Source organism: Planomonospora alba (assembly GCF_039534085.1).
GTDB lineage: Bacteria > Actinomycetota > Actinomycetes > Streptosporangiales > Streptosporangiaceae > Planomonospora_B > Planomonospora_B alba.
This window is the reverse complement of the sequence record NZ_BAAAUT010000029.1, coordinates 1-53838: the sequence shown is the minus strand read 5'-3', so window position 1 is coordinate 53838 and position 53838 is coordinate 1. Positions and strand designations below refer to the sequence as shown.

61 protein-coding genes and 2 tRNA genes (1 of these 63 only partly in view) are annotated in these 53838 nt (G+C 72.1%); 31 read left to right on the top strand and 32 right to left on the bottom strand.

Going from position 1 to position 53838, the window contains the following annotated elements:
- The 7 genes in view from ABD823_RS18615 to ABD823_RS18585 are tightly spaced (at most 1 nt apart) and all read left to right on the top strand, a layout consistent with a single transcriptional unit that may run on beyond the window.
- Positions 1–312: the end of an FtsK/SpoIIIE domain-containing protein gene (locus ABD823_RS18615; RefSeq protein ID WP_344861239.1), read on the top strand. It extends 1137 nt beyond the left edge of the window; the window shows 312 of its 1449 coding nt (coding positions 1138–1449); the start codon falls outside the window, past its left edge; the stop codon is at positions 310–312.
- 1 nt (position 313) lies between these two features.
- Positions 314–550, top strand: coding sequence for a hypothetical protein (locus ABD823_RS18610; protein WP_344861237.1), 237 nt, complete (start codon positions 314–316; stop codon positions 548–550).
- A gap of 1 nt (position 551) precedes the next feature.
- Positions 552–1529 (top strand): DNA cytosine methyltransferase, encoded by a 978-nt coding sequence (locus ABD823_RS18605; RefSeq protein WP_344861235.1) that lies wholly within the window; start codon positions 552–554, stop codon positions 1527–1529.
- Entirely contained in the window at positions 1526–1735 is a 210-nt protein-coding gene (locus tag ABD823_RS18600; protein WP_344861233.1) for a hypothetical protein, read from the top strand. Before ABD823_RS18605 ends, ABD823_RS18600 begins: the two co-directional genes overlap by 4 nt.
- Positions 1732–3414, top strand: a complete 1683-nt coding sequence (locus tag ABD823_RS18595; protein ID WP_344861231.1) for a replication initiator — start codon at positions 1732–1734, stop codon at positions 3412–3414. Before ABD823_RS18600 ends, ABD823_RS18595 begins: the two co-directional genes overlap by 4 nt.
- Complete coding sequence (locus ABD823_RS18590; protein ID WP_344861229.1) at positions 3411–3629, top strand: helix-turn-helix domain-containing protein; 219 nt, start codon at positions 3411–3413, stop codon at positions 3627–3629. Before ABD823_RS18595 ends, ABD823_RS18590 begins: the two co-directional genes overlap by 4 nt.
- Complete coding sequence (locus ABD823_RS18585) at positions 3629–4852, top strand: tyrosine-type recombinase/integrase (protein ID WP_344861227.1); 1224 nt, start codon at positions 3629–3631, stop codon at positions 4850–4852. The genes ABD823_RS18590 and ABD823_RS18585 overlap by 1 nt, the downstream gene beginning before the upstream one ends.
- A 283-nt stretch (positions 4853–5135) precedes the next feature.
- On the opposite strand, the gene ABD823_RS18580 is transcribed toward ABD823_RS18585, so the two are convergent.
- The 10 genes from ABD823_RS18580 to ABD823_RS18535 all read right to left on the bottom strand — a co-directional run bounded on the left by ABD823_RS18580 (position 5136) and on the right by ABD823_RS18535 (position 12447).
- On the bottom strand, positions 5136–6482 hold the full coding sequence (locus ABD823_RS18580; RefSeq protein WP_344861225.1) for a tyrosine-type recombinase/integrase: 1347 nt from the start codon (positions 6480–6482) through the stop codon (positions 5136–5138).
- 14 nt (positions 6483–6496) lie between these two features.
- Positions 6497–6688, bottom strand: coding sequence for a helix-turn-helix transcriptional regulator (locus ABD823_RS18575; RefSeq protein ID WP_344861223.1), 192 nt, complete (start codon positions 6686–6688; stop codon positions 6497–6499).
- Positions 6685–8361, bottom strand: a complete 1677-nt coding sequence (locus tag ABD823_RS18570) for a replication initiator (protein ID WP_344861221.1) — start codon at positions 8359–8361, stop codon at positions 6685–6687. The genes ABD823_RS18575 and ABD823_RS18570 overlap by 4 nt, the downstream gene beginning before the upstream one ends.
- Entirely contained in the window at positions 8358–8561 is a 204-nt protein-coding gene (locus ABD823_RS18565; RefSeq protein ID WP_344861219.1) for a hypothetical protein, read from the bottom strand. Before ABD823_RS18565 ends, ABD823_RS18570 begins: the two co-directional genes overlap by 4 nt.
- Entirely contained in the window at positions 8558–9970 is a 1413-nt protein-coding gene (locus ABD823_RS18560; RefSeq protein ID WP_344861217.1) for an FtsK/SpoIIIE domain-containing protein, read from the bottom strand. Before ABD823_RS18560 ends, ABD823_RS18565 begins: the two co-directional genes overlap by 4 nt.
- A gap of 91 nt (positions 9971–10061) precedes the next feature.
- Entirely contained in the window at positions 10062–10361 is a 300-nt protein-coding gene (locus ABD823_RS18555) for a hypothetical protein (RefSeq protein WP_344861215.1), read from the bottom strand.
- Positions 10358–10783, bottom strand: coding sequence for a plasmid replication, integration and excision activator (locus tag ABD823_RS18550; protein WP_344861213.1), 426 nt, complete (start codon positions 10781–10783; stop codon positions 10358–10360). The genes ABD823_RS18555 and ABD823_RS18550 overlap by 4 nt, the downstream gene beginning before the upstream one ends.
- 117 nt (positions 10784–10900) lie before the next feature.
- A complete protein-coding gene (locus ABD823_RS18545) occupies positions 10901–11617 on the bottom strand; it encodes a GntR family transcriptional regulator (protein WP_344861211.1) in 717 nt (238 codons plus the stop codon).
- Between the two features lie 96 nt (positions 11618–11713).
- Positions 11714–12016, bottom strand: coding sequence for a hypothetical protein (locus ABD823_RS18540; RefSeq protein WP_344861209.1), 303 nt, complete (start codon positions 12014–12016; stop codon positions 11714–11716).
- Positions 12013–12447 (bottom strand): hypothetical protein, encoded by a 435-nt coding sequence (locus ABD823_RS18535; RefSeq protein WP_344861207.1) that lies wholly within the window; start codon positions 12445–12447, stop codon positions 12013–12015. Before ABD823_RS18535 ends, ABD823_RS18540 begins: the two co-directional genes overlap by 4 nt.
- A gap of 120 nt (positions 12448–12567) precedes the next feature.
- Between ABD823_RS18535 and ABD823_RS18530 the strand changes: the two genes are divergently transcribed.
- Entirely contained in the window at positions 12568–13785 is a 1218-nt protein-coding gene (locus ABD823_RS18530; RefSeq protein WP_344861205.1) for an NsdA family TPR-like regulatory protein, read from the top strand.
- On the opposite strand, the gene ABD823_RS18525 is transcribed toward ABD823_RS18530, so the two are convergent.
- The gene (locus ABD823_RS18525; RefSeq protein WP_344861203.1) at positions 13766–14329 is read right to left on the bottom strand and encodes an NUDIX hydrolase; all 564 of its coding nucleotides are present in this window, start codon (positions 14327–14329) and stop codon (positions 13766–13768) included. The genes ABD823_RS18530 and ABD823_RS18525 overlap by 20 nt on opposite strands.
- 297 nt (positions 14330–14626) lie before the next feature.
- Here ABD823_RS18525 and ABD823_RS18520 point away from each other — a divergent pair, with 297 nt between their 5' ends.
- Positions 14627–15331, top strand: a complete 705-nt coding sequence (locus ABD823_RS18520; protein ID WP_344861201.1) for a hypothetical protein — start codon at positions 14627–14629, stop codon at positions 15329–15331.
- Between the two features lie 527 nt (positions 15332–15858).
- On the top strand, positions 15859–16326 hold the full coding sequence (locus tag ABD823_RS18515; RefSeq protein WP_344861199.1) for an SRPBCC family protein: 468 nt from the start codon (positions 15859–15861) through the stop codon (positions 16324–16326).
- A 388-nt stretch (positions 16327–16714) separates the two neighbouring features.
- On the opposite strand, the gene ABD823_RS18510 is transcribed toward ABD823_RS18515, so the two are convergent.
- The 3 genes from ABD823_RS18510 to ABD823_RS18500 all read right to left on the bottom strand — a co-directional run bounded on the left by ABD823_RS18510 (position 16715) and on the right by ABD823_RS18500 (position 18858).
- On the bottom strand, positions 16715–17047 hold the full coding sequence (locus ABD823_RS18510) for a hypothetical protein (RefSeq protein ID WP_344861197.1): 333 nt from the start codon (positions 17045–17047) through the stop codon (positions 16715–16717).
- 188 nt (positions 17048–17235) lie between these two features.
- Positions 17236–17748 carry a hypothetical protein gene (locus tag ABD823_RS18505; protein WP_344861195.1) on the bottom strand — a complete coding sequence of 171 codons (513 nt, stop codon included), beginning with the start codon at positions 17746–17748 and terminating at the stop codon, positions 17236–17238.
- 750 nt (positions 17749–18498) lie between these two features.
- Positions 18499–18858, bottom strand: a complete 360-nt coding sequence (locus ABD823_RS18500; protein ID WP_344861193.1) for a hypothetical protein — start codon at positions 18856–18858, stop codon at positions 18499–18501.
- Positions 18859–19024: 166 nt separating this feature from the next.
- Between ABD823_RS18500 and ABD823_RS18495 the strand changes: the two genes are divergently transcribed.
- Together ABD823_RS18495 and ABD823_RS18490 are read left to right on the top strand one after the other, a co-directional pair.
- Entirely contained in the window at positions 19025–19660 is a 636-nt protein-coding gene (locus ABD823_RS18495) for a serine hydrolase (RefSeq protein ID WP_344861191.1), read from the top strand.
- A gap of 252 nt (positions 19661–19912) precedes the next feature.
- Positions 19913–20398, top strand: coding sequence for a VOC family protein (locus tag ABD823_RS18490; RefSeq protein ID WP_344861189.1), 486 nt, complete (start codon positions 19913–19915; stop codon positions 20396–20398).
- Between the two features lie 188 nt (positions 20399–20586).
- Here the strand turns inward: ABD823_RS18490 and ABD823_RS18485 are convergent, their stop codons facing one another.
- Positions 20587–22935: an excinuclease ABC subunit UvrA gene (locus tag ABD823_RS18485; RefSeq protein WP_344861187.1), complete on the bottom strand. Its 2349-nt coding sequence runs from the start codon at positions 22933–22935 to the stop codon at positions 20587–20589.
- A 47-nt stretch (positions 22936–22982) separates the two neighbouring features.
- Between ABD823_RS18485 and ABD823_RS18480 the strand changes: the two genes are divergently transcribed.
- Positions 22983–24083 carry a helix-turn-helix transcriptional regulator gene (locus tag ABD823_RS18480; RefSeq protein WP_344861185.1) on the top strand — a complete coding sequence of 367 codons (1101 nt, stop codon included), beginning with the start codon at positions 22983–22985 and terminating at the stop codon, positions 24081–24083.
- Between the two features lie 54 nt (positions 24084–24137).
- Here ABD823_RS18480 and ABD823_RS18475 read toward each other — a convergent pair whose 3' ends face one another.
- The 4 genes from ABD823_RS18475 to ABD823_RS18460 all read right to left on the bottom strand — a co-directional run bounded on the left by ABD823_RS18475 (position 24138) and on the right by ABD823_RS18460 (position 25895).
- Positions 24138–24548 (bottom strand): DUF4111 domain-containing protein, encoded by a 411-nt coding sequence (locus ABD823_RS18475; RefSeq protein WP_344861183.1) that lies wholly within the window; start codon positions 24546–24548, stop codon positions 24138–24140.
- Entirely contained in the window at positions 24527–24892 is a 366-nt protein-coding gene (locus ABD823_RS18470) for a hypothetical protein (RefSeq protein ID WP_344861181.1), read from the bottom strand. Before ABD823_RS18470 ends, ABD823_RS18475 begins: the two co-directional genes overlap by 22 nt.
- Before the next feature lie 105 nt (positions 24893–24997).
- Positions 24998–25399, bottom strand: a complete 402-nt coding sequence (locus ABD823_RS18465; RefSeq protein ID WP_344861179.1) for a RidA family protein — start codon at positions 25397–25399, stop codon at positions 24998–25000.
- 187 nt (positions 25400–25586) lie between these two features.
- Positions 25587–25895 (bottom strand): hypothetical protein, encoded by a 309-nt coding sequence (locus ABD823_RS18460; protein WP_344861177.1) that lies wholly within the window; start codon positions 25893–25895, stop codon positions 25587–25589.
- A 125-nt stretch (positions 25896–26020) separates the two neighbouring features.
- On the opposite strand from ABD823_RS18460, the gene ABD823_RS18455 reads away from it, so the two are divergent.
- The 8 genes from ABD823_RS18455 to ABD823_RS18420 all read left to right on the top strand — a co-directional run bounded on the left by ABD823_RS18455 (position 26021) and on the right by ABD823_RS18420 (position 30343).
- Positions 26021–26096 (top strand) — tRNA-Thr (locus tag ABD823_RS18455).
- A 200-nt stretch (positions 26097–26296) separates the two neighbouring features.
- Positions 26297–26370, top strand: a tRNA-Met gene (locus tag ABD823_RS18450).
- A gap of 79 nt (positions 26371–26449) precedes the next feature.
- On the top strand, positions 26450–26614 hold the full coding sequence (rpmG, locus tag ABD823_RS18445; RefSeq protein ID WP_030921771.1) for a 50S ribosomal protein L33: 165 nt from the start codon (positions 26450–26452) through the stop codon (positions 26612–26614).
- 283 nt (positions 26615–26897) lie between these two features.
- The gene (locus ABD823_RS18440; RefSeq protein WP_344861175.1) at positions 26898–27344 is read left to right on the top strand and encodes a MaoC family dehydratase N-terminal domain-containing protein; all 447 of its coding nucleotides are present in this window, start codon (positions 26898–26900) and stop codon (positions 27342–27344) included.
- Complete coding sequence (locus ABD823_RS18435; RefSeq protein WP_344861173.1) at positions 27344–27772, top strand: MaoC family dehydratase; 429 nt, start codon at positions 27344–27346, stop codon at positions 27770–27772. The genes ABD823_RS18440 and ABD823_RS18435 overlap by 1 nt, the downstream gene beginning before the upstream one ends.
- Positions 27773–27880: 108 nt before the next feature.
- Complete coding sequence (locus tag ABD823_RS18430; protein WP_344861171.1) at positions 27881–28249, top strand: hypothetical protein; 369 nt, start codon at positions 27881–27883, stop codon at positions 28247–28249.
- A 130-nt stretch (positions 28250–28379) separates the two neighbouring features.
- Positions 28380–29420 (top strand): UDP-N-acetylmuramate dehydrogenase, encoded by a 1041-nt coding sequence (locus ABD823_RS18425; protein ID WP_344861169.1) that lies wholly within the window; start codon positions 28380–28382, stop codon positions 29418–29420.
- Between the two features lie 353 nt (positions 29421–29773).
- Positions 29774–30343 carry a TMEM165/GDT1 family protein gene (locus ABD823_RS18420; RefSeq protein ID WP_344861167.1) on the top strand — a complete coding sequence of 190 codons (570 nt, stop codon included), beginning with the start codon at positions 29774–29776 and terminating at the stop codon, positions 30341–30343.
- Between the two features lie 154 nt (positions 30344–30497).
- Here the strand turns inward: ABD823_RS18420 and ABD823_RS18415 are convergent, their stop codons facing one another.
- From ABD823_RS18415 to ABD823_RS18405, 3 genes are all read right to left on the bottom strand, one after another.
- Positions 30498–33428 (bottom strand): helix-turn-helix transcriptional regulator, encoded by a 2931-nt coding sequence (locus ABD823_RS18415; RefSeq protein ID WP_344861165.1) that lies wholly within the window; start codon positions 33426–33428, stop codon positions 30498–30500.
- Positions 33429–33574: 146 nt separating this feature from the next.
- Positions 33575–33742 carry a hypothetical protein gene (locus ABD823_RS18410; protein WP_344861163.1) on the bottom strand — a complete coding sequence of 56 codons (168 nt, stop codon included), beginning with the start codon at positions 33740–33742 and terminating at the stop codon, positions 33575–33577.
- A gap of 378 nt (positions 33743–34120) precedes the next feature.
- Entirely contained in the window at positions 34121–34264 is a 144-nt protein-coding gene (locus ABD823_RS18405) for a hypothetical protein (RefSeq protein WP_344861161.1), read from the bottom strand.
- Between the two features lie 27 nt (positions 34265–34291).
- On the opposite strand from ABD823_RS18405, the gene ABD823_RS18400 reads away from it, so the two are divergent.
- From ABD823_RS18400 to ABD823_RS18385, 4 genes are all read left to right on the top strand, one after another.
- Entirely contained in the window at positions 34292–34957 is a 666-nt protein-coding gene (locus tag ABD823_RS18400) for an ABATE domain-containing protein (protein WP_344861159.1), read from the top strand.
- A gap of 255 nt (positions 34958–35212) precedes the next feature.
- Entirely contained in the window at positions 35213–36151 is a 939-nt protein-coding gene (gene deoC, locus ABD823_RS18395; protein WP_344861157.1) for a deoxyribose-phosphate aldolase, read from the top strand.
- A 4-nt stretch (positions 36152–36155) separates the two neighbouring features.
- On the top strand, positions 36156–37580 hold the full coding sequence (locus ABD823_RS18390; RefSeq protein ID WP_344861155.1) for an aldehyde dehydrogenase family protein: 1425 nt from the start codon (positions 36156–36158) through the stop codon (positions 37578–37580).
- Between the two features lie 194 nt (positions 37581–37774).
- On the top strand, positions 37775–38755 hold the full coding sequence (locus ABD823_RS18385) for an aldehyde dehydrogenase family protein (RefSeq protein ID WP_344861153.1): 981 nt from the start codon (positions 37775–37777) through the stop codon (positions 38753–38755).
- 64 nt (positions 38756–38819) lie between these two features.
- Here ABD823_RS18385 and ABD823_RS18380 read toward each other — a convergent pair whose 3' ends face one another.
- Positions 38820–40031 carry an RNA polymerase sigma factor gene (locus ABD823_RS18380; RefSeq protein ID WP_344861151.1) on the bottom strand — a complete coding sequence of 404 codons (1212 nt, stop codon included), beginning with the start codon at positions 40029–40031 and terminating at the stop codon, positions 38820–38822.
- Positions 40028–40399, bottom strand: a complete 372-nt coding sequence (locus ABD823_RS18375) for a YciI family protein (RefSeq protein ID WP_344861149.1) — start codon at positions 40397–40399, stop codon at positions 40028–40030. Before ABD823_RS18375 ends, ABD823_RS18380 begins: the two co-directional genes overlap by 4 nt.
- A 183-nt stretch (positions 40400–40582) precedes the next feature.
- Between ABD823_RS18375 and ABD823_RS18370 the strand changes: the two genes are divergently transcribed.
- The 3 genes from ABD823_RS18370 to ABD823_RS18360 all read left to right on the top strand — a co-directional run bounded on the left by ABD823_RS18370 (position 40583) and on the right by ABD823_RS18360 (position 43366).
- The gene (locus ABD823_RS18370) at positions 40583–42076 is read left to right on the top strand and encodes an MFS transporter (RefSeq protein ID WP_344861147.1); all 1494 of its coding nucleotides are present in this window, start codon (positions 40583–40585) and stop codon (positions 42074–42076) included.
- Positions 42077–42173: 97 nt separating this feature from the next.
- The gene (locus ABD823_RS18365) at positions 42174–42908 is read left to right on the top strand and encodes a class I SAM-dependent methyltransferase (RefSeq protein ID WP_344861144.1); all 735 of its coding nucleotides are present in this window, start codon (positions 42174–42176) and stop codon (positions 42906–42908) included.
- A gap of 98 nt (positions 42909–43006) precedes the next feature.
- Positions 43007–43366, top strand: coding sequence for a 5-carboxymethyl-2-hydroxymuconate Delta-isomerase (locus ABD823_RS18360; protein WP_344861142.1), 360 nt, complete (start codon positions 43007–43009; stop codon positions 43364–43366).
- A gap of 87 nt (positions 43367–43453) precedes the next feature.
- On the opposite strand, the gene ABD823_RS18355 is transcribed toward ABD823_RS18360, so the two are convergent.
- The 3 genes from ABD823_RS18355 to ABD823_RS18345 are packed head-to-tail and all read right to left on the bottom strand — an operon-like array spanning position 43454 to position 45959.
- Positions 43454–44860 carry an amidase gene (locus ABD823_RS18355; protein ID WP_344861140.1) on the bottom strand — a complete coding sequence of 469 codons (1407 nt, stop codon included), beginning with the start codon at positions 44858–44860 and terminating at the stop codon, positions 43454–43456.
- A 48-nt stretch (positions 44861–44908) separates the two neighbouring features.
- Positions 44909–45103 (bottom strand): type II toxin-antitoxin system antitoxin, encoded by a 195-nt coding sequence (locus ABD823_RS18350; protein ID WP_344861330.1) that lies wholly within the window; start codon positions 45101–45103, stop codon positions 44909–44911.
- A gap of 4 nt (positions 45104–45107) precedes the next feature.
- Positions 45108–45959: an SPFH domain-containing protein gene (locus ABD823_RS18345; protein WP_344861138.1), complete on the bottom strand. Its 852-nt coding sequence runs from the start codon at positions 45957–45959 to the stop codon at positions 45108–45110.
- A gap of 158 nt (positions 45960–46117) precedes the next feature.
- Between ABD823_RS18345 and ABD823_RS18340 the strand changes: the two genes are divergently transcribed.
- The gene (locus ABD823_RS18340) at positions 46118–46828 is read left to right on the top strand and encodes a hypothetical protein (protein ID WP_344861136.1); all 711 of its coding nucleotides are present in this window, start codon (positions 46118–46120) and stop codon (positions 46826–46828) included.
- Between the two features lie 72 nt (positions 46829–46900).
- Entirely contained in the window at positions 46901–47851 is a 951-nt protein-coding gene (locus ABD823_RS18335) for a hypothetical protein (protein ID WP_344861134.1), read from the top strand.
- Positions 47852–47890: 39 nt separating this feature from the next.
- Here the strand turns inward: ABD823_RS18335 and ABD823_RS18330 are convergent, their stop codons facing one another.
- The 5 genes from ABD823_RS18330 to ABD823_RS18310 form a co-directional block, all read right to left on the bottom strand.
- On the bottom strand, positions 47891–50836 hold the full coding sequence (locus ABD823_RS18330) for an ATP-dependent RNA helicase (protein WP_344861132.1): 2946 nt from the start codon (positions 50834–50836) through the stop codon (positions 47891–47893).
- Between the two features lie 16 nt (positions 50837–50852).
- Positions 50853–51692, bottom strand: coding sequence for an undecaprenyl-diphosphate phosphatase (locus tag ABD823_RS18325; protein ID WP_344861130.1), 840 nt, complete (start codon positions 51690–51692; stop codon positions 50853–50855).
- Positions 51693–51838: 146 nt separating this feature from the next.
- Positions 51839–52282: a DUF6098 family protein gene (locus ABD823_RS18320; protein ID WP_344861128.1), complete on the bottom strand. Its 444-nt coding sequence runs from the start codon at positions 52280–52282 to the stop codon at positions 51839–51841.
- A 352-nt stretch (positions 52283–52634) separates the two neighbouring features.
- Positions 52635–53051, bottom strand: a complete 417-nt coding sequence (locus ABD823_RS18315) for a CBS domain-containing protein (RefSeq protein ID WP_344861126.1) — start codon at positions 53049–53051, stop codon at positions 52635–52637.
- Between the two features lie 130 nt (positions 53052–53181).
- Positions 53182–53376 (bottom strand): hypothetical protein, encoded by a 195-nt coding sequence (locus ABD823_RS18310; protein WP_344861124.1) that lies wholly within the window; start codon positions 53374–53376, stop codon positions 53182–53184.
- 150 nt (positions 53377–53526) lie between these two features.
- Here ABD823_RS18310 and ABD823_RS18305 point away from each other — a divergent pair, with 150 nt between their 5' ends.
- Positions 53527–53673: a hypothetical protein gene (locus tag ABD823_RS18305; protein WP_344861122.1), complete on the top strand. Its 147-nt coding sequence runs from the start codon at positions 53527–53529 to the stop codon at positions 53671–53673.
- The last annotated feature ends 165 nt before the right edge of the window (positions 53674–53838 follow it).

Below are 53838 nucleotides of genomic sequence, written 5' to 3'. Positions count from 1 at the left end.
CTCCAGGACCCCCGCAAGGAGGTCATGAGCATCCGCAACCTGTTCCCCGACAAGATCGCGCTCCGGTTGGACGAGTCGGAGCAGGTGGACATGGTCCTCGGCGAAGGTGCCCGCGACCGGGGCGCGCTGGCCGATCAGATCTCCCCGATCCCCGAGCGCGGCGCAGGCGTCGGCTTCGTGCGGCTGGAGACCTCGCCGGACCCGGTGCGGGTGCGGGCGGCCTACGTCTGCGACGCCGATATCCACGCGATGGTGGCCGAGTTCGCCTCCTCGCCGGCGCTGCCCGAGGTGCCTTCGGAGGAGGTGGCATGAGATGGCTCGCAAGCGCCCCGCCCCGGCTCGTGAGCGCGGCTTCCTCGACTGGACCGGCCAGGACGACGGCGTCAACCACTGGCTCGGCGGTCGCCGCCTGCCGTGCCGGATCTGCCACCGGCCGACGTTCCTGTGTGACGACGCTCAGGTTCCCTGTCACAAGACGTGCGCCGATGCCGAGTTCGCCGGCGACTCCTCTGCTGCGGGCGCGTCCTCGGCTCGGCGGGAGGTGGCCTGACATGACCGTTCCCGGAACCCTCGACCTGTTCGCCGGTCCCGGCGGCTGGTCCACCGGTCTTCGCCTGCTGGGCCTGGAAGACCTCGGGATCGAGATCGACCCCACCGCGTGCGCCACCCGGACGGCGGCCGGACACGCCACCGTGTGCGCCGATGTCTCCGCGCTCGACCCGGCCGACTTCGCCGGCGTGACCGGGTTGATCGCCTCGTCTCCGTGTCAGACCTTCTCGACGGCGGGCAAGCGCGCCGGGCTGGCCGACATGGTCGTCTGCCACCGGGCGTTGAACGACCTGGCCGCCGGACGCGACAGCCGCGCCGCACTCGTGGAGCAGTGCCGCGACCGCCGATCCCTGCTGGTGGTCGAGCCCCTGCGCTACGCCCTGGCGCTGTCGCCTCAGTGGGTGGCCGTCGAGAACGTGCCCGCCACCGCGCCCCTGCTGGAGCACACCGCCGCGATCTTGCGCGAGCACGGGTACCGGGCTTGGAGCGGGGAGGTCAACGCCGCCGACTACGGCCTTGCCCAGTCCCGCCGGCGGGCGCTGCTGCTGGCCCACAGCGACCGACTGCCCGCCCTTCCGGCACCGACCCACCGAGGCGGAGCGGTCCAGCCGGATCTGTTCGGTTCCGAGTTGCGCCCCTGGGTCACCATGGCCGATGCCCTCGGATGGCCTCGGGGGCTTCAGATCCGCACACGCGGCATGCGCCGGGCCGGGACCGGTGGCAACCTGTTCAGCGCCGACCGCCCCGCCTGGACCCTGACCGAGAAAGCCCGCTCGTGGACGGTCGGCAGCCTCGACGCCCTGGCGCACACCTGGCGACAGCTCACCGCCCAGGAGGCCGCCGTGCTCCAGGGCTTCCCGCCGGACTACCCGTTCCAGGGCCGTCGCTCGACCGTCTTCCGGCAGATCGGCGACGCCGTTCCCCCGCTCCTGGCCGCCGCCGTCCTGGATGCGCTGTGCGGCACGGAGGTGACTCGATGACCGCCGAACCGCTGACCGGGCACCGCTGCCCGACCTGCAAGGCCAAGGGCACGTGCTGGCTCGACGCCGAGACCCAGCAGATCACCTGCACCGAGTGCGGCCAGGCGTCCCTCGTCCTGATCGCACCCGAGCCCATGCCGGAGCCTGCGCCGGCCAAGCCCGCTCGCCGTACCCGCAAGAGCACCGCCAGGAGCACGGCCAAGTGACCACCTCGACCGACCGGACGACGCCCCGGGCGCTGCGGATGGCTCAACCGCTCGCCCGGGATGTCGTCGATCAGATCGCCGCCGAGTACGGCGTGTGCCTGCGCCCCATCCCGATGTACCGCCTGGATGAGGCCACCGGCGAGACCAGGCTGTTCGACCTGCCGTGCGGGGCCACCCTGGCCAGCAAGTGCGCTCCCTGCGCGGAGCGGAACCGGCTGCTGCGCATGGCCCAGTGCCGCGAGGGCTGGCACCTGGAGACCGAACCCGTCATCCCGCCCAAGCCGCCGACCGAGGAACAGCGGTGGCTGATCGAGTTCCGCGCTGACTGGCAGGCCAAGCGGGACGCCGCCCACGCCGCCGGCGAGGACACCAGCGAGCATGACGAGGTGCTGCGCGGTCTGGATGCGGAGATCCGGGCCGCCGGGATGCGGGGCAGCGTGACCGGTCGGGCCTCGACGGCTCGTAAGCGCTCGACCCGCCGCCGCCAGGATGCCCCGGACCTGCCCAGGCGACGCAGGGTCGCCACGACGCTCGGGCGGACCTACACCGGACGGGACGGCAGGCGGTTCCGTCCGTCGATGTTCATCACGCTGACCCTGCCCTCCTACGGCAAGATCCAGACCGATCGCGGGGTGCCGGTCGATCCGGACGCCTACGACTACACCCGCGCCGCCCGGGACGCGATCCACTTCGCCCGACTGGTGGACCGGTTCGTGCAGAACCTGCGCCGGGTGGCCGGCTATGACGTGCAGTACTTCGCCGCGGTGGAGCCGCAGAAACGGCTGGCGCCGCATCTGCACATGGCCATGCGGGGCACCCTGTCGCGGGCGGAGATCAAGCAGATCGCGGCGGCCACCTACCACCAGGTGTGGTGGCCTTCGGTGGACGTGGTGCGCTTCGAGGGCGAGCACCTGCCCGTCTGGGTGGAGCGGGCCGAACGCGAAGACGGCACGCCGTACCCGGACCGCCAGAGCGGCGACTACATCGACCCGACCACGGGCGAGGTCCTGCCGACCTGGGATGAGGCATTGGACGCGATCGGCGACGACGACGAGCCCATGCACGTGATCCGCTTCGGTGAGCAGGTCAAGGCGGACGGCATCATGGCCGGCACCAAGGACGCGGACAAGGCGATCGGATACATCGCCAAGTACCTGACCAAGGCGATCGGCGAGAGCGTCAGCACCGGCGACCCCGATGATCCCGACCAGCAGGCCCGCCAGGCGCACGCCGCCCGGATGGTCGAGGCCCTGCGCTACGAGCCGTGCTCGCCCACCTGCGCGAACTGGCTGCGCTACGGCGTACAGCCGAAGAACGCCCGTGCCGGAATGGTCCCGGGCCGGTGTCGAGGCAAGGCGCACAAGCCCGAACACCTCGGCTACGCGGGCCGGCGGGTGCTGGTCTCCCGGAAGTGGTCGAACAAGACGCTGACCGATCACCGGGCCGACCGGCGGGCCTTCGCCCTGGAAGCGCTCGGTCTTTCGGCAACCGAGGAGACCGACCCGGGCCGCTATTCCTGGCGGCCGGTCCCATCCGGTGACCCCGGCCTTCGGCCGCTGGGTGAGCGGCTCCTCCTGGCCGTGGCCGAGCGCCAACGTTGGCGACGCCTACGCGACGAGCTACGGGCCAGAGCAGACGGACAAGATCTTTCGGCAACCGAGAAGAGGAGGGCGGCGTGAGCACGACGGATCTCGGGCGGCTTCTCACTGTGGAGGAGGCGGCGGAGCGGCTGAACACATCGGTTCGCTTCCCTCGGCGGCTGATCGAGGAGCGCCGGATCACCTTCGTCCGGATCGGCCGGCACGTGCGTATCCCGGAGCGGGAGCTTGAAGCCTTCATCGCGGCCTCGGTCGTGCCCGTTATCACGATCAAAGGCTACGGGAGCGCGGCGTGATGGCTAAGCGAGCAAGAGCTTTCGGCAACGCGCGTGAGCTGCCCTCGGGACGGTGGCAGGTCCGTTACTGGGGTCCGGACGGCCGGCGGCATACGGCTCCGCACACCTTCGCCAAGGAGAAGGACGCGAACCGGTGGCTTCGCCTGAAAGAGGCCGAGGTCGCGCGCGGAGAGTGGATCAACCCTGATGAGGCGAGGATCACGGTCAAGAAGTGGGCGGAACGCTGGCTGACCTCTGTCGGTCCGAGTCTCAAGCCCAAGACGCGGGCCTCGTACGCCTCGCTCCTGCGAACGACCATAGAGCCCAGGTTCGGGAAGATGGAGGTCGGCCAGGTCCGTCCCATCATAATCGGTGAATGGGTGGCGAGTCTGACGAAGCAAGGACTCAGTCCCTCCCGCGTTCGGCAGTCGTACCGGCTGATGTCGCAGATCATGACGGCGGCGGCCAACAATGACATGATCAAGGTGTCACCGTGTCGGGGCGTGAAGCTTCCCCGGATGCCTGAGACTGAGCCGCACATCCTGACGGAGGCTGAGGTCAAAGCGCTGATCGAAGCTCTCCGGGCTCCTCATGATCTGGTCGTGCAGCTCCTCGCGTACGGCGGGCTGAGGATCGGTGAGGCGTTCGCGCTCCGCCGGCGGAACGTCGATGTCGAGAACGGGCGGCTGATCGTCGCGGAGTCGTTAGCCGAGATCGGCGGCAGACACGTCTTCGACACGCCGAAGTCACATCAGAGGCGAGAGATCGTGCTCCCTGCCTTCGTCGTGAGGGCGCTTCAGGCTCGACTCGACAAGCTGACCGATGATCCCGAGGCGCTGCTGTTCACCGGTAGGACGGGCAAGCCGCTGCACTACAACTCCTGGCGCCGCTGGCACTTCGACCCGGCTGTGGAGGCGGCCAAGCTCACGGATGTCACTCCACACGACCTGCGCGCCACCCATGCGACCTGGGTAGCCGACCGGCACGGCGTCATGGCTGCGGCTCGACGGCTCGGCCACTCCAACGCGAGCGTGACCACCCGGCACTACGCGCGGGCGGTGGAAGGACGGGACAAGGAGATCGCCGAAGCGCTCGACGTGCAGGCGGGGCACGCGGAGCGCTCCGAAGAGCCGCAGGGCACGCAGAGGGCACGACAGATGCGACGGCGGTTCTCTTGGCCTGCGATCAAGCCTGTGACCAGCAACGGAAGCGAGAAAGGATTATCGACTTCCCGGCATCTGTAAAACCGTCGGCTCAGCCTACGATGGTTCGAACCCATCACCTGCCACCAGCCTTAGCGACAGCTGAGAGGCCCTACGGGGCCTCTTTTGCTTTTCCGGGACATGCAGCCGTATGCCGCTCTGAGCGGCCGTGCGTCGGTGGTCGCGCAATATGTGCGCAATGATCTTGAGGGTGTTCTCCCAGGTCGGGCCGGACGTTCGGAGCCGGTCAGGAGCGCGAGTCCACCCCTGAAACGTCGAAGGGCCCCGGGTGGTGTCCCGGAGCCCTGATCATACGTCGGGTGCCTCACGCCGCCAGGGCGTCACTGATCCGCCGGTTGGCGATCTCCTTCTGCCCGTCGATGCACTTGGCGTAGACGCGAAGGAGGACGTCCACGCTGTGCCCGGCCCGCTCAGCCACATCGGGAGCCGGAACGCCCGCATTCAGCCACAGAGAGACCGCCGCGTGCCGCAGGTCGTACGGTCGCCGGGCGAGGGGAGAGGCCACCTGAGCGGGCGTGAGAGCCAGTTTCCGAGCCTCCTGCCAGACCTCGGTGTAGGCCGTCGAGGCGACCACGCCACCCCGCTCACTGCGGAAGATCCGCCCGCCCTCGCCGGCGCCGTACTCCTGGACGTGCTCCCGGAGGATCCTGACGAGTTCGGGAGGGATCGGCACCGGCCGCACGTCGTCACGGCCCCGGTGCTTGAGACCGCGCTCCTCGTGGGCGTCTCCGCTGTCAGTCCACTGCGTGTTGACCTCCGGTCGCGAGACGTCGACCGTGATCTGTCCCCACCCTTCGGCGGGAAGGTGGCAGTCCTGGAGACGCAGGCCCACTGCCTCACCGGGCCGCAGCGCGGCGTAGTACATGCAGGCGAACAGAGCCATGAGCCGCCGGCCACGGCCCCGCCGACCCACGTAGGTCACCGCGGTGAGCAGCTCCCCAGCCTGCCGGGGATTGACCGCCACGCGCGGGTCGACGGTCTCGGTCGTCTTGGGCGGCTTCCACTTGACCTTGTGCAACGGATTGGCGGGCAGCTCTCCCAGCTCCACGGCGTATTCGAGGACCGCATGGAGAACGGCCCGCTTGCGGGCGACCGTGTTCGGGGCCGACGCCGTACCGTCGAGCCGGAGCGCGAGCGCGTCGAGTGCCAGCCGTACGGTTCGTGTCTCGCCGAGGTCGGCCAGGTCCAGCGAGGCGCCCTCAAGCCAGCGGATGGCCTGGGCCATCTCATGCGGAGCATGGGGCCGCTTGCCCGCAGGCAACAGGGCGTACTTACGCAGCGCGGTCCGGAGAGCCCCGGCGTCGGGGCGGCCCGGCCGGTCCTTGGTGAGCGCGGGAAGTACCGTCGAAAGCGCGTCGGAGATGCTGTCCCGGCTCTTGGCCGCCGCGTGCGGCCACTTCATCTCGATGTAGGCCCGTACGAACTCGAAGACCGTCCGGGCGCTCTTGGCCTGGAGCATGGAGAGCGGGAACCCGGTCTCCACGTCGAACGCCTCACCGCGCTTCGCGGCCTGCCGCAGGTCCGACAGGAAGCTCTCGGCGAGGGCCTTGGTTCGCAGGGTCTTGGACTTCTGCCGGCCTCCCACCTTCCAGCGGACCACGTAGGAAGGCGTCTTGCTCGTCTCATTCCGGCGGATTTCCCAGAACTTCACGTCGTACGAGGTATTCACGCCGCCTCCCGGAGGGACTCAAGCCAGGCGAGGAATTCGCTGCGGTAGATGCGGATCTCGCCGTTCGGGAGCTTGAAGCCCCGAGGAGCGTGGCCGAGTTCGCGCCAGCGGTAGAAGGTGCGGCGGGAGACGCCCCCGAGTTCGGCCAAGATCTCCGGGACGGTCATCAGCTCGTCACGCTTGCTCATGCCGCCCTCCCGATGGTCTCGATTGCCGAAGGATCTTGACCGGTGGCTTCGGCTTGCCGGGCGAGGAGGGTTGCCCGCCAACGCTGGCGGTCGGCGACCATGCGCAGCAGCCGCAGGGCCAGGGAAGGAACGGTGCCGTCCCCGGCCGGGACGGGCTTCCAGACGTAGCGGTGCGGGTCGATCGGTTCATCGGCCAGACCGAGGGCCTCCAGGACCCAGGTACGGCGGTCGCGCTTGTGCTCGGCGAGGGTCTTGTTCGACCACTTCCGGGAGACCAGGACCCGCCGGCCCGCGTAACCGAGGTGCTCGGGCTTGTGGGCCTTACCCCGGCACCGGCCCGGAGCCATTCCGGCTTTGGCGCCCTTGGGCTGCACACCGTACCGCAGCCAGTTCGGGCACGACGGCGAACACGGCTCGTAGCGCAGAGCCTCGACCAGCCGGGCCGTGTGATCCCGCCGGGTCGCATCGTCGGCATCCAGGCTCTCGCCGAGGGACTTGGTCAGGTACTTGGACAGGTAGCGGATGCACTGATCGGCGTCCGGAGTCCCGGCGAGCACGCCCTGAACATCGACCTGGTCGCCGAAGCGGATCACATGCAGCGGCTCGGCCTCGTCGTCCTGGTCGAGCCGGTCGAGCGCGTCATCCCAGGTGGGAAGCACTTCCCCGGTGCCAGGGTCGATGTAGTCGCCGGTCTGCCTGTCGGGGTAGGCGGTGCCGTCCTCTCGCTCCGGCCGTTCGACCCAGACGGGTAGGCGGTCCCCCTCGAAGCGCACTTCGTCGGCCGCCGGCCACCACACCTGGTGGTACGTCGCCGCCGCAGTGGCCTTGATCTCCGCCCGTGGGAGGGTGCCCCGGATGGCCATGTGCAGGTGCGGCGCGAGCCGCTTCTGAGGTTCCACGGTGGCGAAGTACTGCACGTCATAGCCCGCGACCCGCCGGAGGTTCTGCACGAACCGGTCGACCAGCTTGGAGAAGTGCAGGGCGTCCCGCGCGGCCCGCTGGTAGTCGTAGTTCGCGGGATCGACGGGAACGCCCTGCCCGGCCCGGATCTTCCCGTAGGAGGGCAGGGTGAGCGTGATGAACATCGACGGCCGGTAGACCTTCCCGTCCGCCCCGGTGAAGGCCCGGCCGATCGTGGTCGGGCTCATGGCCCGCTTGGGCAGGTCCGGGGCATCCTGCCGCCGCCGGGTCGAGCGGGAGCGCCGAGCAGCGGCCCGGCCGGACAGGCGGCCGCGCATCCCGGCCGCGGTGATCTCGGCGTCAACCTCGGCGATCGCCTCATCCCAGCTGGCGATCTCGGCGGCGTCGCCGTCCCGTTCGGCCGCGTCCCGCTGAGCCTGCACGTCGGCGCGGAACCCGATCAGCCACCGTTGTTCCTCGCTGGCCTCGTCCGGCTCGGCGATCGGTTCGGTCTCCAGGTGCCAGCCCTCGCGGCACTGGGCCATGCGCAGGTAGCGGTTCCGTTTGGCGCACGGCGGGCACTTGGCCTCCTGCGTGGCCCCGCAGGGGACGTTGACGTCCTCGCTTCGGCCGGTGCGGACATCGAGCCGCCGCAGCACGATCGGCCGGATACACACGCCGTTAGCCTTGGCGATCTCCACCGCCACATCGAGGGCGACCGGCATCTTCTGCCGCTCGGCCCGGGATAGGGAACGGTCGGTCGTGGTGGTCATGGGGTCACCTCCTCTCGGTGGATCTCGGCCAGGTCCGCCGCGAGCCGGTAGACGGCCCCGTACGGGTCGGTGGTCACGCGGATGTCGGACAGTTCGAAGGCCACCACCCGCTGCGTCCGGCGCGGCCCGAACAGCGCCAGGACGGGCCGCTCGCAGATGCGGGTGATCTCCTCGTCGGTGCCGTAGAAGCAGACCCTCACGCCGCCACCGCCTCGGCCATCGCCCGGATGTCCGCGTCGGAGACGTAGGCCGCGCGGACCCGGATCGGGTCGGGGGCGGCTTCCAGGCGGACGTATCCGACGCCCGCGCCCTGCTGCGGGACGGGTGAGATGTGGTCGGCCAGCGCGCCCCGGTCGCGGGCGCCGTCGCCGAGCACCATGTCCACCTGCTCGGACTCGTCCAACCGGAGCGCGATCTTGTCGGGGAACAGGTTGCGGATGTTCAGCACGTCTTTTCGCGGGTCCTGGAGCGCGGCCAGGACGCCGACGCCGACCGCCCGGCCCTGGGTCGTGAGCGTTGCCAGGGCTGCGGTGATGCGGAGCTTGAGGCTCTTGTCGGACTGGTAGGCGGTCAGGAACGCCACCTCGTCGACCACCACCAGGACGAAGGGGTCATCGACGGTGGGGGTGTGGGAGCGCTGGAGGCCGGCGAACCGGTCGGCCCGCTCCTGCATCACCGCCACAGCGGCTTCCAGCAAGTCGGCGCACTCGGCTGGGGTCGCCGCATACCGGTCGCCGAACAGGGCACGGCCGAAGGACAGCTCCATCCGCTTGGGGTCCAGCGCCCATATCTCGACCAGGCCCGCCCGCACGGCCGGGAGCAGGCCGCGGATGGTCGACCAGATGACCGAGCCCTTGCCCGCCCCGGTCGCGCCCGCCACGAGGACATGCGTGCCGTGCACGTTGAGCAGCCAGGGGGCGCCGTCCTCGCGGGTGCCGACCCGTACCGGTCCCACCGATGCCTGCTCCGGGATCGGCACCGCCGGGAGCGGAGTGGCGAGCGGATCATGCCGGGGGAAGACGAGGTGCAACCGGCCGGCCCGTGCGATCGAGACCCGGCAGGAGCGGGCGCCGAAGCCGTGCGCCAGATGGTCGAGCCGGTCGGCCCAGTCCTTGACCGCCTGACCGTGCAGCATCTTCACGGTGACCACGTCGGCCCACGAGGTGCAGCGCACCCGCACCAGATGGGGGATGTAGTCCCGGCCGCGCAGGTGCCGCCCGAGGCCGGAGACGACCATCACGGCCTGCCAGTGCCGCCGGTAGACCCACAGGAAGCGCCAGAAGGCCAGCAGCCGCCAGCCTGCCCACCGAAGGAACGACGGCCGATGCAGCGAGCACCACAACGTCAGCACGGTCACGACGACCGCGACCAGGACCAGGCCCGCCCGCCAGCCGTACCACCACGACAGCGCACACGGGACGGCGACGACGGCCGAGGCGATCGGATGCCGCCACAGCAGGCGGACCAGGCCGGCGACCAGGCGCGCGGCGAAGATGACGAGCGTGACGAACGCCGGGGTCCGCACCACGGCGGGGCGGAAGACCACGGCGGTATCGGGAGTGGTGGAGACGAGACTCTGGGTCTCATCACCGGGCAGTTTCTTGAACATTAGGCTTGGCCTCCTCTTCTTGATGTGGAGTCAGGTGAGAGATCAGGGGCCGTCGGAAGTTGCCGCTTCCGACGGCCCCGCTCGCGTGAGGTCAGAGCGCGACCTGGCCGGGGAACTGCTCGGCGTGCAGGCGCTCGCAGTCGGCCAGGTAGCGCGTGGCGACCTTGACGAGTTCGCGCGCCAGGGACACGTCATCGCCGGTGACCGGCCCGCCGCCGGTGGTGGTGATGGTGATCTCGGCCTCCGAAGAGGCCAGGGTCAGAAACGGTCGCGTGTCCCCGGCTCGCAGGGCCAGGACCGACAGATACGGCGTCTTGAAGGAGACGGCCAGCCGGGTCCGGTCCTCCTCGATCGACACCGAGGCGAAGGTGTAGGGCTCGTGCTCGCTCACGCCGCGCTCTCCTTACCGGCCGCCGCCTTGACCGCAGCCCCGGCCGTACGGGGCGGGCGCATGGACGTGGCGCGGATGGAGTAGGCCAGGCGGCCGGTGGACTGGTTGACGTACGGCGTGACGGTCATGCCGTCGAACTCGACCGGCACGAACGGCAGGCCCGGCAGCGCGGGCGGAACGACCGGCTCGACCGGCGACAGGATCTTGACCGACACCGTCTTCTGGCCGGCCTTCACCGCCGGGTCGGCGTCCATCACCGCGACCTGCCAGACCAGTTCGCCGGTGGTCTTGTCCTTGGCGTAGACGGTCCGGCCGTTGCTGGAGGCGTCGAAGTCCTTGACCTGCTCGACCGCACCGACGATGTAGCAGCCGTGCGGGAAGACCTGCTCGAAGCTGATCGGGATGGGTCCCTGAATAGCCATGATCACTCCTTTCATCGAGAACGCCCTTCATTCGGACGTCCACTTGTGCGGACAAGTTGAGAGTAGGTGATCCCACTCGTCCGCACAAGTGGATGAGCGGGGCGAGTGGGAGAGTCGTCAGTTCACCGGATAGACGTCGAGCAGTTCATGCAGGTCCCCCGGTAGAGCGACGCTCATCACCAGCAGCGCCGTCCCGGCCGGATCGTGCACCGTGGCCAAGACCCCGAGCACCGGCACCGACGAGCCGAGCAACTCGGCTTCCTCCTCGGTGGGCATGCGCGCGGTCAGGCGTTCGGTGATGTGGTCGAAGCGCAGATGCTTGACGGCCTGGAGGTGCTGGCGGATGCCGCCCCGCAGCGGTTCGGGCTTGTCCAGGTCGGTGCCGAGCGCGATCTCCAGCGGGAACCAGAAGGTCTCCACCGCCGAAGGCCGGCCACCCTGGAGTGCCACCCGCTGCCGCATGACCACCGGCGTCCGTTCTTCCGCGCCCAACAGTCGGGCGATGTGCCGCGGAGCCGGGACGCGCCGCACGTCGGTGATGTTCTCGGCGCTCTCCGCCTGCCCGGCGGTCTCCAGGGCGGGGCGGATACGGTCGGCCGAGGCTTCCGGGCGCCCTTTGACGAACGAGCCGCGCCCGTGCTCGCGCTCGATCCACCCTTGCATGGCGAGGGTCTGCAACGCCCGAACGACGGTGGTACGGCCGACGCCGAATTCCCGGACAAGCTGGGCCTCGGACGGCAGCATGTCACCGGGCGCGTATTCGCCGTCCTTGATGCGCTGCTGTATCGCCGTCATCACCTGGGCATACTTCGGCGGGGCGAAGTCCATGCTCATCTCAACCGCCCGATCACTCTTCCACTTGTCTGCATAAGCACAGTACCGGCCAAGCGGGAGGCTGTCAGGACCTCAAGCGCCGACGCTCTTTACCGGTCAGCGGACCAGGCCGCACACCAGCGCCGTCCACATCTCCCGGCCTTTGCGGCACGGCCACGCATTGCTGTAAGCCACAACCCGGCGGCCGTTCTGGTCGACGGTGCGACGGATGAAGGACAGCCCGCCGGCCTCGCACAACTCGTAGAAGGTCACCCGGTGCGCGTGGCAGGTCCAGGCCACCACCCGCACCCGGCCGAACCGCGCGCTGCCGTACCAGTCCAACGCCTGGTGCCCGTCCCGGGCCGGAGGCAGGTGCACCGACGGGCACGGCATCTCCCAGCCGAGCACCCGAGCACTCACGAGGTGACCCGCTCGAAGCGCACGGATCCGGCCGGATCGACGGTCGCGGTGAAGATGATCCGCCGGGACCAGTCGTCCGGGACGGTGCCGAAGTCGTAGACCCGCAGCACGATGCGCCCCCACACCGTCACATCGACTCGCGTCGTCTCGTCGGCCACGCGGCGCAGGGCCGTGCGCAGGGTGTCCATCGCCGTGGCCTGCCCCGAGGTGACCCCGCACGGCCCCAGCTCGTCGGCCCCGGCGGAGGTGGAGAACACCTCCCACTCGAACATCTCGACCACCTGGGCGGCAGGGTCACCGTTGTCGCAGTACAGGCAGTCCTCACGCGCGGACATCTCCAGGTGCAGGCCCATGGCCGCCACGCATCCCCGGCGGGTGACGATCTTCCAGCCGCGCCCGTCGCATGCGGTGCACTTAACCGGTGTTGTCATGACCGAAATGATCTGCGGCCAGACAATCCACGCCTATTCCACGCGGATATAGCACCGCGAGATATAGAGTCCCGCCTAGAGCGATGCACCACTTCGGGGACCGGCGACCGGAGGACGGGAATGCACGGAAGCGCTTTCGACCCGATCAAGATCCCAGCGCAGGTATGGGACCGCGAACAAACCCGGGAAATCCTCAAACAACGGGACATAGCCGGACTCTTCAACCTCGCTGTCAAATACAGCGGAGCCACCCAGGTCCGCCTCAGCACCGCCACCGGCATCCCGCAAGGCCGCATCAGCGAGATCATCCGAGGCCGCCGCCAGGTCACCGACCTGGAGGTCTTCGAGCGCATCGCCACCGGTCTGGGCCTGCCCGATCACGCGCGCATGCTGCTCGGCCTGGCCCCGCTCGACACCGCCTCCCCGACCGGCGACCACGAAGGCGAGCACCGCGAGCAGATCGAGGAACTGACCGCCCGGCTTGAAGCCTCCGCCGTCATCGACCCCACCATGGTCATGATCCTGACGATGGAGACCAACAATCTGCGCCTGATGGACCGCCGCGTCGGCGGAGTCGCCATCGCCGACAAGATGCGCGCCCACATAGCCCACATCGAGCGCGTCCACCGCCACGCCGTACGGCCCGGCATCCGCGCCCAGCTCGCCCACGTCCTTGCCGAAACCGCGTCCCTGGCCGGATGGCAGGCCATCAACACAGGAGCCCTGGCCGACGCCTGGCAGCACTACGAGCACGCCAAGGCCGCCGCCCGCGAAGCCGACGCCCCCGCCATCAGCGCCTACGTCTCCGGTGAACAGGCATACGTCCTCATGGACCTCGGACGGCCGGCCGAAGCGACCGAACTCCTCCAGCACATCCACGCCACCTGTCGCGACCGCATCCCCGCCCGGCTGCGGACCTGGCTGGCCGCTGCCGAAGCCGAGGCCGCCGCCATCCTCGGAGATGAGGCCACCTGCCGCACCGCGCTGGAGCAGGCCGCCGCCCTGCTACCGGACGGGGCCGCCGACGCGGACATGCCGTATCTGTCGCTGGACCGCCACCACCTGGCCCGCTGGCGCGGCAACTGTCTGGTCCGCTTCGGCGACCCGGGCACCGTCGAGGATCTACGCTCCGCGCTGGCCGGGATGGACGGTACCTACAACCGCGCCGAGGCCGCGCTCCGCTGCGATCTCGGGCATGCCCTGCTGGCCGGCGGGGACCCCGAGGCCGCTCAGCCCCACATTCAGCGCGCCCAGCACCTGGCGACGATGACCGGCTCCCGTCGCCAGCGCAAACGCATCGAAGAACTGTCCCGAGCGGTCACGCGCGCCCTGTGCTGAGCCGCGCCTGAGCCGCATACAGCCCGATCAACGTCCCCGACGTCCAGATGTCCCCTCGGGCGATCATCTCCGGGATCTCCGCCATCGGGATCCACTCGATGAGGTCCGCTTCCACCTCTTCACCGGTCGGCTTGCCGACGAGATCAGCGCCGCGGACAAGGAACAAGTTGTGCTCGGAGTCGACCATGCCGGCCATCGGCTGGTAGGTGACCAGGTGCTCCGTCTCCTTGGGCCGGTACCCGGTCTCCTCCTCCACCTCACGAACAGCCGTCGTCATCGGATCCTCACCGGCTTCGACCAGGCCGCCGGGCAGCTCCCAGCCCCACCGGTCGAACAGGAACCGGTGCCGCCACATCATCAACACCCGGTCCTGCTCATCGACTACCACCGCGATTGCTGCCCGGTCCAGATGTACTGCGTGATGCTCGAACCGCTCCCCACCCGGAATCTCTACGTCCACCAGGCCCAGCCGGATCCACCGGTTGTCGTAGACCAGCCGTTCCCCGTGCACGATCCAGCGCGTCTGCTCTTCGTTGGTAGCCACACCGTGAAGGTACCGGCCGAGGTTGCCGAGGTACACGGGGAGCAGGAACAGCAGCCGGGGTGCATTGCCGAATTGTTCTTGTGTGGATCAAGGTGGCGGCGCTGCGCGCCGCCTCGCGGCCCAACGCCCGCTCGGCGGCCGGGCATGCGGCCTGGGGGGCCGGTCCCGGCCGCCAGCAGCTCGGGCCGCCGATACTCGCAGCGACGGCTGCCGCGCTGCGTACGGCTACGCGCAACCGCTCCGCTGAAGCGGAAAACTGACTGCTGCTTCCCAGTAGCCGCGCAATAGCATCCGGGCATGGGCACGCCGTCAGATCTCGACCGCGCGTTGGACACTCTCTACGCGGCCTTCTCCCGGTATCCGTTGCCGGTCAAGACCGAGGTGTGTGATCACTGCGTGTCCGACGAACAGGTTCGGGCGACGCGCGCAGCACCCCTCCGCATGCTCACCGCAACCGCGTTGGGGCCCTACGCCGGCCACGCCTTGTCCACCTGGGGTGACCTTGACGAGTTCAAGCACTTCCTGCCCCGGCTGCTCGAACTGCTCATCCTCGAAGAACTCGACGGCTTCTTCCACGCCGAGGCCCTGATGAGCCGGGTCAGCGCCAGTTGGAGAAGTTGGCGACAACCAGAGCAGCAAGCTCTCATCGCCACCATCGGCGCCTGGTGGCGACACACTCTGAACCACTATCCACGCGACGTCGACGTGATGATGATGATCGAAATCATCGCCGACAGCCTGGAGCTGGATCTGGCTCCCTACCTGGCCGAGTGGGAGTCGAACACCACCGAGACGGCGGCCCGTCACATGGCATGGCTCATGCATGACTTCACCGTCAGCACGGGCCACGGCGCCGAGTGGTACACGCTCCTGGACACGTGGATCAGGGGAACGGCACCCGCGGCGATCCTGGAACGCGCGTTCTTCTCCGCCGGCTCACCGGAAGTGGCCCAGGAACTCTCCGACGCGCTCGAGACCCACCGCATCTGGAGCCGACACTGAACCGCAACCCAAAGCGCCTCCGGCGGGGGCCTCCGGCTCCGGGATGGTGCCGAGCTCGAGAGCGCGGGCCGCAGGCGGCTGAGGTGGGAGCCGCGCATCCCTCCTGCCATCGACCCAGGCAGAGCCCAGCAGACCGGCTCCTCCGGCTCAAGCCCGTCTGTGACCCTTGGCGTCCAATGGCCGAGGAATGGCGACCGGCTAAGGTACACGCGAAGACGGGCTTGCGCCTCCGTCGTCGGCCCGCTGCCGCTTCGCGGTGGGTCGACGGCATACGGGATGCGCGGAGGGCGAGGCGTGCGCGTCCGCGCAGGTCACGCGCCTGCTCTAGTTGCAGTTTTAGTTGCAGTTCCCCGCCGTCCCAGGCCGTTCCAGGAGGACCGTAGAGCGGTGTTGGTCCAGGTGGAACGGATCGGGACGGCCGAGAGCCGAGCTGCTAATGCGGTTTATGTTTCCTGTGCAGCATCTGTCGGGGAGGCAGGAAGCAGCCCAGAAGGTCCCCATGAAGTGCGTTGTCTTAGGCTTGACGCATGCCAAGCTTTGAGATTGTCACGCATGTCATGGCTCCTCCGGAACGAGTCTTCGACATCTCGCTGGACGTAGACGTTCACACAGCATCGATGGCGGGATCCTCCGAGATAGCGGTCGGCGGTGTGACCGCCGGCAACTTGAAGCTGGGCGATACCGTTACGTGGCAGGCGCGACACTTCGGTATCCGTTGGCGGATGACGTCTACGATCAGCGCTTACGATCGCCCTGGGTATTTCGTCGATGAGCAGGCGTCAGGACCTTTCAAACGCTGGTACCACGCTCACTATTTCCGACCTTACGGCAACGACGGTACGGTAATGAGCGATGTCGTTGAATTCGCCGCGCCTCTCGGTCCGCTTGGGAGGATCGCTGAAATTCTGGTTCTCCGTCACTACATGCCTAAGCTGATCCTGATCCGGAATCAGCACATCAAACAGATTGCCGAAGATAATCTCACAGCCGATTGAGGATCTGCCGCACGCGATAGACCTAAGGCATATTCCTGTCAAGCCTGCCACATGCGGATAGCGGAGATATTCGGATACGCGATCTTTCGGACGGGTGATGATCTACCAGCATCCGGGGAGCCAATTTGGGAGCCACCCGAACGGACGATCACGAACCGATCCGGACGGATCCGAACGGTCGGAGTCCCGACGAGCAGCAGGGCGAACGACTCTGAAGGATCCTGGACGTCGTTCGGGACCTACGGATCAGGAGGCTAGGCCGTGCCACTCGCGTGCCAGTACGGACGGGCACCAAGGGGACTCACGGGGACTGGCGGAGAGAGCGCTGTCCGCTCTGACCTGGAGCGCAGCACGTCAGCAGATCGCGCACCGCAGGCTTCCAAACTGGTTACGTGTCCTCGTCGGGATAACTCCAAGGCGTGATGACCCACGGTGCGGATTGCGATGCTCTCTGGGCGGCATAGCCGCACGGCAAGGTCGCGGTCTCCTCCACGCTCGGATCCATCTCAACCACATGGTGGATGTGCTTGATGATTGATGCCGTCGGATCACTCGCGTCCGTGATGCCGTCACCGATCAGCCAGTCATTCTCATCATCGTGGATCACGATGAGCGCAGGGAGTTCACCACTGACGACCGTACGCTGGACGACCGCTCCCAGCTCTGGTGGGAACCTGCCGCCTGGGAAGGGGAACGGCATGTCTCTGATGACTTTGCTCATACCGAAGAGTCTTTCAGTCGTGCCCGTGACGTGCCCGTCAGGGGGGTGACCAAGGGGACTCACGGGGAATCGCGGCGAGCCGGAGCACTTCCCCGCAGGTCAGCATTTCCCCAGATCAGGGCCATGATCGTTAGAGACTTCCCAAGTTGATAATGCAGTTTGCTCTATTCTGTACCGTCCTGCATAGATCATTCAGAGTTCAGCCAATACTGGAAGGATGAACTCGTAGATTTGAGCACAACGGGATCACGTGGTGGCTCGGGCCAGATCTGCAAGAAGTAGTGATCGCCTGGTTCAACCCAATTTTCTTCGTCCATTCCTCTGACGTGGTATCGCAAGCGATATGTTCCGGGGCCGGCGGGCAGCGGAGGAAGAGTGTGTGTTGTTCCCCCTCCCCACTCCTCCAGAGAGATCTGCCCTGATGGGGACTCGTAGCTGATCTCGACGATGTCTTCATAGCCATCGAGGTCAGCACCCGGATCACGATCGGCGACAGCCACTGTGAACTCCACCGTTGCCCACTGAGGACCCACAATTAGGAGAGCGCTGCCTGTATCGACTCGGATGATCCCCACGGGAGGGCTCGGCACATCACGGAACTCGCCCAGGCTGCACCCCTTGTCCATGAGATGGACCTGGGAGTAATCCACGCCCACATCCAGCTGCTTGACCTGCACGACTGGAGCCTCATCGGTACTCATGGGCGGAAAGCATAGACTCCGCCAGCGACAAGATTCGTTTTCATGTGCTTCTTGGCGTTCGAGATCGCACTCTTCCCGACAGCCCGGATTCTGCTTCGTGGATCGCGGTGGGGCAGCAGCCTCTTCGCGTGCCGGTGGTGGACGACGACACCGCAGGTCTGTCCGGAAGTCGTAGGACACTTGACCGCCGTTCAGGATGGCGGGGAGGCGTGCAATATGCGTGTAATGATCAAGGCCGTTGCCGATGCAGGGAGCCACCCTGCAGCAGGTCAGGAACGGTGTGTCGTCGGGAGCGGTCACGCCCTGTAAAACCGTCGGCTCAGCCTACCCAGGTTCGAACCCTGGACCTGCCACCAGCAGCGAGAAGAGCCCCTGAGCAGCAGAGATGCGCTCAGGGGCTCTTTCGTTCGCACCCGACTGGGGGTGACGCCCCACGGTTGCCCGTGCTGAATGCGCGCCGAGGTCTCCGGGTCCGGGGCGGCCGGCCCTCCACGGCCGCCGGGTCGCGTCCGGGATGCGGTGCTCGGCACGGGCGTCTCAGCGACTGCGCAGGCTCTGTCGCGGAAGTCGGTTCAGGCGGCGCCTGGGACACGCCATCGGACGCCCGGACTTCACCCCTCCGGCAGCGGGGCTTCCAGCACCGCCCGCCGCGCATCGGGCAGATCGCCGCGAGCCGCGAGCCGCGAGCGCGGGTCACGAGAGGTCGTCCGCCGGCGGGGACCGCCGTGGGACCGGCTTCTGGGACAGAGCCTAGGAACCCACAGGCTCCACGATGAGGTCCTCGGGGCGGGGGAGCGGGGCCGGCTCGTCCTCGGTGGCGTGGACCTCCAGGCACGAGAGGTGCCCGGCTTCGACGAAGAGCAGCACGCCGTCACCGCGTGTCCGCGTGTGGGCGGAGACGAGAACGCCGTCCAGCACGGGGGCGTCGAGGGCGGGAGGTCCGGCTCCCGGGCGGAGGTCCACGGTCGCGCATCCGCACCGGCAGTGCCCGACGACGACCGCCGAGGAGACCTGGGCTCGAAGTTCTCGCACGCCGGGGAAGTCCTGCGCGAGCAACGCCAGGACGACGGCCTGTTCCTGGGCTGACAGGTGACGCTCGCCGTCTGACACCTCACCAAGGTAGCGGGTCGGGTGTGGACGCAGGCGGGATGATTTCCGGTGGTCCGGATCGGCGGAGGAGCTCCTCCCCCGGTGAAGGTTCCTTCGCGGCTCGGAGCACAGCCCTTCTGGGAACCGCCGATGTCGCTCGGGCGCGACGACGGCCGTACGAGGAACGTTGAAGGCACCGAGGTCGGCGAGGACCGGGTCGATCGGTGGCCGGGCGCGTATCACGGGCGGGACGTACGAGCACGAAGTCACCACCCGCATCCTGCGTCCGGTCGGCATGCGCGACAGCTACCTGCCCGGCACCTCGACACGGATCAAGGGCCCGCACCACCGGGGTTACCAGTCCGTGCCGCCGGGCTTCGAGAAGCCGCCGGGCTCCGAGAACGCCATCGCGTACGGCGACGGGCACGTGGTGGACATGACCAGGACGAGCGTCACCTCGACCTGGGCCTCGGGCGTCCTCATCTCCACCGCCGCCGACCTGGAGAGGTTCGTCACGGCGCTGTTCTCGGGCGAGATCGTGCCGCCGGCCCGGCTGGAGGCGATGTTCACGGTGCCGGACGTGACGATGTTCGACGAGTGCGGCAACCGGCCGGCCACCTATACCTCCGGCATGTCGAAGATGGTGCTGCCGGGCGGACTGGTCGCGTACGGCAAGACCGGGGCCCGCTACGGCTATTCGGCGGGCGCCGGCGCGACGCGGGACCTGTCGAGGGTCGTGGTCTACTCGGTGAACTCCACCGATGCCAAGGCCGCCGGCCAGAACCAGCGGGGCCTGGGCATCGCGCTGGCCTCCTTCGCCTGACGGCTGTCCGGCTTCGCCTGACGGCCGCCCGGCGAGCCGCGGGGACGGGCGCCGCCCTCATGTTCCGGATGGAGCGGCCGGGCCTGACCGCGGGCCGCCGGCCTGCGGACCCGCCAGGGCGAGGTCACGGAACGCCGATGCCGCTTCGGCCGCGGAGCCGTACCGGCGGTTGACCTGAACCAAACTTGAGCTTCTAGGTTCCTTCCAGGAGCGCGGGAACCGGCCCGCGGTGCCTTTCCAGGGAGGTTCGCCATGACCGAGCGCGCGGCTCACACCGAGATCCCCGACCGCTACCGCTACGCCGTGATCCCGCACATCATGGTCGACGACGCCGCCGCGGCGATCGACTTCTACCGGCGGGCGTTCGGCGCCCGCGAGGACTTCAGGCTCGAGGCTCCGGGCGGTGGGATCCTGCACGCCGAGATCACCATCGGGCGGTCGGTCCTGATGCTGGGCGACGCCAGCGTGGACGAGGCGGAGGCCGGCTCCTTCGCCGCTCCGGCCGCGCTCGGCGGAGGCACGTCCGTCACGCTGCACGTCTTCGTGCCGGACGTCGACGCTCTGGCGGAACGCGCGCAGGCCGCCGGCGCCGAGATCCTGCAGCCGCCGAAGGACATGTTCCACGGTGACCGCACCGCCATCCTCAAGGACCCCTCCGGCCACATGTGGGTGTTCCTGACCCATGTCGAGGACGTCTCAGAGGAGGAGCTCCGGCGCCGCCTGGCCGCCGCCGGGTGACCGGCCAGGCGGATGACGGCCGCCGGCCGCATTCGGAGTACGGCCGGCGGTCACCGGGCAGAACACGCGAGTCCTGCGGCGACGAGCACGAGAGCGGCCAGAGCGAGTGTCCTCATCTGAGTCGAACAGATGCCTCCCCGCCCTGACCTCGACCGGCGACCGTTCCCAGCCTATTCGGCCGCACCGCGTCAGCCCGCGTGCCGGAGCACCGGTCGTCCGATGGCCCGGGCCGCCTCGCGGAGGTAGCGGCCGGTCACCGAGGCCGGGTAGTCGGCGAGCGCGTGAGGGGGGCCTTGGAACACGACGGTGCCGCCGTGCAGGCCGGCGCCCGGGCCGATGTCGATGACGTGGTCCGCCCGGGCGATGACGCGCTGGTCGTGCTCGATGGCGATGATCGTGGCGCCGTCCTCGACGAGATCGTCGAAGAGGGCGAGGAGGCGGTCGACGTCGGTCCCGTGCAGGCCCGCGGTGGGTTCGTCGAGGACGATCCGCCGGCCGCGGGCGCCGCCGGCCTCTCCGATGTCCCCGAGGTGCCGGGCGAGCCGGAGGCGTTGCCGTTCCCCGCCGGAGAGGGTGTCGAGGCTCTGCCCGATCGACAGGTATCCGAGCCCGACGCGGTCCAGCCAGCGCAGGCGGCGGGCGGTGTCGGGCTGGTCCGCGAAGAGCGCCGCGGCCTCGGCGGGGCTCATGGCGAGGACGTCCGCGATGGTGCGGCCGCGCAGGGCCGCGGCCAGTGCCGTGGGGTTGAACCTGGCGCCGCCGCAGGCGTCGCAACTGGTCTGCACGTCGTCGAGGAAGGCGAGGTCGGTGGTGATGACGCCCCTGCCCTTGCAGACCGGGCACGCGCCGCGGCCGTTGGGGCTGAACCACGACGGGTGCAGGCCGGTGTCCCGGCTGAAGGCGTCGCGGATCGCGTCGGCGACGCCGAGTACGGTGACCGGCGTGGACCTGGCGCCCCCGCGCAGGGGTGCCTGGCCGATGACGGTGAAGTCCGGATGCTGCCGCGGCAGCACGTGCGCGAACAAGGTGCTCTTGCCCGATCCCGCGACGCCGGTCACGGCGGTGAGCACCCCGAGGGGGACCTCGACGGTGACGTCGCGGAGGTTGTGCGCGTCCGCGTGGGCGATCGTCACCGACCCGCTCGGGGTCCGGGGACGCCGGCGGAGCCGGACCGGGGCGCGGAGCACCCGGCCGGTCTCGGTGTCGGCGTCCCGCAGGCCGTCGGGGGGGCCTTCGAACAGCACGGTGCCGCCGTCGGCCCCGGCCGCGGGCCCGAGGTCGACGACGTGGTCGGCGGCGGTGACGACGGCCGGGTGGTGCTCGACGACGAGGACGGTGTTGGCCGCGTCGCGGAGCCGGGCGAGCAGGCCGAGCAGGCGGTGCACGTCGTGCGGGTGGAGTCCCGCGCTGGGCTCGTCGAAGACGTAGCAGACGTCGCTGAGCGCGCTGCCGAGGTGCCGGACGATCTTCACGCGCTGGGCCTCGCCGCCGGAGAGGGTGCTGGAGTCGCGGTCGAGGCTGAGGTAGCCGAGCCCCACCGCGTCGAGTGCGTCGAGGCGGTCGCGGACGGCCGCGATGAGCGGGGCGACGGCGGGGTCGGTCACCGCTCCGGCGACGTGCCGCAGTTCGCCGACCGGCAGGGCGTACCAGTCGGCGATCGACCGGCCGTCGATCAGGCTCGCGCGGGCCCGGTCGTTGAGCCGCGTCCCGGCGCAGCCGGGGCAGGTGCGCCGTGTCACGACCCGGGCGAGGGCGTCCCGTTCGTCCTCGGTGAGCCGCGACGGGGTGCGGCGCAGGTAGGACCGGCGCAGGCGGGGGACGACGCCGTCGAAGACGGCGGACTTGGGGTACTCGGGATCGGGGTCCGTCAGCCGCAGCCCTTCGGCGTGGAGCACGGTGTCCAGCTCGGACGGGGGGAGTTCGGACAGCGGGACGTCCGGGTCGGCGACCCGGGCGTGGACGAGCCGCTTCCACCGGTAGGTCCCGGGGGCGAAGGCGGGGAACCTGATCGCGCCCTCGCGCAGGCTCCGCGACCGGTCGAGGAGGAGGTCGAGGTCGATGTCGTCCACGACGCCGAGCCCCTCGCACCGCGGGCACATGCCCTCCGGGTCGTTGAACGAGTACGCCGGGGTGAACCCCGCCGAGGGCCTGCCGGCGCGGGAGAACACCAGCCGCAGCAGCGGGGCGAGGTCGCAGGCCGTGGCGACGGTCGACCGCGCGTTTCCGGTGAACCGGCGCTGGTCCACGACCGTGGTGAACATCAGCCCGTCGAGCCGGTCCACGTCCGCCTGCGGATGCTGCGGGAGCCGGTTGCGGACGAACGCCGGGTAGCTGTCGTTGACCAGCCGCTGCGCCTCGGCGGCGATCGTGTCGAACACCAGCGACGACTTGCCTGAGCCCGACACCCCGGTGAACACGGTGAGCCGGCGTTTCGGCACCCGTACCGAGACGTCGCGGAGGTTGTGGGTCCGGGCGCCCTCGACCGTGATCCACGCTTCCCGGTCCGAGGCCGCGGTGAACGGTTCTGTGATCGTCATGCCTCCACGCTACGATGGGTTGTGGACAGATGATGTCCACAACTCCGATGACCGCGATCGGGGACGACCAGGAGACGAGGTGCACCGTGCCGGCGCCGAGGGAGCGGATGCTGCGGCTGCTCTCGCTGCTGCAGACCGGCCGGCGGTGGTCCGCCGAGGAGCTCGCCTCCGCCATGGACGCGACCCCGCGCACGCTCCGCCGGGACATCGGGCACCTGCGCGCCCTGGGTTATCCGGTGGAGAGCGCGCGCGGACCGGGCGGCCACTACCGCCTCGTCGCCGGTGCCGCGCTGCCCCCGCTCATGCTCGAGGACGACGAGGCGGTCGCCACCGTCCTCGGTCTCAAGCTCGCCGCCGCCGGCGGTGCCGGACTGGACTTCGCGACCGAGGCCGCCGAGCGCGCCGCCACCAAGCTGCGCCGCATCCTGCCCGCCCCGCTGCGCCGCCGGACCGACGAGATCCTCACCGCCGTCGAGATCGGCGCCACCGGGCATCCCCAGCCGAGCCCGGCGATCCTCAGCGAGCTCGCCGCCGCCATCACGGCGCACCGCCGCGTCGTGTTCGACCACGTGGGGAACCACGCGGACGAGCACGCAGGTGAGCGTGCGGACGAGCACGCGGGTGACCGCGTGGGCGAGGACGCGGGTGACCGCGCGGGCGGGCGGGGACCGGCGCGGCGCACGGTCGAACCGCACCGGCTCGTGCGCCTGCGGCAGCGCTGGTACCTGTTCGCCTGGGACCTCGACCGGCACGACTGGCGCGCCTTCCGGCTCGACCGGATCGACGGTCCGCGCACGACCGGCGACGTCTTCCGGCCGCGCGCCCTGCCGGCGGACGACCTGGTGGCCCACCTCCGGGAACGTTTCCGGAGCCCGGCCGCCCACCGGGTCGTGCTCACCCTGCACACCGACGCGCACGACGCCGCCGCACGCCTCCACCGCATCGACGGGACGCTGCAACCCCTCGACAGCGGCGGGTGCCGGTACGTCGCCGAGGTCGACTCCTACGAGTGGCTCGCCACCGTCCTCGTCCTCGCCGGCGTCGAGTTCACCGTCGAGCGGCCCGACGCCTTCGGCGGCTATCTCGCCCGTGCCGCGCACCGCCTGCTGCGCGCGACCGGCCACGTCTCCACCACCGGTACGCCGTAGAGAACCCGCTGCCGGTGGGCGGACCGCCTCGGGGGCGCGGCGCGGCTGCGCGCCTCAGCGGTGCGGCAGCCGGTCGATCTCGGCGAGCACCGCGTCCGCGTGCGGACGTACGCGTGCCCTCAGCTCGTCGCTCCAGCCCCCCTCCGCGTACCGGCGGGTGAGATACAGCTCTCTGGCGTGCTCCAGGACGGGACGGTGCTCCGGTGGCAGCCGGGTGAGGGCCCAGTCGGCGGCGTCCTTCGGCCTGATCTCACCGGTGGCGAGCGTCGTCCAGACGCGGGCGAGGGTCAGCACGACGTTGCGGGTGTCGTCCTCCAGGTCGTCGAGGAGCCCGGGGACGCCCGCCACGCCCGCCCGGACCGGGTCCGCGTGCGGGACGGGGTCCAGGACCTGTGCCGGAGGCGGACCGGTGAGGGCGCGGCCGCCGGTCAGCACCGTCGTGATCAGCAGGGCCAGGTCCGGCATCGGTTCCGGCTGAGGGGGCCGTGGGCGTGGAACCCGGCGCGCAGCCACTCGCCGTACAGGAAGTCACCGGTCGGCGGGAAGCGCCACGGGCGGACCTCGGACCGGACGACGACGGTGAGCTCGACCGGACGGGTCCCGGCCGTGAGGCCGGAGACCTCGGACAGTCCTCCGAGGAGCGCCTTCCGCTCCCGGTCGTCCATGGACCGCCGGGAGACGGCGAGGACGTCCAGGTCGCTGGCCGCTCTGAGGCCGCCGAGCACGGAGGAGCCGTGGAGGTAGGCGCCGATGAGGCCGGGGCCCAGCACGTCGTGGAGCAGTCGCACGACCCGCTGGAGCTGATCCACCCGGCCGGCGTAGACCACCGGCCGGAGGGGGCAGACGCCCCGGGCGACCGCGCCGGGACCGTCCGCAGCCGATCTCGGGCCCTCGTGGCGTGGCCCCCCGGGGTCTCAGGCGGGGACGGCGGCGACCGCCTCGACCTCGATCAGGATGTCGGGCCGGAACAGGCCCGCGACCTGGACGAGAGAGCTGGTCGGGGGCCGCTCCACGTTGACGAACTCGTCGCGTACGGCCCGCACCACGGGCAGCGCCGAGGTGTCCACGACGTAGATCGTGAGCTTGAAGACGTCGTCCCAGGTGGCGCCGGCCGCTTCGAGCGCGGTGCCGACGTTCTGCATGGCCAGGCGGGTCTGGGCCTCCCAGTCGCCGGCGGGGGCGGGCGCGCCGTCCGCGGTGAGCGGGACCTGCCCGGAGGTCCAGACGATCCGGCTGCCCGGCGGGACGCTCGCGACGTGGCTGTAGCCGTTGGCCGGCGGAAGCGCAGGGGAGGCGCCGTACTCGATGTGCTGCATGGGTGCCTTCTCTCGTGGCCGCGGTGGCGCGGCCGTGGGTCGTGTCGGGGTTGCCGGTCGGGCGCGGGCCGCGGTGGTGCGGCCGGTGGCCGTGCGCGGGCGCGGGTGGCGGTGGTGCGGTTGGCGGCCGTGCGCGGGCGGGCGGGGACGGTGCGGGGGCGCCGGCCGTGCGCGGGCGGCGGGTCCCTCAGCGGTTCAGCGCCTCCCAGAGGGTGGTGAACTCCTCGGCGGTCAGCCGGTTCAGGCCGAAGTCGTCCGGGTAGAGCGGGCCCTCGGCCAGGAAGCCGTGCTCGTCCTCCAGGTGGCGCCACGAGTAGCGGCGGGCGACCCCGTCGGAGCCGAGCTCGGCGTGCCGGACCGGCCAGTATTCGCCGCCGTCGTCGATGACGGTCTCGAACAGCCACACGTGGCCGTCGCCGTCCACCCCGTGCCAGTACAGGTGGGGGCGGTCGCTCTCGTCGAGCGCCCGGATCGCCTGCCTGCGCTGCTCGTGCACCGGACTGTCTCCCCTCGGTCGGACACTGGAGGACCAGTCTGCCCGGCTCCGGGTTCTGATTTCGCATCGTGCCCGTCAGGCGTGTATGGTTACACCTGTCCGCAGCGCGAGAGCGAAGCAGACAGGCCCCTATAGCTCAGTCGGCAGAGCGTCTCCATGGTAAGGAGAAGGTCAACGGTTCGATTCCGTTTGGGGGCTCCACAGCCTGACGCCCTGGCCTTTCGGTTGGGGCTTTTGGCTTGGGTGGACCTGGTCGAGGCCACCCGGAAAAGCGTAAGGTTCCCGGCGCGGAGGCGGGCATATCGGGGCAAACCCCCGGTAACGGTCCCGACCTGCACAGGTGCGCGGTCGCTCCGCGAATCGGGTATCCTTGCGAGGGCGGCCGATCCCGTCGGCCCCAAGGCGGAGTAGCTCAGTCAGGCAGAGCAAACGGCTCATAATCGTTGTGTCGCCGGTTCAAGTCCGGCCTCCGCTACTACCCTCCCGGACCCCCTTCCTCAGAAGGGGCTCCGGCGTGGGTCGTCCCTGTCCCGAACGTAGAAAGGCACTCCCACGTGGCTGCCACCGACGTTAGGCCGAAGATCACGCTGGCCTGCCAGGAGTGCAAGCACCGCAACTACATCACGCGGAAGAACCGGCGTAACGACCCGGACCGGCTTGAGCTCAAGAAGTACTGCCCTAACTGCAAGACGCACCAGGCGCACCGCGAGACCCGCTGAGTCTCTGCGAAGCCTTCCGTCTCGCGGCGGGAGAAGAGCACTTCTGTAGCACTCACACAGTCGTCGACAAGGCCGGCGCCCTCTCCGAGGGCGCCGGCCTTGTCGCATGTGCGGGCCTTTGTCGTATACGTACAGGTTTTCTGGATCGGTGTTGACCACGCTCCGCACCCGGATCGGCCCCCGGCCGGGCTACGGTTCTCCTGGTGAGCGGGACGGGACCCTTCTCCCGGACCCTGTTCAGTTAATGTCGGCCTCACCAGCCCGAATTCCGTAAAGGAGCACGATGGCTCTGAACCGTGATTTCGTCGGGCGGGCCTCCGCGCCCTCCGCGCCCTACGAGGTCAGCCGAGTGAAGATCAGAGAGTTCGCGGCGGCGATCGGCGACGGCAACCCGATCTACCGGGACAGGGAGGCCGCGCGGGCGGCCGGGCACCCGGACGTGGTGGCTCCGCCCACTTTCCCCATCGTGTTCAGCCTGGCGGGAGGGTCGATCCTGGCCGACCCCGACCTCGGCCTGAACTTCGCGATGGTCGTCCACGGCGAGCAGCGCTTCCAGTACCAGCGGCCGATCTACGCCGGTGACGAGCTGGTCAGCGTCTCGACCGTGACCGACATCCGCAGTGTGGGCCGCAACGAGTTCATCACCGTGCGGAGCGACGTCACGACCGTCGAGGGCGAGCCCGTCTGCACGACCTACAACACCATCGTCGAGCGTGGAGGTGCCGGCTGATGGCCGCGACGGTGAAGTACGACGACGTCGAGGTCGGCCAGGAGATCCCGGCCGCGGACTACCCGGTGCGCCGGGTCGACCTGGTGATGTACGCCGGGGCCTCGGGCGACTTCAACCCCATCCACTGGAACGAGCGGTTCGCCAAGACCGTCGGCCTGCCCGACGTGATCGCGCACGGCATGTTCACCATGGCGCAGGGCGGGCGCTTCGTCACCGACTGGGCCGGCGATCCGGCCGCGGTCGTCGACTACGGCGTGCGCTTCTCCTCCATGGTGGTCGTCCCGGACGACGACAGGGGCGCCGTCATCACGGTGAGCGGCCGCATCGAGGACAAGCTCGAGGACAAGCGCGTGGTGGTCGCCCTGACCGCCACCTGCGACGGCTCCCGGGTCCTGTCCAAGGCCCGCGCGGTGGTCCAGCTCTCCTGAGCCGCCGCTTCTCCCGGGTCTCCGCCGAGCCCGGGACGGCCCGCACGCCCGGTGGCCCGGCCGCCCGGGGAGGAGCATCTTCCCCGGGCCCGTGGGTAGGCGTCCGGCATGAACGAAACACCACGCCAGGTCAGTGAACGGGCCGAGACGAGGGCCGGGGAGCGGGTCCACGACCGGCCGGTCGAAGAGGTGTCCGAGGCCGCGCGGCGGACCGGTGAGCCCGAGCGGGTGGACCCGCCCGGCGCCAAGCTGATCGCGGACGAGGAGGCGTACCCGGAGCAGCCGCCCGAGGGTGCCGAGCTCGTCGGCCGGGAGGGCGGCAACGAGCTGGAGGGCAACGCCGAGCGCATGGTCGCCTCGCAGCGGCTGTGGGACGGCAGCCTGTCGGTGTCGCGGCTGGACGAGGCCATGCCGCGGGGCCAGGACGAGGACCCCGCGGGCTCCCCGGACCAGGGACGCGGCGACACCGCGACGTGAGCGCCCCGGCGGCCCGCCGTACGTGACCGTCCCGGGACGCGCCCGCCCGGGGACGGTCCGGACCGTGTCCGGACCGTCCGGTGCCGCATAGGCTGGTCGCGAATTTTGTCGGGTCTGCTGGGGATGAGGCATGGCTGAGCGGGTTGCAGGGGTACGGCTGGCGCCGTACACGACGTTGGGGCTGGGCGGGCCGGCGCGGGCGTTCGTGGAGGCGGGGTCGGCCGAGGAGCTCGTCGAGCTGGTCGCCGAGGCGGACCGGACGGGCGAGCCGGTGCTCGTGCTCGGCGGCGGCAGCAACCTGGTCGTCTCCGACGAGGGTTTCGACGGGCTGGTGGTGCGCGTCGCGTCGCGCGGCGTCGCGGCCGACGGCGACCTGGTGACCGCCGCGGCGGGGGAGGACTGGGACGCGCTGGTGGAGCGGGCCGTGGCGGAGGGACGCTCCGGGATCGAATGCCTGGCGGGCATCCCCGGGCAGGTCGGCTCCACGCCGATCCAGAACGTCGGCGCCTACGGGCAGGACGTCTCGCAGACGATCACCGCCGTCCGGGTCTACGACCGCCCGGCCGGACGGGTGCGCGACCTGACCGCCGCCGAGTGCGCCTTCGCCTACCGGCACAGCGTCTTCAAGCGGGAGCCCGGGCGGTACGTCGTCCTCGCGGTCACCTACGCCCTGCCCCGGGACGGCGGGCTGTCCGGCCCGGTCGCCTACCGCGAGCTGGCGCTGCGGCTGGGCGTCGAGCTCGGCGAGCGGGTCCCGCTCGCCGAGGCCAGGCAGGCGGTGCTGGGGCTGCGCGCGGGCAAGGGCATGGTCCTCGACCCCGCCGACCCGGACACCCGCAGCGCGGGCTCGTTCTTCACCAACCCGGTCCTGACCGGGCAGGAGGCGGCCGAGCTGGAGCTGCGCGCCCCCGGCTTCCCACGCTGGGACATGCCCGGCGGGGCGGTGAAGGTGCCGGCCGCCTGGCTGATCGAGAACGCCGGTTTCCCCAGGGGCTACCGGCGCGGTCCGGCCCGGATCTCCACCAAGCACACCCTCGCGCTGACCAACCCGGAGCTGGCGGCGCGTACGGAGGACCTCCTCGACCTGGCCAGGGAGGTCCGGGACGGGGTGCGCGAGAAGTTCGGCGTGACGCTGGTCAACGAGCCCGTGCTGATCGGCGCCCGCCTCTGACCCGCTCCCGGGCGTGCGCCCGCCGCATCCGTCCGTCTCGCGCGGGCGGCCCTCCCGGGCCGTGCGCCGGTGGGGAATGGACAGCGGCCCTCCCGGCCCGTGCACGGGTGGGAATGGACAGCGGGTCCGGGATGTTAGGGTCGAGTGGAAACACCCGAAGGGGAGTAGTCCCAATCGCGTGATCGACACACTGGCGCTCCGGCGCCCGGTCACGCGGGCCTGGCATCCGCAGGCGGACGAGACCTTCGGCCTGGCAGGCATATCGACATTCATGCCGCCGGGCCGAAGACGTGCCCGAGACTCCCCGGGTGCCCCCTTCCGGCCCGGTCGCATGCGCGTGAAGGGCGACCCCGTTGGAAGCGTTCTGGATCAGTCTCGCTGTGATCTTCGTCGCCGAGCTCGGCGACAAGAGCCAGCTCATGGCGATGACCTTCGCCACCCGGTTCAAGCCGTGGCCGGTCCTGGCCGGCATCACCCTGGCCACCACGGTGGTCCACCTCGTCAGCGTCGGCCTGGGCGGCCTGGTCGGTGACTTCCTCCCCACCACCGCCATCACGGTCGTGGCGGGCATCGCGTTCCTCGGCTTCGCGCTGTGGACGCTGCGCGGGGACGAGCTGACCGAGGAGGAGGCGGGCAAGGCCAAGCGCACCACCCGCTCGGCGCTCATCGCGGTGACCGTGGCCTTCTTCCTGGCCGAGCTGGGCGACAAGACCATGCTCGCCACCATCACGCTGGCCACCCAGCACGACTGGGTGGGCACCTGGATCGGCTCGACGGTCGGCATGGTCGCCGCCGACGCGCTGGCCATCGCGGTCGGCCTCCTGCTCGGCAAGAATCTGCCGGAGAAGGTCGTCCGGTACGGCGCCGCAGCCGCGTTCGGGGTCTTCGGCGTGCTGCTGATCGCCGAGCCGGTGCTCGCCTGACCGGCTGCGGGCCCCATCCGGAGGAAGCGGCGCGCTCAGGAGGGCGTGCTCAGGAGGGCCGGGCGTGCCCCAGAAGGGCGTGCTCAGGAGGTTGCGGGGCGAGGCTCCGGCGCAGGACCGGGCCGCCGGATCGGAGCTCCCGGGGCGCGGCCGGTCAGGGCGAGGCGGTGATCAGGGCGAGGCGGTGGGCGGCCGCGGCGGCCTCGCCGCGGGTGGAGACGCCGAGCTTGGCCAGGATGTTCGAGACGTGCACGCTCACCGTCTTGGCCGAGATGAACAGCTCGGCGGCGATGTCCCGGTTCGAGCGTCCCAGGGCGACGAGGCGGAGCACCTCCTGCTCGCGCGGGGTGAGCGCCGGAACGCCGGCCGGGGTGCCGCCCGCGGCGCCGGCCGCGGCACCCTCCTGCCGGGCCCCCTCCGGCGCGTCCCGGGTGAGCGCCGCGCCGATCCGGCGGGCCAGGGCCTCGATCTCGGCGACCAGGGGCCGGGCGCCCAGCGCCACCGCGACCGGGTGGGCCGTGCGCAGCCGTACGGCGGCGCCCTCGCGGTCGCCCGAGGCGGCCGCGGTACGGGCCGCCCGCAGCAGCGCCGCGGCCCGGCGGAAGGGGCGGTCGAGCCGGTCCCAGGCGGCGGCCGCGGCGTCGTGGTCGCCGTCGAAGCAGAGCCGGTAGGCCTCGGCGACCGGGCCGTCCGCGGTCATCGCGGCGACGGACTCCTCGGCCAGGCGGCGCAGCGCCGCGGCCCGCTCCGGGGCGACCGGGGCGGCGGCCTCGCACGCCTCGGCGATCTGGGCGACCAGCCGCCAGCCCAGCTCGGGCTTGTTCAGGACGCGCGCCTCCAGCGTCATCCGCCCGGCCGCCTCCAGCGCGGCCTCCGGCGCGCCCTCCAGCAGGTGGAGCCGGATGGCGAGGCAGGTGTTGGCGACCGCCTCCTGGGTGAACTCCTCCTGCTCGGGGCGGGGACCGAACATCGCCAGAACGGACCTGAGCACCTCGGTCTCACCGCGCGCGGCGGCGACCTCCGCGCGGGTCCGGCTCAGGTGGTGCCGGTCGCGGGTGGAGGGGTCCTTGGCCAGCTCCCGCTCGGTCACCTCGGCGGCCTCGTCGAAGCGGCCCAGCGCCTCCAGCGCCTCGGCGCGGTTGCCGGCGATGAAGGCGCCCTGGGTGCGGTGCCGGCCGTACTCCTTGGCCAGCCGCTCGCCCTCCAGCGCCAGCTCGACGGCCTCGGCCGAGCGGCCCAGGTTGTTCAGCGCGTCCACGGTGTTGGCCAGGGCGCGCAGCACGATCCGGCCGGAGCGCAGCCGCCTGCCGATCTCCAGCGCGATCTCGTTGGCCTCCAGCATGAGCGGGGAGCGGCCGGCGGTCGAGTGGCCCACCCCGAGGTTGAGCAGCAGGTCGGCCTCCAGGCACTCGTCGCCGTGGGCGCGGGCGATGGCCAGGGCCTCCTCGGTGAGCGCCGTCCCCTCGTCCACCTCGTTGCGGAAGATCAGGTAGGAGCCGAGCCTGGCCAGCACGTGGGCGCGGGCCAGGCTCCCGGCGGGCGCCAGCCGCTCGGCGTAGCGCAGGTCGTCGAGCGCCCCGGGGCGCCGCTTGCCCAGCTTCAACTGCGAGAGCCGTACGACCAGCTCGGCGACCCGCTCCGGCTCGGCCGCCTCGTCCAGCTCGGCGAGGGCCGCCTTGGTGAACTTCACGCCGCGGTCGTACTCGCCGCAGGCGTGCGCGGCCTCCGAGGCCTGCTCCAGCACCGTGGTGTGGTCGGCGCCGATCCGGTCGGCGGCGTCGGGCACCTTGCCCCACAGCGTGAGCACCCGCTCCAGCAGCTGCACCTTCTCGTTGTAGGCGAAGGTCCGGGCGGCCTCCTGCGCGGCCTCCCAGGCCGAGACGAGGGCCCACACGTCGTCGCGGGCGGAGTACCAGTGGTGGGCGATCTCGATGGCGGCCCGGCCGGGCGGGACCAGCGTGCGGTCGCGCCCGATCTCCTCGGCGAAGCGGGCGTGCAGCCGCACGTGCTCGCCGGGCAGGAGCTCGTCGTGGACGGCCTCGCGGATCAGGGCGTGCCGGAAGGCGTAGGCGCGGCCGTCGGCGACCTGGACCACGTTGGCCGCGACGGCGGGCCGGATGGCGTCCTCCAGCTCCACGCCGGACAGGCCGGTGACGGCGGCGAGCAGATCATGGCCGACCCGGATGCCGCCCGCGGCGGCCACCCGGAGCACCCGCTGGGTCTCGTCGGGCAGCTGCTCGACCGAGCCGATGATCAGGTCGTGCAGGGAGTCGGGGAGGGCGCAGTCGCCGTCGGCGCACTCCATGAGGGCCTCGACGAAGAGCGGGATGCCCTCGCTGCGCCGGTGGACCTCCGTGACCCGGGCGAACTCCGGGGTCCGGCCGAGGATGCCGGCCATCTGCGCGGCCACCTCGTCCTGGGTGAGCCGGGGCAGGTCCATCCGCATGACCCCGTCCACCCGGCCCAGCTCGGCGAGGACCGGCCGGAGCGGGTGCTGGCGGTGCAGGTCGTCGGAGCGGTAGGTGAGGACCATGAGCACCGGTGCGGAGCGCAGATTGCGGCTGAGGAAGGCGATCAGATCGCGGCTGGACCGGTCGGCCCAGTGGATGTCCTCGATGACCAGGACGATCGGGCGCTGCTCGGCCAGGCGCTCCAGCAGGGTCAGGATCTGCTCGAAGAGGCGGGCACGGGCGGTCTCGCTCTCGGTGTCGCCGCCGGGCTCGCCGAACTCGGGCAGCAGCCGGGCCAGGTCGCGGGCCGCGCCCTCCGGCAGCAGCGCCGACACCTCCTCGGCGCCCCGCTCGCGGACCAGCTGGCGCAGCGCCGCGGTGAAGGGCGCGTAGGCGAGGCCCTCGGCGGACAGCTCCACGCAGCCGCCGGCCAGCACGAGCGCGCCGTCGAGGGCGGCCCGCTCGGCGAAGCAGGTGACCAGGCGGCTCTTGCCGACCCCGGCCTCGCCGCCGAGCAGCACGGCGGCCGCGGCCTTCTTGCGCGCCTGGGTGAACGCCTCGGCCAGCTCCGCGAGCTCCCTCTTCCGCCCCACGAAGACGGGGCTCACCGCCCGACCCATCATGGTTTCCAGCATTCCATGTCTTCCATGTTGATTCCTCCCTTTATCGGGAGGTCCGCACAGGCCCGGCCGGGGAGGTCCGCACAGGCCCGGCCGGGGGTCCTACGGAGGCTGAGGAGCCCGGCCGGGCTGGGGCGTGCGGCCGGGCTCTCGTGCGGGCGTCATGCGGCGAGGGTCTTGCCGAAGAACCGCAGCCCGCGGCGGCGCGCCCCCTCGGAGCGGCTCTTGCGGACGGCCTCGGCCTCACGCGCGAGACGGTGCTGGGCCGCCTCCTCGCGGAGCTCGGCGTTGCGGTTGACCATTACCTGGAAGTGAAGCTCGGGACCCATGTCGGGCTCCTCCTTGAAGCGGTGCGATTCCCTTACACACTCAAGGTTCGGTCTAAGGCCCCCGGTGCCGCATCGGACGGATGCCCTATCTCCGGGCACCGGTCCGGCGCGGGCCGCGCCTAAGGCATCTGCGGAACCCCCGGCATGCCTAGGACGACCGCCATACCCCCGGCATGCCTAGGACGGCCGCCATCCGCCGGCCAGGCCCTGAGCGGCCGGATGGCCGCATGGTGCTGCGGGGCCGGTCCGTGTGAGGCGATGGGCGGGGCCGGCGACGGTGCCGGCCGCGTCGCCACCCGCCGGGAGCGCGGCACCGTCCTCTCACGGGCCGTGCGGTGTGCCTCCCGGGGGGGATATCCGATGTGCCTCCCGGAGGGGCTATGCGGTGTGCAGGACCTCGGCGTGCCGCATCTCGTGCACGGTGCCGATCCGGCTGAAGAAGCCCTGCGCGCGGGGATCGCCCGGCATCTCCTCGGCCGCGCGCGCGGCGACGGCGGCGGACGACCAGATGATGAGGTCCATGACGGTGCCGTCGTCGAAGCGGGCGAGGTGGGCGCCCTGGAATCCGTCGCCGTAGCGCTCCCTGAGCAGCTCGACGAGCTGTTCCCGGTGGGCGGTGAGGGCGGCGGGGTCGTCGGTGTCGAACCTGACATCCGGGATCTGCAGGAGATGCCGTGGATCGGCGAGGACCCGGTCCTCGATCTGGCCAACACGGTCGTCGTCGGCGCGGGCCCGGCCCGCAGTGACATCGACTTCTTCGCCGATCGGGAACTCACCGGGCGATGGCGTGCTCGCACCGACCGCGGACTGGCCGCCCTCCCCCTGGACGAGCTGCGTCGGCTACGCGGGTTGGTCCGCGGCGCACTGGACGCGGCGGCCAGGCGGCACCCGTTCGACGACGGCCTGCGGACCGGCCTGAACGAACTCGCCTCCGCGGCTCCCGTCATCTTCCAGGTGACCGGCGACGGGCTGCTCGAACAGCGGGAGCAGAACGCCGCCGCCGGCGCCGCCATCGCCCGCGACACGCTCATCCTGACGGCGGGTCCGGACCGGCAGCGGATACGACGCTGCCCCGCCCCCAGCTGCGGCATGTTCTTCCTGGCCAGACGCCGTGATCAGGCATGGTGCTCCCTCGGCTGCGGCAACCGGGCGCGCTCCACCCGGCGCCAGCCGCGGGAAGCGGGCGAGGCGACCGGGGCCGCGGCCGGATCGTGACACCGGGCCCGCGCCGGCGCCGCGGGCGTCGCGTGCGGCCGCCGGGCCGTCCGCCGCGGGCGGTCCGCGACCGGATCCCGGGGGCCGCCGCGGGTTCCTCCCGGCGGGCGCCGGGAGGCTCTTGGGCGGGACATGACCGTCCCCGGCCGTCACCCGGCTGGACTCGGCGAATGTTCACAAAAAGTCGTTACCGGGCTCAGTCGCGTCCGGTTTGGAACTCACCATCCGAGTCGGCATGCTGGAGTGGTGTCAACTGTGACTACTCCGCTCGCTGACGTGGCCTCGTCCGGCGCCACGCTGCGAGCCTTCCTACACGGCCTGCCCGGCGTCGACCGCGTGGGCGCGGACCAGCGAGCCGCCATGCTCGGCACCCGGTCGATCAAGACCACCGCCAAGGCGGAGGCGATCGACCTGGCCATCCGCATGGTGGACCTGACGACCCTGGAGGGCGCGGACACGCCCGGCAAGGTCCGCGCGATGTGCGCCAAGGCCGTCCACCCCGATCCGAGCGACCCGTCCGTCCCGAAGACGGCCGCGGTCTGCGTCTACCCCGACATGGTCGGCCAGGCGGTGGACGCGCTCGCCGGCTCCGGTGTGAAGGTGGCCAGCGTCGCGACCGCGTTCCCGAGCGGGCGCTCCTCCCTGGAGGTCAAGGTCGCCGACACCGCGCTCGCGGTGGCCGCCGGCGCCGACGAGATCGACATGGTGATCGACCGCGGCGCGTTCCTGTCCGGCGACTACCTGAAGGTCTACGAGGAGATCGTCGCCGTCAAGGCCGCCTGCGGCGCGGCCCACCTGAAGGTCATCCTGGAGACCGGCGAACTCGCGACCTACGACAACGTACGGCGTGCGTCCTGGCTGGCGATGCTGGCCGGCGCCGACTTCATCAAGACGTCCACCGGGAAGATCCAGCCCGCCGCGACGGCGCCGGTCACGCTCGTCATGCTGGAGGCGGTCCGCGACTTCCTCGCGGCGACCGGCCGCAAGGTCGGCGTCAAGCCCGCGGGCGGCATCCGGACCACCAAGGACGCGATCAAGATGCTCGTCCTGGTCAACGAGACCGTCGGCGAGGGCTGGCTCGACCCCGACTGGTTCCGCCTGGGCGCCTCGTCCCTCCTCAACGACCTGCTGATGCAGCGCCAGAAGATGGCGACCGGCCGGTACGCGGGTCCCGACTACTTCACCCTGGACTGAGGCGATGTTCGAATACGCACCGGCACCCGAGTCCCGCGACGTCGTCGACATCCAGCCGTCCTACGGCCTGTTCATCGACGGCGAGTTCACCGACGGGTCGGGCGCCCCCTTCAAGACGATCAACCCCGCGACCGAGGAGACGCTGGCCGAGGTGGCCACGGCCACGGACGCGGACGTGGACCGCGCCGTGCAGGCCGCCCGCAAGGCGTTCGGCACCTGGTCGGCGCTGCCCGGCTCCGAGCGGGCGAAGTACCTGTTCCGGATCGCCCGCCTCATCCAGGAGCGCTCGCGCGAGCTGGCGGTGCTGGAGACGCTGGACAACGGCAAGCCGATCCGCGAGTCGCGCGACGTGGACCTGCCGCTGGTCGCGGCGCACTTCTTCTACTACGCGGGCTGGGCGGACAAGCTCGCCCACGCCGGCTACGGGCCCGACCCGAAGCCGCTGGGCGTGGCCGGTCAGGTCATCCCGTGGAACTTCCCGCTGCTCATGCTCGCGTGGAAGATCGCTCCGGCGCTGGCCTGCGGCAACACGGTCGTGCTCAAGCCCGCCGAGACGACGCCGCTGAGCGCGCTGCTGTTCGCGGAGATCTGCCGCCAGGCCGAGCTGCCGCCCGGCGTGGTGAACATCGTCACCGGCGCCGGGGAGACCGGCGCGGCCGTGGTGAACCACCCGGACGTCGACAAGGTCGCCTTCACCGGCTCCACCGAGGTCGGCCGCCTCATCGCGCGCTCGGTCGCCGGCACCGGCAAGAAGCTCACCCTGGAGCTCGGCGGCAAGGCCGCCAACATCGTCTTCGACGACGCCGCGATCGACCAGGCCGTCGAGGGCATCGTCGACGGCATCTTCTTCAACCAGGGCCACGTCTGCTGCGCCGGCTCGCGGCTGCTGGTCCAGGAGTCGATCGCCGGCGACCTGCTGGAGGCGCTCAAGACCCGGCTCGGCAGGCTCCGGCTCGGCGACCCGATGGACAAGAACACCGACATCGGCGCGATCAACTCCGCGGCGCAGCTCGCCCGGGTCCGTGAGCTGTCCGACATCGGCGAGGCCGAGGGCGCCGAGCGCTGGTCGCCGGCGTGCGAGCTGCCGTCCCGGGGCTTCTGGTTCCCGCCGACGATCTTCACGGGTGTCGCCCAGTCGCACCGGATCGCCCGGGACGAGGTCTTCGGCCCGGTCCTGGCCATGCTGACCTTCCGCACCCCGGCCGAGGCCGTGGAGAAGGCCAACAACACCCCCTACGGCCTGTCGGCCGGCGTCTGGACGGAGAAGGGCTCGCGCATCCTGTGGATGGCCGAGCGGCTCCGCGCGGGCGTGGTGTGGGCCAACACCTTCAACAAGTTCGACCCGACCTCGCCGTTCGGCGGGTACAAGGAGTCCGGCTACGGCCGCGAGGGCGGGCGGCACGGGTTGGAGGCCTACCTCGATGTGTGAGTACCAGAGTCCGGGCCACCACGCCTCCAGGAGGGACCGCCGCGCGCAGAGCACCCGGGGCCACGGCTACGCCCGGGCCGGCCGTCCGGCGCCGCGGGGCTGGTTCGCCCACCGGTGCGGGGTGAGCCGCTGCGGTCAGGTCTTCGTGCCGGTACGGCTGGCACAGCAGCAGAGCACGTGGAGGGGGCGCGGAAATGACTGACGCGGAGCAGCCGGGCAAGCCGGCGACCGGCGGGGAGCGGGCCGGCCGGCCGGCCGCCGAGGCCGGCGGAGGGCGCACCGGAGAGAACAGGCCCGCGGCGCCGACCGCCGGGAACGGGCGGCCGCCCCTGCGGCTGGACGTGCGCAAGACGTACAAGCTGTACATCGGCGGGGCGTTCCCGCGGTCGGAGAGCGGAAGGTCCTACGCGGTGACCTCCTCCACAGGCGAGTTCCTGGCCAACGCCTCGAAGGCCTCCCGCAAGGACGCCCGCGAGGCGGTCGTCGCGGCCCGCAAGGCCTTCGGCGGATGGTCGGGCGCGACGCCGTACAACCGGGGGCAGATCCTCTACCGGATCGCCGAGATGCTCCAGGGGCGGCGGGCGCAGTTCGCGGCCGAGCTGGCCGACGCGGGCACGGAGCGGCCCGGGGAGGTCGTGGACGCCGCGGTCGACCGGCTGGTCTGGTACGCCGGGTGGTCGGACAAGATCGCCTCGGTGACGGGGGCGGCCAACCCGGTCGCCGGGCCGTACTTCAACCTCTCCTCGCCGGAGCCGACCGGCGTGGTCGCGGTGGTCGCGCCCGACGAGCCGCTGCTGGGGCTCGTCTCGGTGATCGCCCCGGTGATCGTCACCGGCAACACGTGCGTGGTGGTCGCCGGTGAGCGGGCGCCGCTGCCGGCGGTCACGCTGGCCGAGGTGCTCGCCACCTCGGACCTGCCCGGCGGCGTGGTGAACATCCTCACCGGCTCGGTGCGGGAGCTCGCCCCCCACCTGGCCGCGCACATGGACGTCAACGCGGTCGACCTGACCGGCGTGACCGACGAGGATCTGGCGGTGGAGTGCGAGCGGGCCGCCGCGGAGAACCTCAAGCGGGTGCTCCGCCCGGCGGCGGCCGACTGGTACGCCGACCCCGGCACCCGGCGCATGACGGCCTTCCTGGAGACCAAGACCGTCTGGCACCCCACCGGCGTCTGACGGGCGTCCTCCCGGCCCGGCCCGGTGGGGGACGCCTCCCCGCCGGGCCGGGCCCAGCGGGCGGTCAGGTCCTCACCCGGCGGGCCCGGGACTCCAGGTAGCGCCGCTCGGCGAGGCTGGGGGTGGCCTTCGCGGCGCGCCGGTAGTGCTCGTACGCCCCGGCGGGGTCGCCCGCCCTCTCCAGCAGGTGCGCCCGCACGGACAGCAGCCGGTGGTGCCCGGCCATCCGCTCGTCGGCGTCCAGGGTGGCCAGCAGGGCCAGCCCGGCCGGCGGGCCCTCGGTCTCGGCGAGCGCGACCGCCCGGTTGAGGGTGACCATCGGGTTGGGCGCGATCCGCTCCAGGATCAGGTAGAGGGCGTGCACCTGCGACCAGTCGGTCTCCTCGGCCGTGGCCGCGTCGGCGTGCGTGGCGGCGATGGCGGCCTGCAGCAGGTACGGTCCCAGCGCCGGACCGGCCAGTGCCCGCTTGACCAGCGCGGTGCCCTCGTCGATCAGCGCGCGGTCCCACTTCGCGCGGTCCTGCTCGTCCAGCGGCACCAGGTCGCCCGCCGCCGTCGTGCGGGCCTCCCTGCGGGCGTGGGTCAGCAGCATCAGTGCGAGCAGCCCGGTCACCTCGCCGTCCCCGGGTAGCTGCGCGTGCACCATCCGGGTCAGCCGGATCGCCTCGTGCGCGAGGTCGGCGCGGTGCAGCTCGGTGCCCGAGGAGGCGGTGTAGCCCTCGTTGAAGATCAGGTAGAGCACGTGCAGGACGACCCGGAGCCGCTTGTCGAGCTCCGCGCCGCGCGGCAGGCCGAACGAGCCGCCGGCGGCCTTGATGCGCTGCTTGGCCCGGCTGATCCTGGCCGCCATCGTGGCCTCCGGCACCAGGAACGCGCGGGCGATCTCGGCGGTGGTCAGGCCGCCGACCGCGCGCAGCGTCAGGGCGGTCTGGGAGGCCGGGGTCAGCGCCGGGTGGCAGCACAGGAACAGCAGGACCAGGGTGTCGTCGGTGTCCGGCACGTCCTCGGGCACCGCCTCGGCGGCCGTCGCCGCCTCCCGCTCGCGGCGTGCGCGGTCGCTGCGCAGCTGGTCGATGAGCCGGCGGGAGGCGACCGTCACCAGCCAGCCGCGGGGGTTGTCCGGCACGCCCTCGGCCGGCCACTGCACGGTGGCGGCGAGGACGGCCTCCTGCACGGCGTCCTCGCACTCCTCGAACCGGCCGTGTCGGCGTACCAGCGTGCCGAGGACCTGCGGCGTGAGCTCACGCAGCAGGTCCTCGACGGCCTGTGTTGTCATGCCTCCAATTGTCCGTCGGCGAACATCACCTGGCGCACCTCGACCCCCAGGCCCTCGATCGCGGCGTCCGGGATCCGCGCGGCCAGCTCGATGGCCCGCTCCCTGTCCTCGCAGTCGACGAGGTAGAAGCCGCCCAGGTACTCCTTGGCCTCCAGGAAGGGGCCGTCGGTCACGACCGGCTGGCCGTTGCGCACGGACACCACGGCGGCCTGCGACGGGTCGACCAGCGCCTGCGTGGTGATCAGCTCGCCGGACTCCTTCAGCTCCTCGATGAACCTGCCGTGGCCGTCGCCGATCGCCGCCCTCTCCTCGTCGGTCAGCGCGTCCAGCACGGCCGGGTTGATGTGCATGCTGATCAGGAACTGCATCTCGTGCTCCTCGTGGTCCACGGGCCCCGGAGCGGGCCCTCCAACGGGTGGGTCGGATCCGCCGCCGCGGTCTTGACGCCCCCGGCCGGAACTCTCGCACGGATTTCCTCCCGCACCGGTGTCAAGAAGCCATCGGCCGCTCCGACCGACCGGCAGAAGTCGAGAGAACGGAGAGCTTCGGATATGCGGATCAACCGGGCGTGGCTGGGCGCGGCCCTCCTCATGCTGCCGACATTCCTCGTCGCGATGGACATGACGGCGCTGCTTCTCGCGCTCCCGCAGCTGAGCGCGGATCTGGGCGCCACCGGCGTCCAGCAGTTGTGGATCAGTGACGGCTACGGATTCCTGGTGGCCGGCTTCGTCATCACGATGGGCACGCTCGCCGACCGGATCGGCCGCCGGCGGCTGCTGGTCATCGGCGCGGCGGCGTTCGCGGTGCTGTCGGTCGCGGCCGCCTTCGCGACCGGCCCGCTGATGCTGATCGTCGCACGTGCGCTGCTGGGCGTCGCCGGCGCGACCCTGGCACCGGCCACCCTCGCCCTGCTGACCACCATGTTCCCCGACGAACGGCAGCGCGGGAAGGCCATCGCGATCTGGGCGACCTGCCAGTTCACCGGCGGCGCGCTCGGACCCGTGCTCGCCGGATTCCTGCTCCAGCACTTCTGGTGGGGATCGGTGTTCCTGGCCGCCGTGCCGGCGATGGCGCTGCTGGCGCTCGCCGGGCCGGTCCTGCTGCCGGAGTCCCGCAGCGACCGGGCCGGCCGGCTGGACCCGGCCGGCGTCGGGCTCTCGCTCGCGGCGATGCTCCTGACGGTGTACGGCGTCAAGCAGCTGACCGTCGAGGGCGCGCGGACCGGGCCGGCGGTCGCCCTCGTCGTCGGCGCGGCCCTCGGATTCCTGTTCGTCCGCCGGCAACTGCGGCTGGAGGCGCCGCTGCTGGACCTGAGGCTGCTGCGCAGCCGCCCGTTCACGGCCGTCCTCGTCGCGCTGGTGCTGGCCGGCGTCGCCATGGCCGGTACGGGCCTGCTGGTGACCCAGTACCTGCAGAGCGTGCTGGGCTTCTCACCGGTCGCGTCGGCGGCGCTGTTCACGCCCATGGGGCTGGGCGTGGCGGCCGGCACCATGGCCGCACCGGCGCTGGCCCGGCGGATGAAGCCGGCGACCGCGATCGCCGGGGGCCTGGCGGGGTCGGCGCTGGGCAGCCTGCTGCTGGTCGGCGTCGACGGTGCGCGCGCGCTGCCGCTGGTGATGACCGGCATCGCCGTCCTGGCGCTGGGCACCGGTCCGCTGTTCGCGCTGGGCACCGGACTGGTCGTCGGATCCGCGCCGCCGGAGCGCGCCGGCTCGGCGGCGTCGATGTCGGAGACCGGCAACTACCTCGGTGGATCGCTCGGCCTGGCGCTGCTCGGCGCGGTGGCCGCGGTGGTCTACCGCAGCCGGATGGACGGCGTGTCCGACTCCCTGGCGGGTGCGGTCGCCGCCGCCCGGCACCTTCCCGCCGGCCAGGGCGCGGAACTGCTGCACGCCGCGCGGGAGGCGTTCACCGCCTCCCTGCACGTCACCGGCGCCGTGGCCGCGGTCATCTTCGCCGGGCTGGCCGCGCTGATCCTGATGATGCGCCCGGCGACCCGGACGGCCCCGGTCGCGCTCCCCGGCCACGAGGCGGCTCGTCCGTAGCACCGCCGGGTGCCGCGACAGGGTCCGGGACCGCGGTGTCCGGTGAGCGGCCGGAAATCCGGTTGACCGCGGGAGGGCGCCTTCGGAGACTGCTGCGGTGATCTTCTCCGACGCGGACGCCGCGGCGCTCTACGACCTGATGTATCCGTGGGATCCCGACCGGTACCCCGGCGACGCCTTCTACGACGGCCTGGTGATGGCCGCCGACGCCGTGCTGGACGTGGGATGCGGGACGGGGAGCATGCTGCACCGGGCGCGCGAGCGCGGGCACACCGGGCGGCTCGTCGGGCTGGACCCGGACCGGGCGGCGCTGGAGCGTGCCCGGCGGCGCGCCGACGTCGAGTGGGTCGAGGGCGTCGCCGCGGACGCGGCCTGGGACCGGGAGTTCGACCTGGCGACCATGGCGAGCAACGCCTTCCAGTGCCTGGTGGGCGACGACGAGCTGCGCGCCTCGCTCACCGCGATCCGGGCGGCGCTGCGCGACGGGGGCCTGTTCGCCTTCGAGACGCGCCACCCGCAGGCGCGGGCCTGGGAGGACTGGACCCCGCAGAACGCGACCGAGGTCGTGGACGCCGCCGGCCGCACGCTCCGGGTGGCGCACCGGGTCGAGTCGGTGGCCGGGGACGTCGTGACGTTCACCGAGACGACCAGCGGCCCGGACGGAGCCGTCCTGCGGGTCGACCGGACGCGCCTGCGCTTCCTGGACGAGTCCGGGCTGCGGGCGTTCCTGACCGGGGCCGGGTTCGCGATCGAGGCGCAGTACGGCGACTGGCACCGCGGGCCGGTCACCGCCGCGAGCCGGGTCGTCGTCACCCTCGCCCGCCGCCTGTGAGCCCTGGGCGGGCGGCCGCGCAGCCGTTCCTCCGGGGCCGGGAGCGCCGCGGCCGGCACCGCCACCGGAGCGGGGCGCGATGGTCGACAATGAACGGCATGCCGCAGATCACCATCGAGTACTCCGCATCCCTCGCCGAGGCGTTCGACCGGCGCGGGTTCGCGCTGGCCCTCCATCCGGCCGCCGCCGAGTTGATCGGCAGCGCCCTGCCGGATTTCAAGACGCGCTTCCGGCCCGTCACCGAAGCGGTCATCGGCAGCGGCGCGGACACCGAGGCGATGATCCACGTGGACCTGGCGATCCTGCCCGGCCGTGCCCCCGAGGTCAAAGCCCGGCTGGGAGATCTGACCCTCGCGATGCTGTGCGAGCACCTCAAGCCTGGAACGGGGCTGAACATCCAGGTCACCGTCGAGGTCCGGGACATCGAGAGCTACCACAAACGGGTCCTGGCACGATAGCCGGACGCGCGGATGCCGATCAGGGGACGGCCGCGAGCGTCCGCCCGGGCCGGGGAAGCGCTCCGGGCCCCGCCTGACCGGGCCCCGTCAGCCGGTGGGGGCGTGGCGGGGCCAGGGGTGGGCGGCTTCGAGCTGGGCGGCCAGGGTGAGCAGCTGGGCCTCGCCGCCGGGGGCCGCGACGAGCTGGACCCCGATGGGCAGGCCGGTGGAGTGCCTGCCGTACGGGACGGTCATCGCGGGCCAGCCCGCGAGGTTCCAGGCGGCGGTGGCGGGGGCGTAGGTCAGGTTGGCGCGGGCGTTGGCCAGCAGGCCGCGCTCGCCCCAGCGCGCGGCCGGCGGCGGGACCGCCGCCAGCGCCGGGGTGACGAGCACGTCGGCGTTGCCGAACCACTGGTCGGCGCCGTGGGCCCGCCAGCGGTCGCGGCCCTTCGCGCCGTCCAGCCCGAACGCCCGCAGGGCCTTCCCGGTGCGGGCCAGGGCCTTCGTGCGCCGCTCCAGCCGGTGCCGGTCGAGCCCGGCGGCGTCCTCGCGGGCGCACGCGAACCAGGCGGCCACCGCGGCCGAGCCGAGCCAGACGGGCAGCCGCGCGCCGTGCTCCACGACCGTGTGCCCGGCCTCGCCGAGTGCGCGCGCGGCCTCGGTGACGGCCCGCTGGAACTCGGGGTCCACCGCGAACCCCGGGGGCAGCGGGCACGGCGCGACGGCGACGCGCAGCCGCAGCGGCTCGGACGGGACCAGCCCGCCCGGGTAGTCGTCGATCGCCTCGCCCACCCGCAGGGACTCGGTCTCGCCGGGCGTGGCCAGGGACATGTCGCCGGCCATCACGGCGAGGGCGAGGGCGAGGTCGGTGACCGTCGTGGCGAGCGGGCCGTTCTCCGACATGCCGTGCCAGTCGTGCTCCGGCGGGGGGACGACGCCGAGACCGGGCTTGATGGTGACGAGGCCGCAGCAGGCGGCCGGGATGCGCAGCGAGCCGAGCCCGTCGTTGCCGTGGGCCAGCGGCACCATGCCCGCCGCCACGGCGGCGGCGCTCCCGCCGGACGAGCCGCCGGGCGTGCGGGAGGGGTCCCAGGGGTTGCGCGCCACGCCGTACACGCTGTCGGAGAACCCGGCCAGGCAGAGCTCCGGCACGTTGGTGAGGCCGACGACCACCGCGCCCGCCGCGCGGAGCCGGGCCACCACGGGGTGGTCGTCGGGGGCGGGCGCGTCCGGGGTGGCGGCCGAGCCGTTGCGGAGCGCCTCGCCGCGGACCGCGACGTTGTCCTTGACCGCCACCGGCACCCCGGCGAGCGGCAGCTCCGCCAGGTCCGCACGCTCCTGTACGGCCCGCGCCTCGGCGAGCGCCGCCTCGGCGCGGACCGTGCGGAACGCCCCGACCCGCCCGTCGCGCTCGGCGATCACGGCGAGGTGCTCCTCGACGATCTGCGGAGCGGTGGCCTTGCCCTGTCGTACGGCCTCCGCGATCTCCGCTGCGGACTTCCCCACCCACGACATGTACCGAGTGTGGTCCTGCGGGCACGTGTAGGGGAAGTGTCCTGTGTCTCAATCGGATGACGTGTCCTGCCGCGGTTCCTCCCGCGGCTCCCTGCGCGGTGTGCGGCCCGCCTCCTTGAGAGCCAGGCGCAGCGCGTACTCGATCTGCGCGTTGACGCTGCGCAGGTCGTCGGCCGCCCACCTGGCGATCGCCTCGTAGACGGCCGGATCGAGCCTGAGCAGGAGCTTCTTGCGCTCTGGCATGGTGTCAGGAGTAGAGGCTGCCGGCGTTGAGCACCGGCTGGGTCGCCCGGTCGCCGCACAGGACGACCAGCAGGTTCGAGACCATCTGCGCCTTCCGCTCCTCGTCCAGGTCCACCACGCCCTCGTCGGCCAGCTTGGTCAGCGCCAGCTGCACCATGCCCACGGCGCCGGAGACGATGTGCGTGCGGGCCGCGACGACCTGGGCCGCCTGCTGGCGGACCAGCATCGCCTGGGCGATCTCCGGAGCATAGGCCAGATGGGTGATCCGCGCCTCCAGGACCTCCACACCGGCCAGCTCGGTGCGCTCGCGCAGCTCGGTGGTGAGCTCCCCGGCGACCTCGGCGCCGTCGCGCAGGCTGGTGCGGCCCTCCTCGTGGGCGTCGTAGGGGTGGCTGGTGGCGAGGTGGCGCACCGCCGCCTCGGACTGGATCGCGACGTACTCCTCGTAGTCGTCGACGGAGAAGGCGGCCTTGGCGGTGTCGGTGACCTTGTAGACGACGACCGCGGCGATCTCCACGGGGTTGCCGTCGGCGTCGTTCACCTTGAGCTTGGCCGTCTCGAAGTTGCGGACCCGCAGGGTGACGCGCTGCTTGGTGGTCAGCGGGAGCACGCACTGGAAGCCCGCCTGGCTCACCGTGCCGACGTAGCGGCCGAGGAACTGCACCACCTTCGCCTCGTTCGGGTTGACGACGGTGAAGCCGGTGGAGACGAGGACGGCGACGACGCCCCACAGGACGCCGGCGCCGATCAGGGCCGGGATCGAGACGGCCCAGCCGGCCGCCGCCAGGGCCGCGCCCAGCACCAGCAGGCCGGCCAGGACGAGGAAGCCGTTCATCCGGGACGCGGGTCGTTCCATGCTCCACCTCCGCTATCGGGGGACTATCGAAGTGATATCACCACGATAGCCCATGAAGTGCCGTGCGCGCACCGCCGTACGGTCCGCGGTCCGGGGCCCGGGTCCGCGGGTGGAGGGTTCCAAGTGAGTCTCAAGCCGGGCCCGGCACACTGGCCGGCATGTGGTTCCTCGATCGCACGGCACGACAGCTCCGCCGCCACCCCGCCCTGCTCACCTACCGGCCCCCGGAGCCGGCTCGGCTGGAGAGCCTGCTCCGCCAGTACGACCCCCGGCTGACGCGCTCGGGGGACTGGTTCGTCGTGCGCGGGACCAAGGTCCGCTGGGCCGAGCTCACCGAGGACCTGGCCGCCAGGGCGCGCGTGCCCGCGGACCGGCGCGGGGCGATCATCGCCTGCGGGGGCGGGCACCGGACCGCGGGGACCTTCCTGCTGAACGGCCTCGCCAGCCGCCTGGGCGGGGCGCTGCACCCGGCGGCCGACCACGACGACTCGGTGTCCGTCGAGGTGAACCTGGGCAGGCGCGCCGTGCTCGACTGCGAGGAGGTGGCCGGCCTGGTCCGCCCGATCCTCGGGGAGCGGGCCGTCGCGCACGACCACGACCTGGGCCTGTGCCGGATCGGTGGCGAGGAGCAGCGCGTCGAGGTCCACTACAGCCGCCCGGACCCCGACTGGCAGGGGGAGGACGAGGAGGAGCACCTGATCGACCTGGACCTGCCGCGCCCGGCCGGCCCGGACGACCCGGACCTGGAGCGCCTCTACCAGGCGGCCGTGGCCCTCGCCGCCGCCCTCGGCGGGACCATCACCTCCAGGGACATGCCCGTCACCCGCTTCGAGGACATCGTCCCCACCCGGGACCGCCTGCCCGCCTGACGGCGCCTGCGCGGCGATCCCGGTGATCTATGGTGCTCCGTACCGATACGGACCGGAGAGAGGGAGCACAGGGTGATGGAGCCGAGGGAGATCGACTGGCTGCACGCGGTCCGGTCGCTGGCCAAGGTCGTGGGCGTCTCCGTGCTGCTCTTTCTCGCCCTCAACGTGGCCGAGCGGCTCGTCGTGCTCCACGTCGACCTGGACGGTGAGCGGACCGCGCGGGTGTACGGCACCGCGGCGCAGGTGGTGAACCCGGACAAGCGCTTCCACGGCGCCGATCTCGACGAGGGACTGATCAGGACGGTGTACACGCTGCGGGGGGAACCGCGCACGGCCGCCCCCGCCCGGGGCGAGACGGCCTACACCGTCACGGAGAGCCTGCCCGGCGTGGAGGCACCGGGCCTGGCGGAGCCGGAGCGCTCCGCCCTGACCGAGGCGGTCCGGGCCGTGGAGGGCGAGGGCGGCTCGGGAAGCCCGAAGGACAAGCAGGAGCTGGGCGAGGCCCTCGACAGGCTGCCGCCGGCGCTCACCGCCGTGGCGGTGGTGGAGTTCGCATGGCCGCTCACGGCGGAGAAGCTCGTCGCCCTCAACCGGAGGCACGGCCTGTGCGGCGACGAGAGCGTCTCCTACGTCTACAGCCGGCATCACTACGACGACTCCGACACCGTCCCCCTGTCGAACGCGGTCGTCTGGAACCGCGACATGGCCTGGGTGCTTCCCTGGGACGAGCCGGCCGAGTACCGGTGCGAGACCGAGCCGGAGGCGGCGCTGGCGGCGTTCCGGACGTGGACCGGGCTGCTGAGGGAGGGCGACGACCTGGCCGTGTTCGGGCTGACCCGGGACGAACTGGTGGACGCGGCCCGGGAAGGGGTGGCATACGGGTTCGTCGCCGACCGGTGGCGCCTGGCCGACCTGCGCAAGCTGCTCGACGACCCCGATGTGCGGACGGTCCGCGTCGCCGACCTGGCCTTCGGGCTGGGAACGGGTCCCGGTGCCGGGATCCGGCCGGGCGGGGCCCGGTGACCGGCGGTACGGCCCGGTGACCGGCGGCCAGGGGCGGCGTCAGCGGCGAGGGTTGGTGCGACGGGTGGCGGCGGCCGAGAGGGGGTCCTCCGGCCAGGGGTGCCTGGGGTAGCGGCCGCGCAGCTCGGCGCGGACCGCGCGGTAGCCCTCCCGCCAGAACGACGCCAGGTCGGAGGTGACCGCCGCCGGACGGCCCGCCGGGGAGAGCAGGTGCACCACCAGCGGCACCCCCGCCACCTCGGGCGCGGAGTCCCAGCCGAACAGCTCCTGCAGCTTGGCCGCGAGGACCGGCCGCTCTCCCGAGTAGTCGATCCTGATCCGCGACCCGCTCGGCACCTCGATCCGCTCGGGGGCCGTCTCGTCCAGCCGGACGCTCCACGGCACCAGCCGGTGCAGGGCCGCGGCCACGTCGATGCGCTCCAGGTCGGCGCGGCGCCGGGCCCGGGACAGCTCGGGCTCCAGCCAGAGGTCCGCGGCCCCGATGAGGGCCTCGTCGTCCACCGCGGGCCAGGGGTCGCCGAGCGCGCGGCGGCAGAAGGCCAGGCGCTCGCGGAGCGCCACCGCCTCGGGGGTCCAGCGCAGCACCGCCGGGCCCTCGGTGCGCAGGCCCTCCAGGAGGGCGGGCCGGACGTCGGCCTCGCGCAGCGGGACCGAGGACAGCTCGATCGCGCCGAGGCGCTCGACGCGCCGGGCCGAGACGTCGCCCTGCCGCTCCCCGGGCGGGAGGCGCCAGGCGACCTCGTCGGCACGGGTGTGCAGGGGCGCGGCGGCCAGCCGGGCGGTCTCCTCGTCGATCACCGCGGCCTGCCTGATCCGTGCCGCCGCCGAGCCCGCGGGCCGGTCCGCGACCGCGACCGCCAGCCACTCCGCCGTGCCCAGCCGGGAGCCGGCGGGCAGCTCGGCGGCGGTCCCCGAGGCCATCAGGTAGGACCCGCCCCGCCGCCGGGCCACCCGTTCCGGATAGGCCAGCGCCACCACCAGCCCGGCCACCTCGTCGTCGCTCCACCGCCCGGCCGGGCTCCGGCCGCCGGGCGGGGACCCGTCCGGTCCGGCCGCGGCCTGCCGTGCCGTCCCGTCCGGTCCGGCCGCGGCCTGCCGCGCCGACCCGCCTCCCCCGGGTACGGCGCGCGGCACGGCCCGCGCCAGCCGGTCGGCCTCCCGGCGCCAGCGGGCGGAGAAGGCGTCGTCCCCCCGGCGGGCGGAGCGCCAGAGCGCGACCAGGTCGTCGCCCGCGTCCCGGGGGAGCTGCTCGGACAGCAGCGCGACCACCTCGGCCGCGCGCTCGCCGACCCGGCCGCCCGCGTCCACCAGGGCACGTGCCAGGCGCGGGTGCACCCCGGCCGCGGCCATCGCCCGGCCCCGGCCGGTGACGCGGAGGCCGGCGGCGCTCGGAAGGCCCGCGCCGGAACCGTCGCGGGAGCCGTCCGGGGAGCCCGCGGCGGAGCCGCCCGCGCGGGACCCGCCCGGGGAGCCCGTGCCGGGGCCCTCCAGGGCTCCGAGGGCGAGCAGTGCGCGGTGGGCGTCCTCCAGCGCGGCGGCCGGGGGCGGGTCCAGCAGAGCGAGCCCCCGCGCCGCGGGGTCGCCCCAGCAGGCCGCCTGGAGGGCGAAGCCGGTCAGGTCGGCCAGGGCGATCTCGGGCCGGGAGTGCGGGGGGAGCCGCTCGTGCTCGGCCGCAGACCAGCACCGGTAGACGACGCCGGGCGCCTGGCGGCCCGCCCGCCCGGCCCGCTGCTCGGCGGAGGCCTTGGAGACGCGGACCGTGGTGAGCGAGCCGAGGCCGCGGGCGTGGTCGGTGCGCGGCTCGCGGGCCAGGCCGGAGTCGACCACGACGCGGACTCCGGGCACGGTCAGGCTCGACTCGGCGATCGAGGTGGCGAGGACCACCCGCCGGGTGCCGCCGGGGGAGAGCACCTCGTCCTGCACGCGGGCCGGCGCCTGGCCGTGGACCTGCAGGACGCGCGGGCCGCCGGGGCCTTCGAGGTCGGCGAGCAGCCCGGCGACCCGGCCGATCTCGCCCACCCCGGGAAGGAAGCACAGCACGTCCCCCTCCTGCTCGGCCAGCGCCCGCCGTACGACGGCGGCGACGTGGGCGAGGAAGGCGGGGTCCACCCGCAGGCCGTGCGGCGGCGCCGTCGGCCGGGCGGGCGGCGCCCAGACCGGGGTGACGGGGTGCACGGCGCCCCGGGCGCGGACGATCGGGACCGCCGGTCCGGGTGTCTGCGGGCCGGTCCCACCGGAGTCTCCGGTCCGCTCCGGTCCGGGCACCCGTGATCCGGGGCGGGCGGGGGCCTCGGCGGCCCCTCCGGGATCCCGGGCGGTGTCGCCGCGGGCCGTCTCCCCGCCGCTCTCCCCGGTGGCCAGGAGCCGGGCCCAGGGACCGGCGTCGGCGGTGGCGGAGGCGGCGATCAGCCGCAGGTCGGGGCGGAGGGTCGCGCGGACGTCGAGGAGGAAGGCGAGCGCGGTGTCGGCGTCGAGGTGGCGCTCGTGGCACTCGTCGAGCAGGACCGTGTGCACGCCGTCCAGCTCGGGGTCGCGCTGGAGCCGCTGGAGGAGGACGCCGGTGGTGACGACCTCCACGAGGGTGCCCGGTCCGCTGCGGCGCTCGCCCCGCACCGAGAAGCCCACCTCGGCGCCGATCTCCGAGCCCAGCAGCCAGGCCATGCGCCGGGCCGCGGCCCGCACCGCGATCCGGCGCGGCTCGGCCACGAGCACCTTCCCCCGGGGCGCCTGCCGGGGCGGGCCGCTCGGACCGGTCCCGCTCAGGCCGGTCCCGCTCAGGCCGGTCCCGCTCAGACCGGTCCCGCCAGGGAGCCCGTCCAGGAGCCCGGCCAGGGCGAGCGGGACGAGAGTGGTCTTGCCGGTGCCGGGCGGCGCGACGAGGACGGCCGCGCCGCGCTCGTCCAGCGCCGCCAGCAGCTCGGGCAGGGCGTGCCGGACGGGCAGGGCGGACCACTCGGCACGCTCGTTCCGTCCGCGCTGGGCCACCGGGTCCGCCCGCGCGTCAGTCCTGGCCGGCGGCCGGGTCGAGGACGCCGAAGCTCACCAGGGCGATGATCACCACGCCGAGGGCCACCCGGTAGATCACGAAACCGGTGAAGCGGTGGGTGCTGATGTACTTCAGGAACCAGGAGACCGCCGCGTAGCCGACCAGGAACGAGATGGCGGTCGCCAGGATGGTCGGGCCCCAGGCGGGGGCCTGGCCCTCGCCGATGTCGAACAGCTTCAGCACCCCCGCGCCCAGCACCGCGGGGATGGCCAGCAGGAAGGAGTACTTGGCGGCCTCCTCGCGGCGGTAGTCGAGCAGCAGGCCCGCGGTGATCGTGCCGCCGGAGCGGGAGACGCCCGGGATCAGGGCGAGGGACTGGGCGAGGCCGTACAGGAGGGAGTGGGTGAAGCTGAGGTGCCGCTCCAGCGTCAGCTTGTCACGGGCGGAGCGGTCGACGAGCCAGAGGATCAGGCCGAAGACGATCAGCGTGGTGCCGATCAGGCGCAGGTCGCGGAAGATCGTGTCGATCTTCTCCTCGAAGAGCAGGCCCAGGACGAGGATGGGGAGCGTACCGACGATCACGTACCAGCCCATCCGGGCGGCGTGGTGCGCGCGCAGCGCCGGCGTCCACAGGGCCCGGGTCCAGGTGGAGATGATCTCCCAGATCTCCTTGCGGAAGTAGATGAGCACCGCGGCCTCGGTGCCGAGCTGGATCACCGCGGTGAAGGCGGCGCCGGGGTCCTCCCAGCCGAAGAACGCGGAGACGACCCGGATGTGGGCGCTGGAGGAGATGGGCAGGAACTCCGTCAGTCCCTGAAGGAGTCCGAGGACCACCGCTTCGAACCAGCCGATCAACGTGGATGCCTTCCGTACCGCACGGGCGTGACCTACGCGAGGTTAGCGGAGCCGTGGGACGGCCGTGACCCGGCCATGGGGCCGGTCCGGCGGGGGCGGGAGGGGCCGGTGATCGGTCATGAGGCCGGTGCCGGGGGCGTGGGAGGTCAGTGCGACTCCCGGTCCAGCGGGCCCCAGGCGTCGGACCCCTGGCTGTCGATCAGCTCCTCGGCCTCCTCCATGACGGCGTCGTCGACGATCGCCACCGCCTCGTCGCACCGGATGAGGGGCTCGTTGTCGGGCCCCCGGCCCACCTCCCGGCCGGACAGCACCCACGCCCTGACGCCGGGGCCGCGCTCGCGCCGCAGGTGGGAGTAGTCGTGCAGGCGCCGGGCCGCCCAGAGCCGGACCGGGCGGTCCCCCCACCAGTCCTCCACGTCCAGCGGGTTGGCCGACAGGCCGGGCAGCGCGGCCCCCGTCAGGGAGTCCCGGCTGCACCCCTCGGCCTCGTCCTTCTCCAGGTCCCGGGACCAGCGGATGAACAGTCCCCGCCGCTCGTCCAGCAGCGACGCCAGCTCCTTCAGACTGGTGACGACGGATGGTCGCGACACCACGTGTTCACCTCTTTTTCCCGTGCGTGTGGTCGGCGGTTCCCCCGCGCTTTCCCGTACGGCGGCTCATGCCCCGATCACGGGGACGTATGAGCCGCGGGGCGGACGGGGGCGTTCCGCGCGCCGCGGGGCCGCGTCGTGGGGCCCTGTCGCCCGCCGTGAGACTGCGCCGCGGGCCGCGTCGCGTGCCGTGGAACCGTGCCGTGGGGCCGTGCCGTGGGGCCGTGCCGTGGGGCCGTGCCGTGGGGCCGCGCTGAGGTCCGCGCCCGGGGTCCGGATCCGGGAGGGGCCGCTCCGCCGGGCACGCCGCGGCCGGGACCGCCGCCCGGCGGCCCCGGCCGGAGGCGGGCCGTCAGCGGTTGCCCTTCGCCGCGGAGATGTCGGCCAGTGCGGAGTCGGAGTCGCGGTCGATCGCCAGGTCTCCGATGCTCACGATGCCGACGGCGTGGTCGCCTTCGACGACCGGGATCCGCCGTACGGCCTTGTCGCGCATCAGCTGCACGACCTGCTCGATGCTGGTGTCGGGCCCGACCGTCGTGAGCTCCTCGCTGCACGCCTCCCGGACGGGTGTGTCGGGGCCCTTGTCCTGGGCCACGACGCGGACGGCGATGTCGCGGTCGGTCACGATCCCGCTGACGTGGCCGTCGTCGGTGAGGATCACCGCTCCGGTGTCCTGGCTGACCATCAGCTGGGCCGCGGCGGAGACGGGCTGGCTCGCGTCGAGAGTCGCCGGTTCTGCCGTCATCACGTCGGCCACAGTCCTGCTCATGGGGTCCTCCTCTGCTCGCGCTTGCCGGATTCCTACCCCGGATGAAACGGACAAACAGTCATATTTCACACGTAGGCCGGTGCCCCTTCTCCGAGGAGCACCGGCCCGCGGTGCGGGGTCGTGCCGACGGTCACGACGGCCACGGCGGCTGCTGGTCCGGCGGCACGCCGCCGCCCTCGCCGCCGCCCTTGTTGCCCTTGTCCATGGCGTGCGGACGGCCGCCCTTGGTGGAGCCGCTGGGCGTCTCGGGCATGACGTCGAGGTTCTCGTCGTTCGTCGGCGCCCCGCCGGATCTGCGGAGCTCGTTCTGCTGCGGTTGGGTCATGGTGTTCTCCTCGCCGTGCGAGAGGGTCGTCTTCTCCTGGTGCGGGCCTCTGCCCGCCCTCCCGTCCTGGGCTGCCCGAGAACGAACGGTATGAACCTGAACAAATGTCTTATTTGGTGTTAAAGGCAATCGTTCGGGCATGAGGGGGCTATGAGCATGCCCGAGGAGAACCAGCCCAAGACCGCTGACAACGATCCGCTGCTGCGGTCGGTCGCCGAACAGGGGCGGACCGAGGAGGAGCCCGAGGAGGGCTCGGCCGGCGAGGCCGGTGGCGAGGGGCGGGGCGGAAGGGCCTAGCCCGGCGCTGCCCGCCGGGGAACGGCGCCGCCGGGCGGGCCGGGTGCTCCCCGCCCGCCCGGGTGCGCCGCCGTGTCCCGGCGGGATCCCCCGCTCCCTCCTACCGGCGGGTGATCTTGACGTCGTCGATCCCGGCCTCCACCAGGGAGGCGCCCGAGGCGTCGG

What these genes read in the sequence shown, in the direction of transcription:
- ABD823_RS18610 (WP_344861237.1), top strand. Translation starts at nt 314, where the DNA reads ATGGCTCGCAAGCGCCCCGCCCCGGCTCGTGAGCGCGGCTTCCTCGAC.
- ABD823_RS18605 (WP_344861235.1), top strand. Translation starts at nt 552, where the DNA reads ATGACCGTTCCCGGAACCCTCGACCTGTTCGCCGGTCCCGGCGGCTGG.
- ABD823_RS18600 (WP_344861233.1), top strand. Translation starts at nt 1,526, where the DNA reads ATGACCGCCGAACCGCTGACCGGGCACCGCTGCCCGACCTGCAAGGCC.
- ABD823_RS18585 (WP_344861227.1), top strand. Translation starts at nt 3,629, where the DNA reads ATGGCTAAGCGAGCAAGAGCTTTCGGCAACGCGCGTGAGCTGCCCTCG.
- ABD823_RS18575 (WP_344861223.1), bottom strand. Translation starts at nt 6,688, where the DNA reads ATGAGCAAGCGTGACGAGCTGATGACCGTCCCGGAGATCTTGGCCGAA.
- ABD823_RS18570 (WP_344861221.1), bottom strand. Translation starts at nt 8,361, where the DNA reads ATGACCACCACGACCGACCGTTCCCTATCCCGGGCCGAGCGGCAGAAG.
- ABD823_RS18560 (WP_344861217.1), bottom strand. Translation starts at nt 9,970, where the DNA reads ATGTTCAAGAAACTGCCCGGTGATGAGACCCAGAGTCTCGTCTCCACC.
- ABD823_RS18550 (WP_344861213.1), bottom strand. Translation starts at nt 10,783, where the DNA reads ATGGCTATTCAGGGACCCATCCCGATCAGCTTCGAGCAGGTCTTCCCG.
- ABD823_RS18545 (WP_344861211.1), bottom strand. Translation starts at nt 11,617, where the DNA reads ATGAGCATGGACTTCGCCCCGCCGAAGTATGCCCAGGTGATGACGGCG.
- ABD823_RS18535 (WP_344861207.1), bottom strand. Translation starts at nt 12,447, where the DNA reads ATGACAACACCGGTTAAGTGCACCGCATGCGACGGGCGCGGCTGGAAG.
- ABD823_RS18530 (WP_344861205.1), top strand. Translation starts at nt 12,568, where the DNA reads ATGCACGGAAGCGCTTTCGACCCGATCAAGATCCCAGCGCAGGTATGG.
- ABD823_RS18520 (WP_344861201.1), top strand. Translation starts at nt 14,627, where the DNA reads ATGGGCACGCCGTCAGATCTCGACCGCGCGTTGGACACTCTCTACGCG.
- ABD823_RS18515 (WP_344861199.1), top strand. Translation starts at nt 15,859, where the DNA reads ATGCCAAGCTTTGAGATTGTCACGCATGTCATGGCTCCTCCGGAACGA.
- ABD823_RS18510 (WP_344861197.1), bottom strand. Translation starts at nt 17,047, where the DNA reads ATGAGCAAAGTCATCAGAGACATGCCGTTCCCCTTCCCAGGCGGCAGG.
- ABD823_RS18505 (WP_344861195.1), bottom strand. Translation starts at nt 17,748, where the DNA reads ATGAGTACCGATGAGGCTCCAGTCGTGCAGGTCAAGCAGCTGGATGTG.
- ABD823_RS18490 (WP_344861189.1), top strand. Translation starts at nt 19,913, where the DNA reads ATGACCGAGCGCGCGGCTCACACCGAGATCCCCGACCGCTACCGCTAC.
- ABD823_RS18485 (WP_344861187.1), bottom strand. Translation starts at nt 22,935, where the DNA reads ATGACGATCACAGAACCGTTCACCGCGGCCTCGGACCGGGAAGCGTGG.
- ABD823_RS18480 (WP_344861185.1), top strand. Translation starts at nt 22,983, where the DNA reads ATGACCGCGATCGGGGACGACCAGGAGACGAGGTGCACCGTGCCGGCG.
- ABD823_RS18475 (WP_344861183.1), bottom strand. Translation starts at nt 24,548, where the DNA reads ATGCCGGACCTGGCCCTGCTGATCACGACGGTGCTGACCGGCGGCCGC.
- ABD823_RS18465 (WP_344861179.1), bottom strand. Translation starts at nt 25,399, where the DNA reads ATGCAGCACATCGAGTACGGCGCCTCCCCTGCGCTTCCGCCGGCCAAC.
- ABD823_RS18440 (WP_344861175.1), top strand. Translation starts at nt 26,898, where the DNA reads ATGGCTCTGAACCGTGATTTCGTCGGGCGGGCCTCCGCGCCCTCCGCG.
- ABD823_RS18435 (WP_344861173.1), top strand. Translation starts at nt 27,344, where the DNA reads ATGGCCGCGACGGTGAAGTACGACGACGTCGAGGTCGGCCAGGAGATC.
- ABD823_RS18430 (WP_344861171.1), top strand. Translation starts at nt 27,881, where the DNA reads ATGAACGAAACACCACGCCAGGTCAGTGAACGGGCCGAGACGAGGGCC.
- ABD823_RS18425 (WP_344861169.1), top strand. Translation starts at nt 28,380, where the DNA reads ATGGCTGAGCGGGTTGCAGGGGTACGGCTGGCGCCGTACACGACGTTG.
- ABD823_RS18415 (WP_344861165.1), bottom strand. Translation starts at nt 33,428, where the DNA reads ATGCTGGAAACCATGATGGGTCGGGCGGTGAGCCCCGTCTTCGTGGGG.
- ABD823_RS18410 (WP_344861163.1), bottom strand. Translation starts at nt 33,742, where the DNA reads ATGGGTCCCGAGCTTCACTTCCAGGTAATGGTCAACCGCAACGCCGAG.
- ABD823_RS18405 (WP_344861161.1), bottom strand. Translation starts at nt 34,264, where the DNA reads ATGGACCTCATCATCTGGTCGTCCGCCGCCGTCGCCGCGCGCGCGGCC.
- ABD823_RS18390 (WP_344861155.1), top strand. Translation starts at nt 36,156, where the DNA reads ATGTTCGAATACGCACCGGCACCCGAGTCCCGCGACGTCGTCGACATC.
- ABD823_RS18385 (WP_344861153.1), top strand. Translation starts at nt 37,775, where the DNA reads ATGACTGACGCGGAGCAGCCGGGCAAGCCGGCGACCGGCGGGGAGCGG.
- ABD823_RS18380 (WP_344861151.1), bottom strand. Translation starts at nt 40,031, where the DNA reads ATGACAACACAGGCCGTCGAGGACCTGCTGCGTGAGCTCACGCCGCAG.
- ABD823_RS18375 (WP_344861149.1), bottom strand. Translation starts at nt 40,399, where the DNA reads ATGCAGTTCCTGATCAGCATGCACATCAACCCGGCCGTGCTGGACGCG.
- ABD823_RS18370 (WP_344861147.1), top strand. Translation starts at nt 40,583, where the DNA reads ATGCGGATCAACCGGGCGTGGCTGGGCGCGGCCCTCCTCATGCTGCCG.
- ABD823_RS18360 (WP_344861142.1), top strand. Translation starts at nt 43,007, where the DNA reads ATGCCGCAGATCACCATCGAGTACTCCGCATCCCTCGCCGAGGCGTTC.
- ABD823_RS18355 (WP_344861140.1), bottom strand. Translation starts at nt 44,860, where the DNA reads ATGTCGTGGGTGGGGAAGTCCGCAGCGGAGATCGCGGAGGCCGTACGA.
- ABD823_RS18350 (WP_344861330.1), bottom strand. Translation starts at nt 45,103, where the DNA reads ATGCCAGAGCGCAAGAAGCTCCTGCTCAGGCTCGATCCGGCCGTCTAC.
- ABD823_RS18345 (WP_344861138.1), bottom strand. Translation starts at nt 45,959, where the DNA reads ATGGAACGACCCGCGTCCCGGATGAACGGCTTCCTCGTCCTGGCCGGC.
- ABD823_RS18340 (WP_344861136.1), top strand. Translation starts at nt 46,118, where the DNA reads ATGTGGTTCCTCGATCGCACGGCACGACAGCTCCGCCGCCACCCCGCC.
- ABD823_RS18315 (WP_344861126.1), bottom strand. Translation starts at nt 53,051, where the DNA reads ATGAGCAGGACTGTGGCCGACGTGATGACGGCAGAACCGGCGACTCTC.
- ABD823_RS18310 (WP_344861124.1), bottom strand. Translation starts at nt 53,376, where the DNA reads ATGACCCAACCGCAGCAGAACGAGCTCCGCAGATCCGGCGGGGCGCCG.
- ABD823_RS18305 (WP_344861122.1), top strand. Translation starts at nt 53,527, where the DNA reads ATGAGCATGCCCGAGGAGAACCAGCCCAAGACCGCTGACAACGATCCG.